Source organism: Cryobacterium shii (assembly GCF_004402595.1).
Taxonomy (GTDB): Bacteria; Actinomycetota; Actinomycetes; order Actinomycetales; family Microbacteriaceae; genus Cryobacterium; species Cryobacterium shii.
In genome coordinates this window covers 55,223-110,407 of the sequence record NZ_SOFY01000084.1, presented here as the reverse complement: position 1 = coordinate 110,407, position 55,185 = coordinate 55,223, and the positions used below count along the sequence as shown (strand labels likewise).

The following is a 55,185-nucleotide window of genomic DNA, read 5'->3' as shown; positions in this document are numbered from 1 at the left end:
GGGGTGAACAGGGTCACGCGCAGGGTCACGGAACCGTTGCCGACCGCGGCCGTCACGGGAATCGTGACGGTGCGGGCCGACTCGGCCTCGATCGTTGACTCGACGTCGTCTTCGACCAGGAGCCGGCCGTTGGAGGGGACGACCTGCACGCGCACGGTCACCGCCTGGTCGAGGGCGTTGTCCAGGGTGACCGGAATGTCCACCTTGCTGCCGACCACGTTGATCGGGCCCTTGGTGGAGACCGTGATCGAGCTGAGCAAATCGGAGGATGCCAGCAGGCTCGTGGTCGACGCGTCCAGCCAGCTGGCCCGGTGCGACGCCCACGACGTGGCGAGCAGGGCCATCAGGTCCAGGCGGTGGCCGCCCGTGACGGCCCCGGGGTCGGACAGGGCGGAGGAGAACGCGGTTACGTCGCTTTCTCGCTCCAGGAGCCGGCGGGCCAGGTTCACGCGGTCGTCGGGCTCGGCCTGGCTGTCGAAGGTAACGTCATCCGCGGCCGCCGCGCTGCGGGCGTCCTGCAGGGAGGCCGGCGAGTGCCAGAGGAGGACCGTCAGAGCGTCGAGGGTTTGGCTGAGCCGGGCGGAGGTGGGCGGCCAGCCCCGGCCGAACGTGGCCACGAGCGTGCGGGCCGTGCCGGGCTGTTCCGCCGAAACGACGGCGAGCTGCGAACTGACCTCGGCCATCGCGACGCTCCAGGCTTCGTCCGTGGTCGCCAGGGCGGCCCGCCGGAGCGAGTCGGAGACGGGACCGTCGGATACGAGCCCCACGCCCCGCCCGGCACCCAGTGCGACAACGCTGTTCGGGGTGAGGTCGGTGGCCTGATGGGAGACGTTGGAACCGGTCAGGATGGTCGTGGTGAGGCCGTTCGCGGTGAAGGTGCCCAGGTCGGCGTCCGCGACCACTCCCTCCGCCGGCCACGCTATGTCCGTAGCGGTATATTCCCACGCCAGCAATTCTTCCGTGGTCGGCGGCGTGCCGTCGGCCGGGGACGCCGGTGGCGTCTGTGCCGGTGCCGTGGCCGGTGCCTGATTCTGCGGCGTCTGGTCCGCCGGGGTCGTCTGGGCCGGCGTCGGCGGCTGGGTGAACAGGGTCGGGTCGATGGCCTGGTCGAAGGATGTCGGTGCCAGCAGGGTGTCGCCGCCCGCCTGGGCCTGCAGCGCAATGTCGGTATCCGCATAGCTCAACGGGAATATATCGTTTCTCGCCAGTGCCAGCCGGTTCAGCCACGCGGTTGCGCTGGGCGGCGCGGACGTGCCGAGGATGCGAATGGAGGCGATGATCATCGGGTCGATGGCGAGCGTGACCGGTCGGCCGATCACGCCGTCCAGCTGTCGGGTCAGTACGCCCGTCGGGCCGGTGAAGCTCTCCAGCGCCTTGGCGGTGATCAGGCCCGTCGACTGTTCCGGAACGGTGATCGGCATGACCACCGAAAGGTTGACCGGGGTGACCTCTTCATCGGAATACCAGACGAACGTGCCGCGGCCCTGCGCCCGCGTTGTTCCCTCCGTGGAGAGGGTGACGGCGATTCCGCGGGCACCCCACGCATTGCCAGTGGTGAGACCCACGGAGTCTGCGGGCACGGTCAGGGTCAGGACCTCGGTGCTGTCGGGCTGGATCGAGACCTTCATGGCCTCGCTCATCAGCAGGTCACCCGGCCTCGTCGATTTCTCGGGATGGAGCCACTTCTCCAGGGCGCCGCGGGTGATGAGGGCGCGTTCGGCCAGATAGACGTCGAGGGTGCCCGGAGCGATCGGATCGGCGGTCGGATTCGTGATCGTCACGGTCACGGCCAGGTCCTGGCCCATTTTCAGCGGTGCCAGCGTCGTCGGCGTCACGGAGATCGCCACCGAATCGGCCGAGGTGGCGGCCGGCGATGCAGGGGATCCGGCAGCGTGCGCTCCAGTCGTGAGGCCGGCCAGCACGGGAAAGGCGGGCAGGAGAGCGGCCGAAGCCACCGGGAGCACGCCGGCGAGCAGCCCGATCAGGACGACTCCGGCAGAGGCTCGCACTCGCCGCCGGAGGCCGCGGACGGCGTCGGGGTGAGCGGGCCGGCGCGCAGGAACTGAGTCGGCCACCATAAGGGGATTCTACGGCGTGCCAGGTGGGATAACACTGCGCGGGCACGTCCGGACCGCCGCCGGCAACTAACATGGGGGGCATGCAGAGCGTCGCGACAGCCCTCACGCGGCTGGGCGACCTGGCTGCCAGCCCCACCGTTTCCCGACTGGCGAACGCGTTTTCCGCGGCCGGCCATGAACTCTCCCTCGTCGGCGGCCCGGTGCGCGACGCGTTCCTCGACCGGCCGATCCACGACCTCGATTTCACGACGGATGCCACCCCGGACGAGATCCTCAAGGTGGTCAAGCCCATCTCCGACGCCCACTGGGACATCGGCCGCGCGTTCGGCACGATCGGCGCCCTGGTCGCCGGTGAGACCGTGGAGATCACCACCTACCGGGCCGACAGCTACGACGGCCAGACCCGCAAACCGGAGGTCGTCTTCGGCCTCAGCCTCGAGGACGACCTGCTGCGCCGCGACTTCACGGTCAACGCCCTCGCCCTCCGATTGCCGGAACTGGCCCTGGTCGACCCGGCGAACGGCATCGCTGATCTTCTGGCCGGAATTCTGCGCACCCCGATTTCGCCGGAGCGGTCCTTCGGCGACGATCCGCTGCGGATGATGCGGGCCGCCCGGTTCACCGCGCAGCTGGGATTCAGCCTCGACGCGGACACCAGGGTCGCGATGGAAGCGATGGCGGACCGCATCCTGAACATCTCGGCCGAGCGCGTGTGTGACGAGCTGTCGAAGCTGCTTAAGTCGGACAGCCCGCGGGTCGGAATCGAACTCCTGGTGGACACCGGCCTGTTCGGCCGGGTGCTGCCGGAGATTCCGGCACTGCGGCTCGAGATCGACGAGCACCATCACCACAAGGATGTCTACCAGCACACCCTCACCGTGCTGGACCAGGCCATCGGCTACGAGAAGTCCCGCGCCAGTTTCAACGGGCCGGACCTGATCGTGCGGCTCGCGGCGCTCATGCACGACACCGGCAAACCGGCCACGCGCAAGCTCGAGCCGGGCGGCGTGGTCAGTTTCTACCACCACGACCTGGTCGGGGCGAAGCTGGCGAAGAAGCGCCTGCGCGCCCTGCGGTTCGACAACGACACCATTTCGGCGGTGGCCCGCCTGATCGAACTCCACCTGCGATTCTTCGGCTACACCGAGGGCGCCTGGACCGATTCCGCCGTGCGCCGCTACGTGAGGGATGCCGGCGACCAGCTGGAACGACTGCACATCCTGACCCGGGCGGACGTGACCACCCGCAACCGTCGCAAGGCCGACCGGCTCGGCTTCGCTTACGACGACCTGGAACAGCGCATCAAGGAACTCGCCGAGCAGGAAGAGATGGCGGCCGTGCGCCCCGATCTCGACGGACAGCAGATCATGGCGATCCTCGGCGTTTCGCCGGGCCGTGAGGTGGGCGAGGCCTACCGCTTCCTGCTGGAGCAGCGGCTGGACGACGGACCCCTCGGCGAGGAAGAGGCCACCCGCCGCCTGACCGCCTGGTGGGCCGCTCGGGCCCGGTAGGCCTGGCCAGACTGGCCGGACTGGCCGGACTTGCCGGACTTGCCGGACTTGCCGGACTGGCCGGACTTGCCGGACTTGCCGGACTTGCCGGACTGGCCGGGCGCGACCGGCCTCGGGTCGACGCGGCCCGAGTCGACCCGGCTCCGCTCGCGTCGAGGTCGCCACTTCCGGTCGACGTCGGCAGGTGTGCCGGGCGAACCCGACCGCAACTGGCGAGCTCGGCGCATCCGTCTTCCCCTCCACAGGATGTGCCGACCTGGGTTCGTTCACCGTCCGCCGCATTGCCGGCCGGGCGCCGCGCGGCTCGGCCAGCATCGGGGGCGTGGATAATCGCGATTTTCCCTATCGAACTGACCTCCGGCGCACCAGCGACCAGGAGCTGATCGGTCACGACGGCCGAGCCCTGCGGCGGGGGGGTCACGGCGGGTGAGCAGGAGAGGCTCCTCCGGGGCATCTATGTGTCGTCTCCGGTGTGGGCCGCCGCGGACGACGACGCCCGGTATCTGCTTCGCATTCAGGCGGTCGTCCTGACACGCCGTTCCCGGCCGGTTCTCTCGCACCTGTCGGCCGCCCGGATCTGGGGCCTTCCCGTGCTGGGCCGGTGGCCCGCCGAGGTTCACCTGATGTGCGGCGGCGATGCTCATCGCCATGCGCGCAATGGTGTCGTCTGGCACTACGACCGCATCGACGATGACGAGGTCGTCGAGATCAACGGCTTCCTCGTGACGAGCCGATTACGCACGATGGTCGATCTTGCGCGAACCGAACGATTCGCAGCCGCCGTCGTCGCCCTGGACGCCGGCCTCCGGACGCCGTTCGTGCTGCCGAGTGGCTCTCGCGAGCAGGACATCACCCACGCTGAATTCCAGGAGGCGGTCACCCGGCTGGGTGCGGTGCGCGGCTGCCGCGGCGCACGCCTGGCTGCCGCGTTCGCGGACGGGCAATCCGGTTCCGCCGGAGAATCGGTGAGCCGCGCGAACATCTACCTGGCCGGGCTGCCCGCGCCGGAGCTGCAGGTGGCTTACCTTCGGCCGGCCGGAGGGGAAGACAAAGTGGATTTCAGGTGGCACGCCCGACACAATGTTCGCCGAGTGACTCTCCTGGGCGAGTTCGACGGGAAGGTCAAGTACACACGCGACCAGTACATGGCCGGCCGCACAATCCAAGAGGTCGTGTGGGACGAGAAGGTGCGAGAGGACCGCCTGCGCGCGCCGGCTGGAGGGCCGGATCGAGGAATGGTGCGCTGGCTGTGGGATGTCGCGGTGAGTCCTGTTCGGCTCCGCGCGGTTCTGATCGGTGCCGGGCTGAGGCCGGAACGATGAGCCGCCGCACCGAGTTCGGCACTTCCGGTCGAGTTCGACCGGCGCACGTGGCGACCTCGTCCGGAAACGTCGAACTCGGCGACTCTCCCGGAACGATGAGCGTCGGCGCGGAGGGCGCCGCGCCGGAGCGCTGGCGGATCGCCGCGGCATCCGGTAGTCTTGGCAGGTTGTCTACGCGCCGGATTCCCGGCCTCCGTTTTCGACACATGCACAACCCTCCTGTTGCAGAGATTCTGCAGCCGTTTAGTCCGAAGGAGGTGGGTTAGTCATGCATCAGTACGAGTTGATGGTTATCCTCGATCCCGAGATCGATGAGCGCACCGTAGCTCCCAGCCTTGACAAGTTCCTCAACGTTGTTCGCAACGATGGTGGAACCATTGACAAGGTTGACGTTTGGGGTCGCCGCCGTCTCGCCTACGAGATCAACAAGAAGTCAGAAGGCATCTACGCCGTCGTCGACTTCACCGCGAACGCTTCTGCCACGGCCGAGCTCGACCGCCAGCTGAAGCTGTCGGAAGCCGTCATGCGCACAAAGGTTCTTCGCGCAGAAGAAGGCATCGCCCAGGTTGCCGTCGCAAGCAAGCTTGCCGCCGAGAAGGCCGCCCGCAAGGCAGCCAACCCGAAGGTCATTGCTGCGAAGGCTGAAGCCGCCGCTGCCGCTCCGACCGCCAAGGTCGCCGCGTCCGCAAAGCCCGCCTCGGCGGTTGCTGCTGCAGCGGTCAAGGCTGCTCCGGCCAAGGTCGAAGCTCCGGTCGCCGACGCTCCTGCTGCGGCAGAGGCTGAGGCTCCCGTTGCTGCCGACAAGGCAAGCGACAAGTAGCCCATGGCCGGCGAGACCGTAATTACCGTGGTGGGCAACCTCACCAGCGATCCGGAACTGCGTTACACGCAGAACGGGCTGGCGGTTGCCAACTTCACCATCGCTTCCACTCCGCGCAATTTCGATCGCGCTACGAGTGAGTGGAAAGATGGCGAGTCGCTCTTCCTGCGCGCGAGCGTTTGGCGTGAATTCGCCGAGCACGTGGCTGGTTCGCTGACCAAGGGTACCCGTGTCATCGCTACCGGGCGTCTCAAGCAGCGTTCGTATGAGACGAAGGAAGGCGAGAAGCGAACGAGCATGGAGCTCGAGATCGATGAAATCGGTCCTTCGCTGAAATACGCCACCGCTCAGCTCACTCGAGCGCAGTCATCGTCCTCCCCCCGTGGCGGCGGCGCACCTGCCGTCTCCGGGAACGACGAGCCCTGGGCCGCCAGCGCCCCCGCCGCGAACACCGGCGGAGATGTCTGGAGCACCCCGGGCAACTTCAGCGACGAGACACCCTTCTAAGCCGAGCCTCCGGGCAGTCGGCTGAAAAACACTTCATAAGAAAGTAAGGAAATCATGGCTGGAAAGTCGAGCGGCGACCGCCGCAAGCCGCTCCGCGGAGCTAAGGGTGGCAAGAACGCCGCTCCCGCGAAGTCCATCCGGGTTGGTGTCATCGATTACAAGGATGTCCCCACCCTTCGCAAGTTCATCTCCGAGCGTGGAAAGATCCGCGCCCGTCGCATCACCGGTGTTTCCGTTCAGGAACAGCGCCTCATCGCCCGCGCCGTCAAGAACGCTCGCGAAATGGCGTTGCTCCCCTACGCCGGTTCAGGCAGGTAGGACCTCATGTCAAAAATCATTCTGACGCACGAGGTCTCCGGCCTCGGTGCACCCGGTGACATCGTCGAGGTCAAGAACGGGTACGCCCGCAACTACCTCTACCCCCAGGGCTTCGCTGTCTCCTGGACCCGCGGTGGCGAGAAGCAGATCGAACAGATCAAAGCTGCTCGCGTCGCCCGCGAGCACGCCACCCTCGAAGAGGCACAGGCACTCAAGGCTGCACTCGAGAACACCAAGGTCAAGCTGGTCGTCAAGGCCGGCGAAGGCGGACGCCTGTTCGGCTCCGTCAAGACCACGGATGTTGCCGAAGCAGTGGCGGCAGCCGGTCTCGGCGCCATCGACAAGCGCAAGATCGAGCTCAGCCCGATCAAGATGACCGGTGAGCACCAGGCAACGGTTCGTCTTCGCGACGAACTGAGCGCCACCATCACACTGCTGGTGGTAGCCGCCAAATAGCATCACCCTCGAGGTGTAGCGGCGGGCTCCGAATGGAGCTCCGCCGCTACACCTTTTTAAGCTGTCCCGCTCACCCTGTTCAGGGGTGATTTCAGATCTTGAAAATGAGCCTTTGTACACAGGTTTGCTCACAGCACATGAAGCTTCAACACATTGTTTAGATTAGTTTTCCCACAGAGCTGTGAATAGTATAAAAGCCTGATCAAAATGCATTTTTTACGGGAAAATCTTAAGTTTTCCACAGGACAGTGCACAGGTTGTGCACAAGACACGCGGCGTTTCGCCCAGATTCTCCACAGGGTTATCCACAGCCCGTTTTGGAGCGGCCGAACCGGGTACGTAGGGTGGGCAGGCGGCCACAATCGAGGTGTGCGAGGGGTGCCGGCAGTCGGTGTCAGTGGGCCCTGATAGACCAGCACCACGAGCAGAAGGAGGCACGAGTGTCGATCGCTCACCTGGGTCTGGCAGATAAGCGCGGGAGTGACCAGCGCGGCGGAATGGAAGCCCGGCACACCGAGCGCACGCTCCCCCACGACCTCCTCGCCGAGCAGAGCGCGCTCGGCGGCATGATGCTGAGCAAGGACGCCGTCGCCGACGTCGTCGAAACCGTCCGGGCCGCCGACTTCTACATCCCCAAGCACGAGATCATCTTCGACGCGATCCTCTCCCTCTACGCGCAGGGCGAGCCCACCGATGTCATCGCCGTCACCGACGAACTCACCAAACTGGGCGAGCTGTCCCGGGCCGGCGGCGCGGACTACCTGCACACGCTGACCAGCCTGGTTCCGACCGCGGCCAACGCCGGTTTCTACTCCTCGATCGTCGCCGAACGCGCCCTGCTGCGCCGCCTGGTCGAGGCCGGCACCCGCATCGCACAGATGGGCTATTCCGGCGAGGGCGAGGTGCTCGACCTGGTGAACAACGCCCAGGCCGAGATCTACTCCGTCACCGGAGGCACCGAGACCGAAGATTACGTGCCCCTCACCGACGCGGTCACGGCCGCGATCGAGGAGATCGAGGCCGCCAAGCTCAAAGACGGCCAGATGACCGGTGTGCCGACCGGCTTCGCCGACATGGACGAGCTCACCAACGGATTCCACCCCGGCCAGCTGATCATCGTCGCCGCGCGACCGGCGCTGGGTAAGTCCACGTTGGCCCTCGACTTCGCCCGGGCGGCTTCAATCAAGCACGACATGCCCAGCATCTTCTTCTCCCTCGAAATGGGACGCAGTGAGATCGCCATGCGCCTGCTCGCGGCCGAGGCATCCGTGCCCCTGCAGAGCATGCGCAAGGGTGCCGTCGACGCCCGCGACTGGACCACCATCGCCGCCACGCGCGGCCGCATCAACGACGCCCCGCTCTACATCGACGACAGCCCCAACATGACGCTGGTGGAGATCCGGGCCAAGTGCCGCCGGCTCAAGCAGCGGGTCGGCCTCAAGATGGTCATCATCGACTACCTGCAGCTGATGACGTCGGGCAAAAAGGTCGAGTCGCGCCAGCAGGAGGTCAGCGAGTTCTCCCGGGCGCTCAAGCTGATGGCCAAGGAACTCCAGGTTCCCGTCATCGCGCTTTCCCAGCTCAACCGTGGTCCCGAGCAGCGTGCCGACAAGATGCCGGCCATCTCCGACCTCCGCGAGTCGGGCTCCCTCGAACAGGACGCCGACATGGTCATCCTGCTGCACCGTGAGAGCGCGTACGAGAAAGACAACCCGCGCGCCGGCGAGGCCGACCTGATCGTGGCGAAGCACCGAAACGGCCCCACCCGCACGGTGACCGTCGCGTTCCACGGCCACTACTCCCGCTTCGCCGACATGGTTCCGGGCGCGTAGCAGGCCCATTCGGCCACGGGCCGGATCGATTCTGCCGCCGGTCATATTCTCCGGCCGGCAAGTGATCACCGCTACGCTACGAACGGAAGATGCAAGTGCCGCCCCAGTTCGGATCGATCCGTTCTCGCTCTCGCGTCCGCCGCTAAGGAGACATGCGCGTGAAGGTTGGCATCAGGCGAGAACGTCTGCAGGGTGAGCGCCGCGTCGCGGCCACCCCCGAGACGGTGACCCAGCTCACGGCCCTCGGACTCGAGGTTCTGGTCGAGTCCGGTGCGGGCTCCGAATCCGGGCATCCCGATGGCTCGTACACGGATGCCGGCGCCACCGTCGTTCCCGAACTGGGCCTCGGCGAGCTCGACGTGTTCTGCCACGTGCGCCCCCTCAGCCCCGACCTCGTCGGCGGCCTCCGTTCCGGCACGATCACGATCGGCCTGGCCTCCCCCGCCTCCGAGCTTCCCACCGTCGCCGCACTGGCCACCGCGGGCGTCACCTCGTTCGCCCTCGAGCTGGTGCCGCGCATCTCCCGCGCCCAGTCGATGGACGCCCTGACCTCCCAGGCCCTCGTCTCCGGCTACCGCGTGGTGCTCGAGGCGGCCATCCGCTTCCCCCGATTCTTCCCGCTCTACATGACCGCCGCCGGCACGATCCCGCCGGCGCGCGTGCTCGTGCTGGGCGCGGGCGTCGCCGGCCTGCAGGCCATCGCCACGGCCAAGCGCCTTGGCGCCCGGGTCTCCGCGTACGACGTGCGCCCGGCCTCGGCGGACGAGGTGACCTCGATGGGCGGAACCTTCATCACCCTCGACCTGGACGCCGTGGAAGGCACCGGCGGGTACGCCCGCGAACTCAGCGAGGATCGGTCGGTGCGACAGCGGGAACTGCTGGCGCCCCACGTGGCCGCCGCCGACGTGCTGATCACCACGGCCGCCATCCCGGGCCGCCCGGCCCCGCTGCTCGTGACGCAGGACATGGTCACGGCCATGCGGATGGGCTCGGTCGTGATCGACCTTGCCGCCGAGACCGGCGGCAACGTCGAGGGCGTCGTCGCGGGGCGGGACACCCAGGTGACCACCCGCACCGGGGACGGCACCGTCACCCTGGTCGGAATGAAGGACGCACCCTCGACGATGCCCGCCGACGCGTCCCGGCTCTTCGCCAAGAACGTGGCCAACCTGCTCGCCCTGATGACCGAAAGCGGCACGGTCTCCCCCGATTTCACGGACGAGGTCGTTGCCGGGGCCTGCCTGACGCACGGCGGCACGATCCGGCACGAGCCGACGGCCACGGCCCTGACAGGAGAACAACACTGATGGATCCGATCACTTTGCTGACAGTCGTCGTCTTGGCGGTCTTCGTCGGCTTCGAGGTCGTCTCGAAGGTGTCCAGCACCCTGCACACCCCCCTGATGAGTGGCGCCAACGCGATCCACGGCATCATCCTGATCGGCGCCATCACGGTCGCCGGCCAGACCCTCAACCTCTGGCTCCTGACGGTCGCTCTAATCGCCGTGGTTCTGGCCACCGCCAACCTGGTCGGCGGCTTCGTCGTCACCGACCGGATGCTCAAAATGTTCGCGCCGCGCAAACCGGCCGGCGCCGACACGAAGGATGCCACGAAATGAGCCTTCTCTCGCCGGAGTGGACCAGCATCCTCTACCTGATCGCCGCGGTCTGCTTCATCCTCGCCCTCAAGGGGCTCTCCTCGCCGAAGACCGCCCGCCGCGGCAACCTGATCGGTGCCGCCGGTGCGCTCCTCGCCGTGATCACCGTCTTCCTGTCGGCCCGGCTCGACAACATCCCGGCCATCCTGATCGCCATCGCGGTCGGCTCGGCGATCGCCGCCCCGATCTCTCGGCGCGTGGAGATGACGCAGATGCCCCAGCTGGTCGCCCTGTTTAACGGGGTCGGCGGCGGCGCCGCGGCGCTCGTCGCGGTGCTCGAACTCGGCAACAGCGAGGGCCCCTGGGTCAAGGTCGCCGTGGTGTTCACCATGCTCGTCGGCGCGGTCTCCTTCTCCGGCTCGGCCGTCACGGTCGGCAAACTGCAGGGCCTGATCAGCTCGCGGCCGCTCATCTTCCCCGGCCTCGCCGTCGTGATGGGTGCCATCGTTCTGGCGGCTCTCGTGGCCGGCGGCTTCGTCGTCGCGACGGGCGCGACCGGATGGGCCATCGCACTCCTTCTCCTGGGACTCCTGGTCGGCGCGCTCCTGGTGCTGCCGGTCGGCGGTGCGGACGTGCCGATCGTGATCTCCCTACTGAACGCCTTCACCGGGCTGGCAGTCGCGGCTTCCGGCATCGTGCTGGGCAACCTGCTGCTCGTCGTGGCCGGCACCCTCGTCGGCGCCAGCGGAACGATCCTGACCCGCGCCATGGCCTCCGCCATGGGCCGCGGCGTGAGCGGCATCCTGTTCGGTGCCTTCAAGGGCGGCTCGACCGCCGGATCGACCGCGCAGAGCGACCGGCCGGTGCGCAGCTCGAACCCCGAAGACGTCGCGGTGCTGCTCAACTACGCCCAGCGCGTGGTCATCGTGCCCGGCTACGGCCTGGCCGTCGCGCAGGGCCAGCACACCATCGCCGAGCTCGCCACCACCCTCGAGGCGCGCGGCGTCGAGGTGGTCTTCGCCATCCACCCGGTGGCCGGCCGGATGCCCGGGCACATGAACGTGCTGCTGGCCGAGGCGAACGTGCCCTACGAGTCGCTCAAGGAGATGGCCGAGGTCAACCCGGAGTTCAAGAACACGGATGTCGCCCTCGTCGTCGGCGCCAACGACGTGGTCAACCCCGCGGCGAAGACCTCGCCCGGCTCACCCATCTACGGCATGCCGATCCTGGATGTCGGCGAGGCCCGGCAGGTCGTGTTCCTCAAGCGGTCCATGCGCCCCGGCTTCGCGGGGATCGAGAACGAACTGCTGTTCGACCCGAAGACCACGCTGCTGTTCGGCGACGCGAAGGACTCCCTGACGAAGATGCTGAGCGCGGTCAACGCGCTCTGATCAAACGTGCTCGGGTCGGCGCTGTAGTGTTCAGACAGGAGCCGAACCCGAGCGGGTCCGCCGAGGGAGAGCCATGACGACCAGATGGGCGAGATTCGTCCGTGGCTGGCTCACGGCATCCGTCGCCGTTCTCGTCGCCGCCCTGTCCCACGTCGCGGCGGGCGGGAACGCGCCCGGCCTGCTCAGTGCCGCCCTCGCCCTCGCCTTCGCCGGCATGGCGTCGGTGTTCCTGGCCGGCAAGAGCCTGTCCCTGCTGCGCCTCACACTGTCCGTCGGCGTCAGCCAGCTGCTGCTGCACGTGCTGTTCGGACTCGGCGGCACCTCCGGCATGACCATGACGAGCTCCCACCACCACGGCGCCGTGACCGTGGCCGCCGACGCCGCGGCCCGGCCTCTGATGGCCGCCGAGGGCATCCTGCCCGACAGCGCCTGGATGTGGGTGGGGCACGGCCTGGCCGCCCTCGTCACGATCGTGGCGCTCTACCGCGGCGAGAAGACCTTCTGGGCGCTCCTCGCCGAAGCCACGAACCACCTGACCCGGGTCCTGATCCGGACCCTCGCGCCGGTCGCGATCCAGACGGATGCCGCGACCGTGCGACCCGGCTTCGGCGGAGTCTTCGTGCCGGCCGACCTCGGCGTGCTGCTCGGGAGCGTGCTGCGGCGCGGCCCGCCGGCCCGCGCCCTGAATCCCTGACCCGCCGCTCGGCCTGACTCGAACGACCCCGTTCGCGACCCGGTGTGGTCCCGGCGTTCACGCGCGCCTTCACGCACCCACCTCGACGACCGGAGTAATTCGATGACGCACGCCCCCCGACGACGCCCGGCAACGGCGGTATTTCTCACCCTGATCGTGATCGCCCTCTCCGTTTTCAGCCCGGCGGCGCCGGCGGCGACCGCTCACGACCAGGTCCAGTCGACCGTCCCGGCCGACGGGGAACGCCTCGACGTCGCGCCATCGACGGTCACCATCCGCTTCACCGACGAGATCCTCGAGATCGGTGCGATCGTGCTGGTCGTCGACAGCGAGGACCGCAACTGGGCCGAGGGCGAGATGCGCCTCGACGGGCCGGAGGCCACGCAGGCACTCGCGGCGGGGATGAAGGACGGCGCCTACCAGGTGCGCTGGCGGGTCGTGTCGGCGGACGGGCATCCGGTGTCGGGGGCGTTCGCCTTCTCGATCGGAACGGCGGCGCCGTCCGAGCCGGGCGCGGGCGCGACCGCGGCCCCGAACCCGTCGACCGGCCCCGGCGCTGCGTCCGACGCCGACGCCGACCAGTCGGATGCTGCGGGCCTCCCGCTCATCGCGGTCGGACTCATCGGGGCCGGCGGCGGCCTCGCCGCCTTCGCCCTGTTCGCCGCCTGGCGCGCCAAACGCCGCAAAAACACCTGAAACACCTGAAACACCTGAAACACCTGCAACACATCACCCTTCCCATCGGCTTGTTTCCACACCAGGAGAACCACTCATGAAGATCACCTCCACCCCCACCCGTCTCGTCGTTGCCGCCGCCGCGTTGCTGCTCACCCTCTCGGGCTGCGCCGGCACGGCCGAGACGCCGGCGCCGGCAGCCGACACGACGCCGGAGGGAAGCTCCCTGACCATGACGGATGCCTGGGTCAAGGCCGCAGACAGCGGCATGTCCGGCGCCTTCGGGCTGCTCGAGAACTCCGGGGCGGAGGACGTCACCGTCACCTCCGCCGGGTCACCGGCGGCACCCATGCTCGAACTGCACGAGACCGTCGCCAACGACGCCGGCGACATGATCATGCAGAAGAAGGAGGACGGCTTCGTCATTCCCGCCGGCGGTTCGATCGAGCTCGCGCCCGGCGGCAACCACATCATGTTCATGGGGCTCGCCGCCCCCCTCGCGGCCGGCGACGACGTCACCGTCACGCTCAACCTGTCCGACGGCTCGAGCTTCGTCTTCACGGCCCCGGTCAAGGACTACACGGGCGCGAACGAGACCTATGAGGGTGGCAACGCCAAGTGAGTGACGGACGGCAGGAACAGCCCGACCCGGCGCGTCGGCGCCTGAGCCGGCGGCACCTCCTCCTGGGTGGTGCCGCCGCCGGCATCGGCGCGGCCGGTGCCGTCGCCCTCGACCTCGCCGTCAAGGCCGGCGCCGCCGCTCCGGCGCGCACGGCCGAGCCGATGGTCAGCGGGTCGGACACCGTGCCGTTCTTCGGCGCGCACCAGGCGGGCGTGGACACCGCCCCGCAGGCGCACGCCAGCTTCGTCGCCCTGGTCCTCCGAGACGGGGTCGATCGCGCGGGGCTGCGGCGGATGATGCGCATCCTCACCGACGATGCGGCCCGCCTGACCCAGGGGGACGCCGCCCTGGCCGACTCCGAACCCGAACTGGCCGTCGTTCCAGCCCGGCTCACGGTCACTTTCGGCTTCGGGGCCGCCTTGGTGGCCCGGGCCGCCGGGACCGCCCCCGGCTGGCTGAAACCACTGCCCGCGTTCACGGTCGACCGGCTCGAGCCGGCCTGGACCGGCGGCGACCTGCTGCTGCAGATCGCCGCCGACGATCCGATGACGATCGCCCACGCCACCCGGATGCTGCTCAAGGACGTGCGCTCCTTCGCGAGCGTGCACTGGGTGCAGCCGGGATTCCGCCGCTCAGCCGGCTCGGAGAAGCCCGGCACGACCATGCGCAATCTGTTCGGCCAGGTCGACGGCACGGCGAACCCCGTGGTCGGCACGGACGACTTCAGCGCCCTGGTCTGGGGCCCGGCCGACAACCCCGCCTGGCTCACGGGCGGCACCGGCTTCGTGCTGCGCCGGATCAGCATGGACCTCGACAAGTGGGACAAGCTCGACCGGTCCGGACGTGAGTCCGCGGTCGGGCGCACGCTCGCCACCGGAGCGCCGCTGACGGGAACCAGGGAGAAGGACGTGCCCGATTTCGCGGCGACCACCGCGCTCGGGTTCCCGGTGATCCCCGAATACTCCCACCTGCGTCGGGCCCGGTCGGAGGACAGGAGCCAGCGCATCCATCGCCGAGGGTACAACTACGACGACACCCCCACCGGAACCGCCGTCTCCAATTCCGGGCTCCTCTTCGTGTCCTTCCAGGCGGACGTTGACGCGCAATTCGTGCCGATCCAGCAGCGCTTGGACACCCTCGACCTGCTGAACCAGTGGATCACCCCGATCGGCTCGGCCGTGTTCGCCATTCCGCCCGGCTGCGCGGCCGACGGCTTCATCGGCGACACCCTGCTGTGAGTGCTCATCGGGCCCGGCCGGCGCCCCGGGCGGAGGGCGCCGGGCCCATCGGGGCACATCGGGCCGGCCGCGTAGACTAGGCCAGTCTTCAACCCGCAATGAAAGAGGTCGCCGCGTGGCCAACGCCCAGGCATCACACTCCGTCGGTACCCGCTACTGGAGCGTGCCGATCGTGCGCGCCGCACTCGCCTTCGTGCCGGCAGCCGCCATCACCTTCAACGCGAACCACTCGGCGCAGTTCGGCCTGGTCGTGTTCGGCGCCTTCGCGCTGGTCAGCGGCGTGGCCGTCGGCCTGCTGAGCCGCCGCACTCTCACGGATGCCCGCGAGCGATCGCTGTTCCTCCTGCAGGGCGTGGTGGGCATGGCGGCCGGCGCGCTCGCGCTGGCCTTCAACGCCGGCGGGCTCGGCTTCTTCCTCTACCTCGTCACGGTCTGGGCGGCGGTGACCGGTTTCCTCGAGCTGTACAGCGGCATCCGTGCCCGGCGGCGCGACCCAGGTGACCGCGACTGGCTCGTGGTCGGCGCGTTCACCGCCGTGCTCGCACTGGTCTTCCTGCTGCTCCCGCCCAACCCGGTCGTGTCGGTCGGTCTGCTCGGCGCGTACCTCGTGATGCTGGGCGTCTACCTCGTCATCGCGGGGCTCTCCCTCAAGTGGGCGTCCACGCCAGATCCCCGCACGCTCACGGCCTCACCCAACGATTCGGACACCCTGTGACCCAGAACACCCCGCGCAAGCCCGGCCGCTCCGCGCTGATGACGCCCAAGGAGACCTTCGGTTTCTCCGGCGTGATGGCCCTGTTCCTGGGGCTCGTGGTGCTGATGAGCACCCGCGACGTGCTGCTCGCGCTGTTCGGCACCGCCGTGACGTTCGTCGTCGTGCTCGGAGTGATCCTGGTGCTGATGCGCGCCATGAAACCGAACAGCGCCGAGCAGACCGACACCGACGGCGAGACCCACGGCTTTAACCTCAACCCCTGACCTGCGGCGCCGCGCGGGAGCTGCGCCGCTCCGCGGGTGGCACGCCACCCGCGGAGCGGCGACCCGCTACGGCAGGTAGTCGAGCAGTGGGTCCGCGAGGCCCACGTAGCCTGCGGGCGTGAGCTCGAGCAGGCGCGCCTTGGCGGCGTCGCCGATCTCCAGGGCGGTCACGAACGCGACCAGGTCGTCCCGGTTGATGCGCTTGCCGCGGGTGAGTTCCTTGAGCAGGGCGTACGGATCCTCGATCGACGAGCGGCCCGCCGACACCTCGGCCCGGATGACGGTCTGGATCGCCTCGCCGAGGATCTCCCAGTTCGCGTCGAGGTCCCGGGCCAGGGCGTCCCGGTCGATGTCGATCTCGCCCAGACCCCGCACGATGTTGTCGAGGGCGAGCAGAGAGTGCCCGAAACCGACGCCGATGTTGCGCTGCGTGGTCGAGTCGGTCAGGTCGCGCTGCAGGCGCGAGGTCACCAGCGTTGCCGCGAGCGAGTCGAGGATCGCGCTGGAGAGCTCGAGGTTCGCTTCGGCGTTCTCGAAGCGGATGGGGTTGATCTTGTGCGGCATGGTCGATGAGCCCGTGGCTCCGGCCTGCGGGATCTGACGGAAGTAGCCCAGGGAGATGTAGGTCCAGACATCCGTGGCCAGGTTGTGCAGCACCCGGTTGACGTGGGACATGCGCGAGTAGAGCTCGGCCTGCCAGTCGTGGGACTCGATCTGGGTGGTCAGCGGGTTCCAGGTCAGGCCGAGACCCTCGACGAACTCGCGAGAGACGGCCGGCCAGTCGACGGCGGGATCGGCCGCGACGTGGGCGGCGAAAGTGCCGGTGGCACCGCTGAACTTGCCCAGGTACTCGCTGTTCTCGACCTGCTTCGCCAGGCGCTCGAGACGGTAGACGAACACCGCCAGCTCCTTGCCGACCGTGGTGGGCGTGGCCGGCTGGCCGTGGGTGTGGGCGAGCATCGAGTCGGCCCGGTAGTCGAGGGCGCGCAGGCGCAGGGCCCCGATCACGGCGCGGAACTTGGGCAGCCAGACCTCACGCACGGCGTCACTCACGGTCAGTGCGTAGGAGAGGTTGTTGATGTCCTCGCTGGTGGCGGCGAAGTGGGTGAGCTCGCTGATGTGGTCGAGTCCGAGCGTGGTCAGGCGGCGACGCACGAGGTATTCGACGGCTTTCACATCGTGCCGGGTGGTGGCTTCCAGCGTGGCGAGTTCATCGATCTCGGCCTGGCCGAAGTCGGTGACCAGGGCGCGCAGGGACAACTTCTGCTCGGGCGTCAGCGGCACGGAACCGAACAGGCTGCGGTCGGTGAGCGTGATCAGCCACTCGACTTCGACCTGCACGCGAGCCCGGTTGAGGCCGGCCTCTGACAGGTACTCCCCCAGTTCGGTGACGGCGGCGCGGTAGCGGCCATCGAGTGGGCTGAGGACCTGGGGCGGTAACGGACTCATCGGACTCCCTGTCGGATTGCGGGTGCAAGTTGCGCGAAGAGCGCTTCATTTGCGCTCTCAATCATGCCAAGAACCGTGTCAAAAAATGCATCGTCGGAATAGTACGGGTCCGGCACGTCCCGCAGGCCGGCCTGGGCCGGGTCGAAACTGAGCAGCAGGCGCACCTTGCTGCGGTCCCGGTCGGTGGCGGCCCAGTTGCGGAGGATCCGTTCCTGCCCCCGGTCGAGCACCACGACCAGGTCGAGGTCGTCGAACCAGGCCGGGTCGAACTGGCGTGCCCGGTGATGGCTCCCGTCGTAGCCTCGCTTGGCCAGGGCGGTGATCGTGCGGATGTCCGCCTGCTCGCCCACGTGCCAGTCACCGGTGCCGGCGGAACTGGTGGTGATCAGCCGGCCCAGGCCGGAACGCGTGACCAGGTCACGCAGCATGACCTCGGCCATCGGCGAACGGCAGATGTTCCCGGTGCAGACGAAGACGATCCGGAACGGCGTCGATTCGTCCGGTGTGATCGACGCGAAAGCCATACCTCCATTGTGTTGCACCCGCCACCCCTCCACAGCCGTCCGCCGGTCGTACATTCCGTGAACTTGCGGGTGGACCCCGCCCGGCCACCGGGAGGTGGCACGCTCGCTGGCAGCATCGTCGCGACGGGGGTGCAGGGAGGAGGGCCGTGTTCGGTTCAGACGGCACGTTCATCAGCGACTCCGGCCTGCCGGCTCGCTTGGCCGAGCTCCGGGAACGACGGATGCTGCTCCGCGCCCTGCGGGACGACGTCGAGATCGCCGCCCGCTCCCTGGCGCCGACCGACCTGACCGGGTCCTGGCGGTCCGCGGCGCAGCGCGGCTACGCCGAGCGGCGCAGCGAACTCGCCGGGGAACTCCACCGGGCCGCCCGCCACCTGGAGGACGCCCTCGCCGCGGTGGCGGCGGAGATCGAGGAGGTCCAGGTCGTCCTGGCCGCGGCGTCGACCCGGACCCCGGGGGCTCCGTGACGGGGCTTCCGGCGACCCCGGCGACCCCGGCGGCGGACGAGGATCCCGCGGCCACCCTGATCGTGTCCGGCGGGGGCACCACCCTCGTGGCCACGGATGTGCTGCTGGCAGAGGCGTCGTGGCTGCGTGCGCTGCAGGCCGACGCCGAGGGGTGGCAGGCGCGGCTGGCGGGCATCCGTGCCCTGGACTCCGCGCCGGCGCCGTCCCCGGCCTGGACGGGCGGCGAAGCGGCCGGCTGCGTCTTCGGGGTCGGCCGGGCCATCGACCGGGTGGCGGAGCACAGCCGCCACCTCGCCGACTCGCTCATCGCCGCCGCGGAGGGGTACGGCGAGGCGGAACGGCGGAGCGAGCGCGTCGCCCGTGCGGGCGGCGTCTGGCTGGGATTCACGCTCGGCCGGCTGGCGCCGTTCCTGGCGCTGGCCGCCCTGCCGGCACTGACCAGCGGCGCTGCCGGATTCCTGCTCGGCAGCCTGCTCACCGGGGCGCGGCCCGGCGACGGCCCGGCGACGGCGGCTGGCTGGTTGCGGGCGAATCCGCGCGCGCTGACCGACCCCGTCGTGGTCGCGGCGGTGCGGGTGCTCGTGTCCTCGGTGGATGACGCGGCGGTCGGAGCCGCGGGTCTGCCCTATCCGGTCTCCGCCCTGCTCGGGGACGAGGGCCTCGGCCTGCTCGGTGTGGCCACGTCGGCGGCGGGGGTGCGGGCGCTGTCCCGCCCGCTCGGCCTGTTCCGGGAGACGCCGGTGTCGGTGGTGCCCGTGCCGGTGGTGCCCGTGCCGGTGGTGCCCCTGGGCGGGCCGGGAGTGGCCGGGCAGCGGCCCGCGACCCGGGCGACGCCTCCGCCCGCCGGGTTCGCCGACCTGGCCGACCGCATCCCGTCGGTGTCCGAGGACGGCTCCCAGGTGCGCATCGAGCGGTACGGCAGCGCCGAGAGCCCGTCCTGGGTGGTCTACATCGGCGGCACGGTGGAATGGAGCCCGGTCGCCGCGGAACAGCCCTGGGACCTCACCTCCGACCTCTCCGCCGTCGCCGACCAGGACTCCGGCTCCTACCGGGCGGTGGTGCAGGCCATGCGGGAGGCCGGGGTGCGGCCGGCGGACCCGGTGATTCCGGTGGGCCACTCGCAGGGCGGCCTCGTCGCCGCGCAGGTGGCGGCGTCCGGGGAGTTCAACACGGTCGCGGTCGCCACGTTCGGGGCGCCCGACGGCCAGATCACGCTGCCTCCCGGCGTGGACGCCGTGACGGTCGAACACTCCGACGATCTGATCCCGGCGCTGGGCGGCACGCCGGGTGCCGAGGATGATCGCCTGCTCGTGCGGCGAGAGGTGTTCGCGGGGCGGGAGGTGCCGCCGGATCAGCCGCTGCCGGCCCACGCCCTCACCGCCTATCGGGCCACCGGGCGGCTGATGGACGAGTCCCCGGAGCCGCGCCTGCAGGAGTTTCGGGCAACCATGGCGACCGTGGTCGGCGCGGAACCGGGACAGGCCTCCCGGTGGCGGGGCATCCGGGTGGCCGGTGAGTGACCAATGGGCGACTCGCCGGCGCCCATACGGTCTTACCGGCTGGGTCTGGCGGGCCGGAACACCAGGTTCAGCAGCCAGCTGATGATGCCCAGTACCAGGGCGCCGAGCACGCCCCACCAGAAGTCCTCGATCACGAGGCCGAAACCGATCACGTCCGTGAACCAGGCGACCAGCATCAGCAGGAGGCCGTTCACGATCAGCGAGATCAGGCCCAGGGTGAGGACGTAGAGCGGGAAGGCGATGATGCGCACGAACGTGCCGACGACGCCGTTGACGAAACCGAACAGGAGCGCGATCAGCAGGTAGCTCATGACCACGGAGAAGGTGTCGTTCGCATAGGGCTGCAGGGAAACGCCGGCGACGAGCACCGTGGTGAGCCACAGGGCGACGGCATTGAGGGTCAGCTTGAGCAGGAATCGGGCCATGCCTCCATGATGGCACCGCGCCCGGCGATGCGCAGGGCCGGCCACCGGGCCGAACGTCGCCAGCATTATGCGGCCACGCGAATATGCTCCGGCGTAGAATCGCCGAGTGAGCCCTTCAGACCAGCCCTCGGTCCGCCTGCGCCCCGAGATTGTCGCACTGCCGGCCTATCGGCAGGGACAAGCCGCCGCCACCACCGCGTTCAAACTCTCGAGCAACGAGAACCCCTTCGACCCGCTGCCCGGCGTCATCGCCGCGGTCAACTCCGAAACGGCGTACAACCGCTACCCGGATGCCTCCGCCCTGGCCCTGCGGGAACGCCTGGCCGCCCGCTTCGATCGCAGCGTCGACGAGGTGCATGTCGGGGCGGGATCGGTGGCCCTGCTGGCCCAGCTCATCCTCGCCGCCGCGGGTCCGGGCGACGAGGTGCTCTACTCCTGGCGGTCGTTCGAGGCCTACCCGAGCCTGGTCACCGTCGCCGGGGCCACGAGCATCCGGGTGCCGAACCGGGACGACCACGGTCACGATCTGCCCGAGATGGCCACCCGCATCACCGAGCGCACCCGCGTGGTCATCGTCTGCAGCCCGAACAACCCGACCGGCACCATCGTCACCGCCGACGAGTTCGAGGCCTTCATGGCGGTCGTCCCGAGGGATCTGCTCGTCATTCTGGACGAGGCATATATCGAGTTCGTCACCGATCCGGAGGCGGTCAACGGCGTGCCGCTCCTGAAGCGGTTCCCGAACCTGGTCGTGCTGCGCACCTTCTCCAAGGCCTACGGCCTGGCCGGCCTCCGCGTCGGCTACGCCCTCGGTCCCGTCGCCGTTCTGGACGGCGCCCGTGCCACCGCGATCCCGCTGTCGGTGACCGGTGTGGCCGGGGCCGCGGCGATCGCGTCACTTGACGCCACCGACCAGCTGCTGCGGCGGGTGCGCACCCTGACCGAACGCCGCGACGCGGCCTGGCGCGCGCTGACCGAACAGGGCTGGAACATCCCCGCACCGCAGGGCAACTTCATCTGGCTGCCCACCGGTGAGGAAACCACCGACATCGCCGACGTGCTTTCGGCGGTCGGCCTGATCGTGCGCCCCTTCCCGGAGGGCATCCGGATCTCGATCGGCGAGGAAGAATCTGTGGAAAAGCTCCTGGCTATCTGCTCAGACATTGTCGACGATCTACCAACGGGACACTCGGCCCGGCGGCTAGGTTAGTACGATGCCAGCGACTGAAGACGCCTCGCCCATGGTGCGACTCCTCTCCCCCGAGGGCGTCTTCGCGCCGAGCGAATCCGCCGCCGAATTCCTGCCCTACCTGGACCGGCTGACCGAGGCCGACTACCGGCGTTTCTACCGGGACATGGTGGTCGTCCGCCGATTCGACACCGAGGCCGCCAACCTGCAGCGCCAGGGCCAGCTGGCCCTCTGGGTGCCCAGCCACGGCCAGGAGGCCGCCCAGGTCGGTTCCGCCCATGCGACCAGGCCGCAGGACCACGTCTTCCCCTCCTACCGGGAGCACGTCGTCGGCATGATCCGAGGACTCGACCTGGTCGACATCCTGCGGATGCTGCGCGGCGTCACGCTCGGCGGCTGGACCCCCGAAGAACACGGTAACTTCCACCTGTACACCCTGGTGCTCGCCTCCCAGACCCTCCACGCCACGGGCTACGCGATGGGCATGCAGCTCGACGGCGCCACCGCGACCGGCAACCCCGAGACCGACCAGGCCGTCATCGTGTACTACGGCGACGGGGCGTCGTCGCAGGGCGACGCCAACGAGGCGCTCGTCTTCGCGGCGAGCTACCAGACCCCGCAGGTGTTCTTCCTGCAGAACAACCACTGGGCCATCTCGGTGCCGGTCACCCGCCAGTCGCGCACCCCCCTCTACCTGCGCGCCGGCGGGTTCGGCATGCCAGGCACCCAGATCGACGGCAATGACGTGCTCGCCAGCTACGCCGTGACCGCCAAGCACCTCGACGACGCGCGCGCCGGCAAGGGTCCGGCCCTGATCGAGGCACTCACCTACCGCGTCGGCGCCCACACCACGGCGGACGACCCCACGAAATACCGCGACCCGGAGGAGCTCGCCTACTGGGTGGCCCGGGACCCGATCGTGCGGTTCCGCAGCTACCTGCGGGGCCTCGGCGTCGAACAGGAGTTCCTCGACGCCGTCGACGAGGAGGCGGAAGACCACGCCGCGGATGTGCGCCGCCGGGCCCTGGACATCCGCTCACCCGAGACGAACGTCATCTTCGACAACGTCTACGCCGAACCTCACCCCCTGATCGACGAGGAGAAGGCCTGGCTCGCCCGGTACGAAGCATCCTTCGAAGGAGGCGCCGCGTGAGCGACACGATCGAAATGAGCCCGGCCGGCACCCCGGCCGGCACCCCGGCGAGCACCCCGACCGTGGCCAACCTGCCGATGACCAAGGCGCTGAACGCCGGCCTCCGCCAGGCCATGCGGGACAACCCCAAGGTCCTGATGATGGGCGAGGACATCGGCCCGCTCGGCGGGGTCTTCCGCGTCACCGAGGGCCTTTTCGCCGAATTCGGCGACAAGCGCGTGCTCGACACCCCGCTGGCCGAGTCCGGCATCATCGGCACGGCGATCGGGCTGGCTCTGCGCGGCTACCGCCCCGTCTGCGAGATCCAGTTCGACGGATTCGTGTTCCCCGGCTTCGACCAGATCACCAGCCAGCTCTCGCGCATGCGCAACCGGCATGAGGGTGAAGTGATCATGCCCGTCGTGATCCGCATCCCCTACGGCGGCCACATCGGCTCGATCGAGCACCACCAGGAGAGCCCGGAGGCCTACTTCGCGCACACGCCGGGACTGCGCGTGGTGAGCCCGTCGAACCCCCACGACGCGTACTGGATGATGCAGGAAGCCATCCGGAGCGACGACCCGGTCATCTTCTTCGAGCCCAAGAGCCGCTACTGGCCCAAGGGCGAAGTCAATCTGGCCGAGAGCGGCACGCCGCTGCACGCCAGCCGCGTGGTGCGGAGCGGTACGGATGCCACTGTCGTCGGCCACGGCGCCATGGTGAGCGTGCTGCTGCAGGCCGCCGACCTCGCCGCGGAGGAGGGCACCAGCATCGAGGTCATCGACCTGCGGTCGATCTCGCCGATCGACTACGGCCCGATCCTCACCTCGGTCGAGAAGACCGGGCACCTGGTCGTCGCGCAGGAGGCCCACGGCTTCGTCAGTGTCGGCTCGGAGATCGCCGCCACCGTGATGGAGAAGGCGTTCTACCTGCTCGAAGCCCCCGTGTTGCGGGTCTCCGGGTTCGACACCCCGTTCCCGCCGGCCGCCGTGGAGACGCACTTCCTGCCCAGCCCGGACCGCGTGCTCGAAGCCGTCGACCGCGCCCTCGCCTACTGAGACCACCCGAGATGACCACGCAGTCCCCCCGGCAGTCACCTTTCCGGTCCAGAGTGACCGTTCCGCGGGGCACTCTGGACCGGAACGGCCACTCTCGCCTCACCAATCGCAAGGAGCTCGCTTCATGAGCGTGTCGAAATTCACCCTGCCCGATGTCGGCGAGGGTCTCACCGAGGCCGAAATCGTCGAGTGGAAGGTGGCGCCCGGCGACACCGTCGCGATCAACCAGGTGCTGGTCGAGATCGAGACCGCCAAATCGCTGGTCGAACTCCCGTCGCCCTATGTCGGCGTGGTCGGCGAGATCCTGGTGCAGCCCGGAACGACCGTCGACGTCGGAACCGTGATCATCACCATCGTCTCCGACGCCGGCACCGATGCCGAGGTGTCCGCTCCCCCGACGGGGGCGAATGAGAACGAGCTGGCCGGCGCGGCAGCGGATGCCGGTTCCACGATCTCCGACGAACCGGCCGAGAAGGCCGGCCCCGTGCTCGTCGGCCGCGGTGCCACCGCGACCATGCCCACCCGGCGGAAGCGCCACGGCAGCACCCCGGTCGCCCACGAATCGATCGCGCCGCCGCCCGTCATCGCCCCGCGCGCCGCGGCGGCGCCCCTTCCCCGGCTCCCGCGTGCGGCATCCGCCGGACCGGTCATCGCCAAACCGCCGATCCGCAAGCTCGCCAAGGATCTCGGAGTCGACCTGTCCCTGGTCGAGGCGACCGGCCCGGTCGGCGACGTGACCCGGGAGGACGTGCTGCGCGCCGCCACCCAGGCCAGCGTCTTCCGCAACATCCAGACGCCGGAGTGGCCGAGCGACCGCGAGGAGCGCATCGCCGTCAAGGGCGTGCGCAAGGCCATCGCCCAGGCCATGGTCTCCAGCGCGTTCACCGCACCGCACGTGAGCCTCTTCGTCGATGTCGACGCCACCCGCACCATGGAATTCGTCAAGCGGCTCAAGGCATCCACCGACTTCGCCGGCGTGCGGGTCTCCCCGCTGCTGATCATGGCCAAGGCCATGATCTGGGCGGTGCGGCGCAACCCCACGGTCAACTCGATCTTCACCGACGAGGAAATCGTGATCAAGCACTACGTCAACCTCGGCATCGCGGCGGCGACCCCGCGGGGCCTGATCGTGCCCAATGTCAAGGAGGCCCAGGACATGAGCCTGCTGGAACTCGCGGGCGCGCTCGAACGACTCACCCTCACCGCGCGCGACGGCAAGACCACCCCCGCCGACATGTCGGGCGGCACGATCACGATCACCAACATCGGCGTGTTCGGGATGGACACGGGCACCCCCATCCTCAACTCCGGCGAGGCCGGCATCGTCGCCCTCGGCACGATCAAGCAGAAGCCGTGGGTGGTGGACGGCGAGGTGCGCGCCCGCTTCGTGACCACGATCGGCGCGAGTTTCGACCACCGGGTCGTCGACGGGGATGTCGCGAGCCGGTTCCTGGCGGATGTCGCCAGCATCATCGAGGAGCCCGCGCTGCTCCTCGAATAGCCGGTTGAATATTTGGGAAGCCTTGCCTCACCAGTTCTTTTGCTCGCCGGTGAGGTAAGGCTTTCCACGCTGGCGGGGGATGCCGGCTTGTGTTCTGATATTCGTTATGACCTCACTCACGTCCGCTGGAATCGCTTCCCTCAGTCCCTCGGTTGCTGTTGCCGCCGCCGAACCGAAGCGCACCGAGAGCCATGCCGGCCGGCTCAACTGGCTGCGTGCCGGGGTGCTCGGCGCCAACGACGGCATCGTCTCCGTTGCGGCCCTCGTCGTCGGTGTGGCCGGGGCGACCGGCTCCACCGCCGCCATCGCGGCGGCAGGCACCGCCGGCCTCGTCGGTGGGGCCATCTCCATGGCCCTCGGCGAATACGTCTCGGTCAGCAGTCAGAGTGACAGCCAGCGCACCCTGATCGAGCGCGAGAAGCGCGAGCTCAGTATCGACCCCGAAGGCGAACTGCAGGAACTCGCGGAACTCTACGAAAAGCAGGGACTCGCCCCCGCCACGGCCCGGCAGGTCGCCGTGGAATTCACGGCGATCGATCCCGTGCGTGCCCACCTGCTCGCCGAGCACAACATCGCCGAGGACGACGTCGTCAGCGCCTGGCACGCCGCCTGGGTCTCGGCCGCGGCCTTCACCCTCGGCGCGTTGCTTCCGTTCCTGGCAATCCTGCTCCTGCCCGAGAGCGTGCGCATTCCGATCACCTTCGGTGCCGTGCTCATCGCCCTCGCGGCGCTCGGCATGACCGGCGCCCACCTCGGCGGCAGCCCGAAGCTCCGCGCGACCATCCGGGTCGTGCTCGGCGGGGCCGCGGCTCTGGTCGTCACCTTCCTGATCGGTTCCCTGCTCGGCACGTCGGGCATCGTCTAAACCGGCCCCGCCCCGTCCTGACCCCCGAAAAGGTCCCGGGTCACCTCTCGCGCGGCGCGCACCTAATGGTTTTGACAATCATTATCAATAGGCCTAGCCTTGAACCGTGATCAAGAAGCGATTCGTCCTCCCTGTGCTTGCGGCCGCGACCGCTCTGCTCCTGGCCGGCTGCGCTCCGACCGGGGGAGTTGATTCCGGCGCTGCCGACGACCTCCAGGTGGTCGCGACGACCACGCAGGTGGCCGATTTCACTCGCAATGTCGTCGGCGACACCGTCGGCGTCTCGGTCACCCAGCTCATCCTGCCCAACCAGAGCGCGCACAGCTTCGACCCTTCGGTGGCTGACCTGACCGCCCTCGGAGCAGCCGATGTTCTCGTGATCAACGGCGTCGGACTCGAGGAGTGGCTCTCCGACGCGATCAGCGCCAGCGGATTCGACGGCGTGACCATCACCGCAGCGACGGGAGTCGAGGTCCTCGGCGGCACCGAGAAATCCGGCAACCCGCACATCTGGACCGACGTGTCCAACGCGGAGACCATGGTGCAGACCATCGCCGACGGCCTCGGTGCCGCGAGTGTCGACCAGGCCGCGGACTTCGCTGCGAATGCGGCAGCCTACCGGGGCCGACTGGCCGAACTCGACACCTGGATCCGCACCAATATCGACGCCGTTCCCGCGGCGGAGCGCCTGCTCGTGAGCAACCACGACGCGTTCACCTACTTCACCGAGGCCTACGGCATCACGTTCGTCGGTTCCATCATCCCGAGCTTCGACGACAATGCCGAGCCCAGCGCCGCTGCGATCGACAAGCTCGTCGCCGACATCAGGGCCACGGGGGTGAAAGCCGTCTTCTCCGAGGCGTCGATCAGCCCGAAGGCCGCCGACACCATCGCCACAGAGGCGGGCGTCGCCGTGTACTCGGGGGAGGAGGCGCTGTTTAGCGACTCGCTCGGCGCAAAGGGCAGCGACGGCGCCACGTACATCGACTCCCAGGTGCACAACGTCACCCTGATCCTGGAGTCCTGGGGGGCCACGCCCACCGCGGTTCCCGCAGACCTGCGATAGTTGATCTGTGAACGAGAACCCTTCTCAAGTGCGGGCCGGCGCCCCCCTGGCCCTCAGAGTGGTGGGGGCCGCCTTCTCGTACGGCCACCTGCCGGCACTCGAGGGCATCACCTTCGACCTGCGGGCGGGCGAGGCCGTTGCCCTGATCGGGCCGAACGGCTCAGGCAAGTCCACGTTGCTCAAGGGCATCCTCGGCCTGGTGCAGCGGGTGAGCGGCACCGTGGAGGTGCTCGGCGAACCGACGGCCCCGGTCGGCTCGATCGGCTACGTGCCCCAGGCCGGCGACCTCGATCCCCAGTTCCCGGTGACCCTGGAGCAGGTGGTCCTGATGGGGCGCTACCGCACCCTGGGCTGGCTGCGCCTGCCCGGCAAGCGTGACCGCGAGGCCGTTGCCCGGGCCCTGGACGCCGTCGGGCTCACCCAGCGCGCGAAGACCCGGTTCGGCGAGCTGTCCGGCGGCCAGCAGCAGCGCGGCCTGCTCGCGCGGGCCGTGGCGTCCGGCCCGCGGCTGCTGCTGCTCGACGAGCCGTTCAACGGCCTCGACCAGCAGAACCGGGACGCCCTCGTCGGCACCGTGAAACGGCTGAAGGAGGAGGGGGTGGCCGTGCTCGTCTCCACCCATGACCTGCAGCTTGCCCGCGAAGTCTGTGAAGAGGTCCTGCTGCTCAACGGCACGCAGGTGGCGTTCGGCCCCCGCGAGTCGGTGCTGAGCCTGGAGAACGTGCAGCGCACCTTCCACGAGGTCGGCGTGGAGCTCGACGAGCACACCGTCGTCCTGCCGGACCACTCGGGACACTGACGTGGAGCTCCTGAACCCGCTCGTCGACGCGTTCGCCCTGCCGTTCATGACGCGGGCGCTCGTGGTGCTGGGCGCGCTCAGCCTCGTGGCCGGCGTGGTCGGTGTGCTCGTCAACCTGCGGGGACTCGAATTCATCAGCGACGGGCTGACGCACGCCGTCTTCCCCGGCATCGCCATCGGATTCGTCTGGGGCGGGCGTGACGGACTGTTCGCCGGAGCAATGGTCGCCGCGCTCTTCGCCGCGGTCGTGCTCACCCTGATCGTGCGCCGGTCGGTGAGTTCGGATGCCGCGATCGCCATCGTCTTCACCGCGATGTTCAGCGTCGGCGTGATCCTGGTCTCGCGCGAGACGAACTACGTCGGGCAGCTGGAACAGCTCCTGTTCGGCCGACTGCTCACGGTCAGCCCGATCGAGGTCATCCAGACGGTCGTCATCTGCGGCATCGCCCTGCTCCTGGTCGCCTTCACATTGAAGGAAGAGGTGTTCCGGGCATTCGACCGGGTCGGCTTCGCCGCCTACGGGTACCGACCGCTGGCGCTCGACCTCGTGCTCAACGTGGCCATCGCGTTCGTCGTGGTCGCGGCCTCCAGCGCCGTCGGCAACCTGCTCGTGCTGGCCGTGCTGATCGTTCCGGGCGCCGTAGCGCGGCTGGTCACGGCGCGGCTGTGGCTCCTGTTCCCGATCGCGGCCGGGTTCGCGGCCCTGGGCTCCTGGCTGGGCCTGGCCCTCGGCTTCCAGGCCTCCGTGCAGTCCGGGATCGACCTGCCCAGCGGGGCGACCGTCGTGCTGGTGCTCGTCGCCGGCTACGCCATCGTGCTGCTGCTGCGCCTGGCCGTCGACGGGCTGCGGCGGCCCAGGGTCGCCCGCTGATGGGCTACTTCGAGAAGGCCCTCCTGGCGGCGGCCGGGATCGGCGCCCTTTCCGGCCTGGTCGGCGCGCTCGTCGTGCTCCGCCGGCGGACGTTCTTCGCGCAGGCCCTCACCCACGCGACCTTCCCCGGCGCGGTCGCCGCCACGATCCTCGGCATCAGCATCCCGCTCGGCGCCGCGCTGGCGAGCATCCTGATCGTGGGAATCATGACCCTGATCGGGCGGGTGAAGCGTCAGGGCAGCCAGGTGGCCTCCGGCATCCTGCTCACCGCCGGCTTCGCGCTCGGCGTGCTCCTGCAGGCGCTCAACCCGTCGCTGCCGGTGCAGGTGGACTCCTATCTCGTGGGGTCCATCCTGACCGTCACCACCGGCGACCTGATCCTGGCCTTTTCGGTGCTGGTCGCGGCCGTGGCGGTGATGCTCTTCCTGGGCAAGGAAATCCTGTTCTCCACGTTCGACTCGAACGGATTCCGCGCGGCCGGCTACCGGGAATGGCCGATCGAGCTGCTCACCCTGGCCCTCATCACGGCAACCGTGGTCACGGCGATGCCGGCCGTCGGCGCGATCCTCGCGATCGCTCTGATCGCGGCACCCGCCGCCGCCGCCCGGCTGGTCGTGCGCACCACCACCCAGATCCTGGTCGTCGCACCGGTGCTGGGTGCGGTGGCCGGGCTCGTCGGTGTGCTCCTGTCCCGGGCGATCGACGTCGCCGCCGGACCCGCGATCGCCCTCACCGCGGCGGCGTTCTTCGTGCTCGCCCTGGGCGGTCGCCGGCTCGTCCGGGCCCCGTTACGGTTGAGACTATGAAGCGGAACACCTGGCAGCGGGAGGCCGTGCGCACGGCGCTGGGCGCGGCCGAGGGATTCGTCAGCGCACAGGGGCTCCACTCCAACCTGCACGCGACCGGGTCACCGATCGGTCTGGCCACGGTGTACCGGGCGCTCGCCGACCTGGCCCTCGAGGGTGAAGCCGATTCCCTGCAGTCGCCCGAGGGCGAGGGCCTGTACCGCGCCTGCAGCACGACCGACCACCATCACCACCTGATCTGCCGCAATTGCGGCCTCACGGTCGAGATCGAAGCGGATGCCGTCGAGACCTGGGCGAAGAACGTCGCCGCCGAGAACGGGTTCACCCAGGCCGCCCACGTGGTCGACGTCTTCGGCCTCTGCGCCGCCTGCACCGCCGCCGCCCCCGCCGTCTCACCTCCCGCCGCACCCCCCGCCCCAGTCCTCGAGTAGCGAACGAATTCGACGGAGATTCTGCTCCCACAACCCTGTTTTCCCGGCTTCAGCGCCAAAAATGGCAGAATCTCCGTCGAATTGGTTGAGTTTGCGCCGGGGGAGAGCAGCGCGTAGTGTTGGACGCTGCTGCGCATATCTGTGCGTGCACTGCTGGTTCGCCTCGCTTCCGCCTTCGCGGGAATGTCGTCGTGCCAGCCGACAAGAGATCTTGGGAAGGGCATTCGCCCTTCGGTATTGGAGGAGAACCATGGCAGCTACTTGCCAGGTGACCGGAGCCGTTCCTGGCTTCGGACACAACATTTCACACTCGCACCGACGCACCAAGCGTCGTTTCGACCCGAACGTTCAGACCAAGAAGTACTACGTACCGTCGCTTCGCCGTAACGTCACGCTGACCCTGTCCGTCAAGGGCATCAAGGTCATCGACGCTCGTGGCATCGAGTCGGTCGTCAAGGACCTTCTCGCCCGTGGGGAGAAAATCTAATGGCCAAGCAGCATGACGTCCGCCCGATCATCAAGCTCCGTTCGACGGCTGGAACCGGTTACACGTACGTGACCAAGAAGAACCGTCGCAACGACCCCGACCGTCTCGTGCTCAAGAAGTACGACCCCGTAGTGCGCAAGCACGTTGACTTCCGTGAGGAGCGCTAAAAATGGCGAAGAAGAGCATGATTGCCAAGAACAACCAGCGCAAGGTTATCGTCGAGCGCTACGCAGCGAAGCGCCTTGAGCTCAAGAAGGCCCTCGTTGACCCGGCCGGCACCGACGAGTCGCGTGAAGCAGCTCGCCTCGGCCTGCAGAAGCTTCCCCGCAACGCGTCGCCGGTTCGCCTGCGCAACCGCGACGCGGTTGACGGCCGTCCCCGTGGACACCTCAGCAAGTTCGGTATCTCGCGCGTTCGTTTCCGCGACATGGCTCACCGCGGCGAACTGCCCGGCATCACCAAGTCCAGTTGGTAGAGCGCGCGTGACCGCCTAGTCGGTCATTCGGAACCTCCGGTTCCGGAAAAAAGAGAAGATTTCGACTTCGGTCGGCGTCTTCTCTTTTTTTGTCTCATTTTTCGCGTAGAGCGGAAATGGGGCCGTTCCGGAGGGGCAAACCGCCTCGAAACGCCGTAAATCCGCGGAATTCCGGGGAACTCTGCTAGATTCAACCCGGTCCAACCGGCCAACGGAGGCGCTTTTCGAAGCGTCGCCCGACATACGTGAATACCTGTTTTTACAGACAAAGGTCCGAGGAGGACACTCAATGGCTGACAAGTCGCTGAACAAGACCGAGCTCGTTGCCAAGGTTGCCGCAGACTCTGGCCAGAGCCAGGCTGCAGTCGACGGCGTTCTGAACGCTTTCTTTGCAACTCTCGCTGACACCGTCGCGAACGACGGCAAGGTCACCATCCCAGGCTGGCTCGGAGTCGAGCGCACCGCAACCGCAGCGCGCACCGGCCGCAACCCGCAGACCGGCGAAGAGATCGCCATCGCCGCCGGCCACCGCGTCAAGCTGACCGCCGGCAGCAAGCTCAAGGCTGCCGCCAAGTAGGTTTCGCCCCAAGAGGGCAGGGCGTCGACTTCGGTCGACGCCCTGTTTGCTTTTAACGGCCCCCTGTCATGATGGGGGGGGCGACGACCGCGGGGGAGTCACGGCGCGGCCCACGAGGTTAGGCTTAGTCGGTGCCTCGTCTCGTACGTATTTCCGGTCCGGCAGTACTCCTGCTGGTCGCCATGCTTGCGACGCTCGTGGCCCTGGCCTACGGCGGCGGCTCGGCCGCCCAACTGCTGGCCGATCCCGGGCCGGTCGTGCGCTGGGGCCTTCCCCTGGCCAAACTGCTGGTGAACGTCTCCGCGGCGGGAACCATCGGTGCCCTCGTGCTCACCGTCTTCGCGCTGAGCCCGCGTGAGCCCGAGTACAACACGGCGATCGACTTCGCCTCCGGCTCCGCAGCGGTCTTCACCGTTGCATCCGCCCTGACCGGCTTCTTCACCTTCCTGCAGGTGACGACCATCCCGCTCAGCTTCGACGACCGGTTCAGCGCGACCGCCGGACAATTCTTCAGCGACATCGAAATCGGCCAGGCGTGGCTGGGCACCACCCTGATCGCGGCCGCCGTCACCGTGCTCTGCTTCGCGGTGCGCTCCCAGACCGGGCTCGTCTTCGTCACGGTCCTCGCGGTGGGCGCTCTCGTGCCGATGGCGCTGCAGGGGCACGCGGCCGGCGCCGAGGGACACAATATCGCCATCACGGCGCTGGGGCTGCACCTCGTCTTCGCCGCGATCTGGTTGGGCGGCCTGCTCACCATCATCGTGCTCCGCAAGCAGCTGGCCGGCGGCCGCATCGATGTGGTCATCGACCGGTACTCCACGCTCGCCCTGGTCAGCTTCATCGTGGTCGCGGCCTCGGGCTACGTCGGCGCGGAACTGCGGCTGGGCACCTGGGAACGCTTGTTCACGCCGTACGGCATCCTGGTGCTGGTCAAGGTCTTCGCCCTCACCGCGCTGGGCGTCTTCGGCGCCGTGCAGCGCCGAACCCTGATCCGACGGATGCAACGCTCCGAGCAGGCCGGGAGGCCGCACGCCGGTCGCTGGTTCTGGTGGCTCGTCGTGGCCGAGCTCGGGTTCATGGGGTTGGCCTCCGGCGTGGCGGCCGCTCTCGCGAAGACGGCGACCCCGGTGGCGCAGGTCACGGCGACCCAGGTGCCCACGTCGACGCCCGCCCAAATCCTAACCGGCGAGCTCCTGCCGCCCGAACTCACCTTCGGTCGCTACTTCACCGAGTGGAGCTTCGACCTGGCCTGGGTGCTGTTCTGCGCCTTCGGGATCTTCTTCTACGTCGCCGGGGTGGCCCGCCTGCGCCGCCGCGGTGACCAGTGGCCGGTGTTCCGCACAGTGCTGTGGGTGACCGGCATGCTCGTCCTCTTCTACATCACCAACGGCGGGGCGAACCTCTACGCGCAGTACCTGTTCTCCTCGCACATGCTTATGCACATGGCCCTGACCATGCTGGTGCCGGTGTTCCTGGTGCCGGGGGCGCCGGTGACGCTCGCCGCCCGCGCGATCCGCAAGCGGCAGGACGGCAGCCGCGGTCCGCGCGAGTGGATCCTTCTCGCCGTGCACTCACGGTACGCGGGCATCCTGGCCAATCCGCTGGTCGCCGCTGCCCTCTTCGCCGGGTCGCTGTGGGTCTTCTACTACTCGTCGCTGTTCAGCTGGGCGACCACCGATCACATCGGCCACGAGTGGATGGTGGTGCACTTCCTGATCACCGGCTACCTGTTCGTTCAGTCACTGATCGGCATCGACCCGGTGCCCTACCGCCTGCCCTACGCCGGCCGCCTGCTCCTGCTACTGGGAACCATGGCGTTCCACGCCTTCTTCGGGGTGACGATGATGACCGGAACCGGGCTGCTCCTGGCGGACTGGTACGGCGCGATGGGGCGTGACTGGGGCCTCAGCGGCATCGCGGACCAGCAGATGGGCGGTGGGATCGCCTGGAGCGTCGGCGAGATCCCGACCATCGCCCTGGCCATCGCGGTGGCTATCCAGTGGAGCCACAGTGACGAGAAGGAGACCCGTCGCAAGGACCGCAACGCCGACCGCACCCACGACGCCGAGCTCACTCAATACAACGCGCAGCTGGCCCGGCTCGCCGCCCGCGACCGCGACCGCGCGGAGTAGCGGCAGGGCGCGACCGACGTCAGTGCAGCTGGAGCGCGAGCGAGCCGTCCGGGTTGACCGTCACGCTGATCGCGACCGACAGGGGCACATCCTCGTCGCGGGTCTCGACCTCGCCGTCGAACAGGGACTGCACCTCGACCACGATGTGAGCCTGGCCCGGGGTTTCGGGCATCTCGAAGGTGGAGTCGCCGCCCGTCAGGGTGACCTGCGGGTACTCGGCGATCGACCAGAGCGGCGGTTCGGTGACCCGGTCGTTGATTTCGATGCCGAAGGGGCACCCCGACGGCTGCAACACCTGCTGGGTGGTGCAGGCGTTCAGGAAGCTGTCCAGCTCGTCCTGCACCTGGGTCACGAACTGTTCGTTGGGCTGGGCGTCGATGGTGACGTCCGTGGTGCCGGATGCGGTCACGGTCACGGTCTGCGGCGGCGACGAAAGCAGGGCGGACGTGTGGCCCATCGTGTAGCGCGCCGGCGCGAAGGCGAGGTAGGCGGCCTGATTGGAGAATGCGGCGGGGGCGCCCTTCGCGGCGTGGGCGCGCGCGTCGAGGGTGAGCTGGTCGATGGAGAACGTCGCCTCGTGCAGCACGGTCACCTGCAGCACGGCCAGGGGGCTGGTCTCGAACCGCCAGCTGTCGAAGACGCCGAAGAACGTGCCCGTGTGCGCCACCTGGAACGTCATCTGCGCGGGTTCGCCGTCGAGGCGGAAGCCGTAGACGACCGTGTGCCGGTCCTGCGCGGTCTCGCTGTCCCCGGTGAGACGGATGTCGGTGAGCTCGCCCAGCACGGAGGGCCGCAGCAGCGTCCGGGGGAGGTCCTGCGGCAGATCCGCCGCCTCGAGCTGGTCGTCGGTGGGCGTGACCCCGGGCAGCATCAGCGCGCTCGAGACATCCTGCCGCGCGAGCGCATCGAGGTACTGCCGCACGAATCCGCTCGCGCTGTACAAGTCCCGGTTGAGCGAACCGATCGTGGCGACCAGGGCCGCGCCGAGCAGGGCGGACACGAGGACCACGGCCACGACGGCGCGCCGCTGGTTTCGCCGGCGCCTGCCGTCCCGGTTGCTCACTCCCTCATCCTACGGCGCGCATCTTCTCCACCGACCCGCCCGCCCGGCCGCCTCCCACAGCCGGGCCGGATACAGTGGGATGTCCCGTCCGAACCCATCGAAAGTGCCCACCGTGTCCGAGATTCCGTCTGAGATTCCGCTGTCGCGCGAGCAGGCCGAAGTGTTCCAGGCCATCGAGGGCACCCGCCAGAACGTGTTCGTGACCGGCCGCGCCGGCACCGGCAAATCGACGCTGCTGAACCACCTGTCCTGGCACACGAGCAAGCAGATCGTGATCGCGGCGCCCACCGGGGTGGCGGCGCTGAACGTCGGCGGCCAGACCATCCACTCCCTGTTCCGGCTGCCGATCGGCGTGATCGCCGACAACGCGATCGACCAGTCCGACCAGGTGCGCAAACTGCTCAACACGATCGACACCGTGGTCATCGACGAGGTGTCCATGGTCAACGCCGACCTGATGGACGCGATCGACCGCAGCCTCCGCCAGGCCCGGCAGCGCCCGAACGACACCTTCGGCGGGGCGCAGATCGTGCTGTTCGGCGACCCGTACCAGCTGGCCCCGGTGCCGGGTGACTCCGACGAACGCGCCTACTTCGCCGACAACTATCGGTCGATGTGGTTTTTCGACGCGAAGGTGTGGCAGGCCGCCGACCTGCGCATCTTCGAGCTCACCGAGGTGCACCGCCAGCGGGACGCCGACTTCAAGCACATGCTCAACGCGGTCCGCCACGGGCAGGTGACGGCCGAGATCGGCGGCGCGCTCAACGCCGCCGGGGCGCGCACTCCGCCCAGCGAGGGCGTGATCACCCTGGCCACCCGCAACGACGCGGTGAACCGCATCAACGCCTCCGCCCTCAAACGACTGTCGGGCAGGGCGCGCACCGCCAAGGCGGACGTCACCGGCGACTTCGGCGGCCGCACGTTCCCGGCCGATGAGGTGCTCGAGCTGAAGGTGGGCGCGCAGGTCATGTTCCTGCGCAACGACTCCCAGCAGGACGGCGGTCCGCGCTGGGTGAACGGCAGCATCGGCACCGTCACCCGGGTCGAATCGACGGTCTACGTCGATATCGACGGCGAGACGCACGAGGTCGAACCGGCGGTGTGGGAGAAGTTCAAGTACACCTACAACCCGACCACCAAGAAGCTGCGCAAGGATGTCGTGGCCGAGTTCACGCAGTTTCCGTTGCGGCTGGCCTGGGCGGTCACCATTCACAAGTCGCAGGGCGCCACCTATGAGCGAGCGGTTGTGGATCTCGGGGCGAGGGTGTTCAGCCCCGGTCAGACCTACGTGGCCCTCAGCCGGTTGACCAGCCTGGACGGCCTCTACCTCACCCGTCCCCTGCGCCCGAACGACATGATCGTGGACGAGAATGTGCGGCGGTTCATGCGCGGCCCGCGCCCGGCCGCGCCGAACCCGCCCGCACCAGGCCTCGCCTTGCCGGGCACCGCGGAGTAGCACCCGCTTCGATCAGCTGCGGCTTCGATCAGCAGCGGCCATCAGTGATGGGAATGCGGTGATTCCGGCAGCACGGGGTGGGCCGTTTCGCTGTGGGAACCGTGCGGCACCGCGTGCGCGCCCGCATCCGTTGCCGCCAAGGCCGGCGTGGTCAGACCGGAGACCAGAAGACCTCCGAGCGCCAGCGCCGCCAGGAAGCGCCGGCCCTGAGGTGTGCCCGTTGCCGCGGACTCCGACGCCGCCCGCCGCCGGGCGACGGCGAGGGAGAGGGCCACGAACACGCTGAACAGGGTGGCGACGGCCATCGGGAAGACCGGCAGGCCCGCCGCATCGGCGGGCAGGCCGAAGCCGCTGCGCAGGGTCGCCGTGGCTCCCCAGACGAATACCGGGATCAGCGCCCCGACAACGGCCAGGTCGGCCACGAGGACGCGCCCCCGCACGAGGGTCGCCACACCCCAGCCGATCTCCGCGGCGCCGACCCCGGCGAAGAGGATCGCGAGCGGCAGGGGAGCGCCCGCGCCCACGGCCAGGTGAATGGTGCCCGCCCCCAGGGCGGCGAAGGCGGTCCAGAGGAGGCTGATCGGAGTCATGGGAGTCCTGTCCGTGGGTGCGTCGGTGGGCGTGGGCGTGGCGCGGCTGCCGGTTACGCGGTGACCGTGCGGGCAGCGGTCTTGTCCGCGGCGAGCCCGGCGCCGAGCAGCACGATGGCGCTGGCCAGATGCAGGAAGTGGTCGGCGGTGTTCAGGGCGAGGATGTTCAGCGCGGTGCTCGCGATGAAGAACCCGACGATTCCCAGCAGCAGGTACACGGCGCCGACCGTGGTGTTGACGGCCTTGGCCGCGGAGACGGTGGACACGCCGGCGATCAGCAGGGCGGCGCCGATCAGGAGGTGGGCGGTGTTGTGCAGGGGGTTGACCGCGAAAATGCCGAGCAGCAGCCCGCCCTGGGTGGCGAAGAAGCTGACGCCGCCGGTGACGGCGAAGCCGAGCAGTCCGACCAGCAGGTAGACGGCGCCGAAGACGGTGGCGATGAGTCGGTTGGGTGATGTGCGCATGAGAATGACCTCCGGTAGTTGTCACGGTCCCGCCGTGCTTGGTAACTGTTCGGAATCATCGGGGATTCGGTTTGGCCGGTGCGGTGATTGCCCGGTGCGGTGACTGCACAAACACAGAACGGGCGCACCCTCCGCGGAGGGTGCGCCCGTTCTGTGTTTTAAAGCTGGGGATCAGGCCCGGCGACGACGGCCGGCCAGTGCACCGTAGACCAGCAGCACGATGATTGAGCCGGCGATGGCGAGGAGCCAGGTCTGGATCGAGAAGAAGCCGGCCAGGTCGACCCCGAAGATTGCCGAGCCGAGGAAACCGCCCAGGAAGGCGCCGACCACGCCGAGGATCAACGTGATGATCCAGCCCCCGCCCTGGTTGCCCGGGAGGATCGCCTTGGCGATTGCGCCGGCAATGAGGCCGAGAATGAGGAATCCGATGAAGCTCATGTGTCTTGTCCTTTTCTATTCTGTGGAATCGTGATTGGCGCTGCGGGTGTCGTCCGCGCTGCTAGCGTCAGCATTGCTGTCGTCATCATTGCTGTCGTCAGCATTGCTGTCGTCAGCGTCGCTGTCGTCGCTGCTGTCGTCCGCGGCGAGGTGCACGTCTTTGACGGTCACATCGACCGGGCCGACCTGCATCCCGACGATCGTCTCGATCGCGGTGGCGACGGCGGCGCGAACATCGTCCGCGACCTTCCGCAGTTCGTGCGGGTACTCGACGACGATGGAGATCGTCGCCGATACCCGACCGTCGGCGACGTCGACGCTCACCCCGGGGGAGAGGTCCGCGCCGCTGAAGGCTTCGCGGATCGCCCCGAGGGCGCGCGCGGCGCTACCGCCGAGCGCGTGCACACCGGGCACCTGATTTGCCGCGATGCCGACCACCTTGGCGACGACGCCGTCAGTGATGACGGTTTCGCCTGGCCCGGTGACCGGGTTCTGTGCGGATGCGCTGGTGTCAACGATGGTGGAGCTCCGATCTGGGAAGGTGATACCGGTTCACGCGAACGCCAACCGGGCAGTGCACTGATAGGACGTGCCGCGAGCGACTTTCGTCACGCGGATGCGAATAAAAGTTTTAGGGCGGGGCGGAACGGGCATCGGTGCATCAGGCCACGGCCGCCAGAACGGCGGTCATCGTGTGGCTCTGGCCGGGTTCGAGCCGAACCAGATCCCCGCGGATGTTCGCGGTCTCCACACAGACCATCCCGGTCCACTCCTCGTCGCCGAAGTCGGACATCGACCGGGCCTTGGCAGCCCAGGGGTTCCACACGACGGTGCTGTGCGACTCGCGCTTCTCGATGGTGACGGAGTGGCCCGCCGGGTCGATCACCGTGGCGGCGGCGTCAGTGCCGAGGTAGATCCGGTCCGTTTCCGCCTCGAACCGTACGGGCTCGCTTGCCCCTGGGACCTCGGTGAGACCCGCCAGCTGATCGAGGAAGGGAGCGCCCTCGAGACCGGCCACGCGCACATCGCGCACATCATCGACCCGCAGGTAGGTGTGCAGCGCCTCTTCGAAGGTCACGGCCTCCGGTTCCAGGTTGGTGATCCGCAGGGCGAGGGCCAGGCGGGTGCCGACGGTGACCGTGTAGAGCGCCTCGAACCGGTGCGGCCAGGCGGAAGCGCGGGTGGCCGGGGTATCGCCCAGTCGGAAGGTCAGCACCACGTCGTCGCCGGCTTCCTGCGCGTCGACGAATTCCCATTCCGTCAGCCGGGCGAACCCGTGCGCGGCGGCGGACGGAGCCCCCGCCTTCGCCCCGAACCAGGGGAAGCAGATCGGAACCCCGCCGCGGATGGCCGCGTCCGGCAGGAACCGGCTGGTCGCGCTCAGCCACAGAACGGGCCGCCCGCCGGCCGGAGTCCACGCGGTGACCTGGGCCCCGTGCAGGTAGATCTCGGCCGAACCCTGGCGGCCGGCCACGCGCACAACCGGCAGGCCGCCCGAACCGAGGCCGACCTCAACGGATGCCGGCAGGGACGCGGGAACAGGAGGTGCGAAGGGCATAGTGACAGTTTCGCAGCTTCCCGCGCTCGGGCCAGTCGGCGCGCAAGCCGGGCGTGGTCCCCGCTGGCGTCGGGGAGTAGCGTGGGGGTGTGCAGAAGAAGAAGAAGAAGAAGGTGCGGCATTGGCGTGACCTGAGCCCGCGGCAACGGGTCGGGGCGATTGTGGGCGCATCCGTGCAGTTCGCCCTCGCGGCCGCAGCGTGGCGCGACCTCGCCGCCCGGCCGGCGGCGCTTGTGAACGGGCCGAAGGTGGTCTGGGCCCTCGTCATCGGGGTGAACTTCATCGGCCCCCTCGCGTATTTCGCCGGGGGCCGCCGCACTCGGGGCCGGCTGGGCTAGTAGTCCCGCAGGTACTGCTCCAGGCAGGGCACCTTGAGGAGGGCGAGGGCGCGCTTCTCGATCTGCCGCACCCGTTCCCGGGTGACGCCCTGCACGACCGCGATCTGGTCGAGCGTCTGCGGTGCGCCGCCGGTCAGCCCGAATCGGGCGGTCAGGATCGACCGTTCGCGCGGGGGCAGTGCGTTCAGGTAGAAGCCGATGTCGGTGGCCCGCATGGTCAGCACGGCGTGCTCCTCCGGCTGGGGCAGGTCATCGTCGATGATCAGTTCGGAGATGTCGCCGAGGCCGTCGCCGACGGGGGCCTGCAGCGACATCGGCTCGTTGTCGTACCGGAGCAGCCTCATCACGTCGACCACCTGGATCTGCGAGGCGTCGGACAACTCCTGCATGGTGGGTTCGCGGTCGAGGGTGCTGGTGAGGTCTCGGCGGATGCGCTTGATCTTGTTGAGCTTCTCCGCGGTGTGCACGGGGATGCGGATCATGCGGGATTTGTCGGCCATGCCGCGGTGGATGGCCTGGCGGATCCACCAGGTGGCGTAGGTGGAGAACTTGAAGCCGGTCATGAAGTCGTATTTCTCGACGGCGCGGACGAGGCCGATGTTGCCGTCCTGCACGAGGTCCATGATCGGCATGCCGCGTCCGGAGTAGTGCTTGGCGATGCTGACCACCAGGCGAAGGTTGGCCTCGATGAAGCGGTTCTTCGCACGGTGGCCGTCGTGGGCGAGCCACGCGAGTTCACGCAGGAGTGAGGGTTCCAGCGCGCCCGGCTCGGCTCGCTCGGTGCGTTCCTCGGCGAACAGGCCGACTTCGATCCGCCGGGCGAGGTCGACCTCGTCCTCGGCGGTGAGGAGCGCCACGGCGCCGATCTTCCTCAGGTAATCACCGAACGCATCCGTGGCGGCACGGTTGTAAGTGGCGATGGATGGCTGGCGTGCGGTGATCGTCATGAGTCTCCTCCAGTTCGGGCTGGAACATCAGTACACAGCCCACGCCTCATCCCGTCGAGGGACTTGACGCGGACCTCGAGAAACCGAATAATGCTCGGAAACGGCATTCGGCTTGTCCGGCTCAGCCGTGGGCCTGGACATAGCCGACCAGGCCTTTCACGGTCGCGACCCGGGGGTAGTCCCGCGCGGGGGTATCGACGCCGGTCGCCTGCGCGATGGTCTCGATCAGCCGCAGGAAATCGAGGGAGTCGAGTTCGAGATCCTGCCTCAGCCGAGCATTTTCATCCAGATCGTCCGTGTCGACATCCGGCGCGACCTGGCCGATGGCGGCGTAGACGGCCGCGCGAGCATCCTGTTCGTTCATAGCTCCTCCGGTGCCTGCAGCAATTCTTCGACCTGGGCCAGGAATCGGCTTCCGCGCAACCCGTCGCTGACCCGGTGGTCGGCGGACAGGGTGGCCGTGACCGCGGGCCTCACGCCGAGCAATCCGTTGTGCGCCCACGGCTGTTCGACCACCCGGCCGAGGCCCACCAGGGCGACCTGCGGCGGGTAGATGACCCCGAACACGCTTTCGACGCCGAGGTCGCCGAGATTAGTGACCGTGATGGTCGGATCTGCCATCTCGGCACGCGCCAGGCGCCCGGCACGGGCGCGGCCGACGAGGTCCCGCAGCTGGGCCATCAGAACGTCGAGGGAGAGCGTGTCGGCGTCATGGATCGCGGGGGCGACCAGGCCGCCCTGGCGCAGGGACACGGCCACGCCCAGGTGAACGGCGGCGCTCGGCCTGAAGGCGCCGTCGGTGTAGAAGCCGTTCACTTCGGGCACGGCGCGGGCGGCCAGCGCGCAGGCCTTCAGGAGCAGCGCGGCGGGGACCAGGCGTTCCGCGACGGGCCGACCCGCGTTGACCTGTTCCATCCACGCGAGCGCGGCCCGCAGGTCCAGGGTGGTGCTCAGGTAGTAGTGCGGGATGGACTTCTTCGAGCGGGCCATCAGTGCGCCGACGGCGCGGCGCAGGCCGGCCGCCCGCTCCGCGGCGACCGCCGGCGTCATCACCCGCGGGGACGGGGCGCGCGGGGCCGCGGGTGCCCGCGACGACCCCCTCATCGAAGGACTCCACGTCGATGTCCGCCTTCTCCGTGTCCACGACGGCGACCATGTCTCCGCGGTGCACGTAGTCGCCGGGCTTGACCAGCCACTCGACCACCTTGCCGTGATCCATGTCCGCGCCGAGGGCGGGCATCAGGAAGTCACCCATGGGTGCCCACCGCCTCCCGGGCCGCGGCGACGACGCGGTCGACGGAGGGGAGTGCGGCCAGTTCCAGGTGCTTGGCGTAGGGCAGCGGCACTATCCACGCTGCAGACCCGGCCGACCGGCGCATCCAGGTCGAAGAAGGCCGACTCGGTGATGCGCGCGCTCACCTCGGCGGAGATGCTGCCGCTGCGCCATCCCTCGTCCACGATGACGGCGCGGTGCGTGCGCGCGACGGTGGCGAGAATCGCGGCGTCGTCGAGGGGGCGCAGGGTGCGCAGATCGAAAACCTCGGCGTCGATGCCCTCCTGCGCCAGCGGCTCGGCGGCGTCGAGCGTGATCTGCAGGGTGCCGCCATAGGTGATGAGGGACACGTCCCGGCCGGATCGGCGCACGGCGGCGGTGTCGATGTCGACCGCGCCGGCGTCGTCGGCGATCTCCCCGGCCACGTTGTAGAGCGAGCCGTGCTCGAAGATCAGCACCGGGTCGGGATCCTGCAGCGCGGTCCACAGCATCCCGCGGGCGTCTTCCAGGGTCGACGGGGTGAGGATGCGCAGCCCCGGGATGTGGGCGTACCAGCCCTCGAGGCTGTGCGAGTGCTGCGCGGCCAGCTGGCGCCCGGCGCCGGGCGTCATGCGAATCACCAGCGGAACGCTGAACTGCCCGCCCGACATGTGCCGGAGGGTTGCCGCGTTGTTCATGATCTGGTCCAGCGCCAGGAGGCTGAAGTTGACGGTCATGATCTCGACGATGGGACGCATCCCGCCGAGCGCGGCGCCGATCCCGGCCCCGACGAAACCCGACTCCGAGAGCGGGGTGTCACGGATGCGTTCCGGGCCGAATTCCTCCAGCAGCCCGAGGCTCACCGCGAAGCAGCCGCCGTACCGCCCAACGTCCTCGCCCATCAGGAAGACCCGGTCATCGCGCGTCATCGCCTCACGGATCGCGGCGCGCATCGCCTCGCGGTAGGTCGTCTTCATGTCGGCATCCCCGTCACTTCGGGCCTCGCTCGGTGTAGAGGAACCGGGTGAGGTCCTCAACCGGCTCGGGTGTGCCGGCCTTCGCGAACTCGACGGCGGCCTGCACCTCCGAGTCGACCTCCCCCTGCACCGCCGCCCACGTCTTCGCCGGGAGCTCGCCGGCCGCCTCCAGCGCCGCGCGCAGCAGGTCGATGGGGTCGCGCTCCAACCAGGTGGCCACCTCGGCCTTCTCCCGGTAGCGCTCGGGGTCATACATCGAGTGCGCCCGGAACCGGTAGGTGCTCAGCTCCAGGAAGTGCGGGCCGCCGCCGGCTCTGACCATGTGCACCGCCCGCCGGGCCGTCTCCTCGACGGCGAGCACGTCCATCCCATCCACGGGCCAGGCGGGAACCTCGTAGGCGGCCGCCTTCAACGCGATATCCGTCTGGGATTCCGAGCGCCCGAGGGCCGTGCCCATGGCGTACAGATTGTTCTCGCAGCGAAACAGCACCGGCAATTGCCACAGCGCGGCCAGGTTGATGCTCTCGTGGAATTCCCCTTCCGCGACCGCGCCCTCCCCGAAGAAACAGACGGTGACGCGGTCGCGACCCGCCATCTTGTCGGCGAGGGCCAGGCCCACCGCCAGGGGCAGGCCGCCCGCCACGATGGCGTTGCCGCCGTAGAAGCGGGTGGCCGCGTCGAAGAGGTGCATCGACCCACCCCGGCCGCGGCAGCATCCTTGTTCGTAGCCGTACATCTCCGCGAGGATTGCTCCCGCCAACACTCCGCGCAGCAGGGCGTGGCCGTGCTCCCGATAGATGGCCAGTACCGCATCCTCCGGTTCGAGTGCCGCCATCACCCCGGCCGCGACCGCCTCCTCGCCGATGTACACGTGCATGAATCCGCGGATTTTGGCCGCGCTGTACAGCTCGACGCATTTCTCCTCGAACCGCCTCGCCCGCAGCATCTGCAGCAGCAGGTGGCGGGCCCGCTCCGGGTCGGCCGTGACCCGTCTCGCGGTGAACTCATCGATCATCGGGGTACCTCCACGGTCGACGTGTCCCCTTCCGGCAGGCCGAGCTCCCTGGCCTTCAGCAGGCGGCGCAGGATCTTGCCGCTGCGGGTCTTCGGCAGCGTCGTCGTGAACTCGACTTCCCGCGGTGCCACGGCCGGGCCGAGGCGTTTTCGCGCGAAACCGATGATGTCCAGGCGCAGTGCCTCGGCGGGCTCCCAGCCCGGGTGCAGTTCGACGAACGCCTTGACCACCTCGCCGGCGACGGGGTCCGGGATTCCGATCACGGCCGCCTCGGCCACCGCGGCGTGCTCCATCAGTGAGCTCTCTACCTCGAAGGGGCCGATCAGGTGGCCGGAGGACTTGATCACGTCGTCCCCGCGACCGACGAACCAGCAGTAGGTCCGCGTCCCTCCGGACCAGGTCGCCGGTGAGGTACCAGCTGCCCACGAAGCACCGGCGGTAGCGCTCCTCCTCGTTGAGGTACCCGCGGAACATCGAGGGCCAGCCGGGGCGCAGGGCCAGCTCTCCCACGGCATCCGGTTCGGTCACCAGCACGGGTTCGGCGCCCCGCATGACGGGTGTGCCCTGCTCGTCGCGCTGAACCAGGGCGGCCTCGACGCCGGGCAGGGGGCGGCCCATCGAGCCCGGGCGGATCTTCGGTGGCGACGTAGTTCGAGATCATGATTCCGCTGGTCTCGGTCTGCCACCAGTTGTCGTGCACCGGCAGGCCGAACGCCTCCTGACCCCACACGACGACCTCGGGGTTGAGGGGCTCGCCCACGCTCGCCACGAATCGCAGTGCGGACAGGTCGTGGGCGGTGGCCCGCTCCGTGCCGGCCTTCATCAGCATCCGCAGAGCCGTCGGCGCCGTGTACCAGACGCTGACCCGCTGATCGGCGAGGATGCGGTACCACCGGTCCGCTTCCATCTCCTCCTCGTCGACGATGCTGGTCACGCCGTGCACGAGCGGGGCGATCACCCCGTAGGAGGTGCCCGTGACCCAGCCGGGGTCCGCGGTGCACCAATAGATGTCGTCGGGATGCAGGTCGAGGGCGAAGCGGCCGGTGGCGAAGTGGGCGGTCACGGCGTCGTGAACGTGGATCGCGCCCTTGGGAGTGCCCGTGGTGCCGCTCGTGAAGTGCAGCAGGGCCATGTCCTCGGGGTGCGTTTCGGCGATCTCCCCGTAGGGCGGCGCCTCGCGCATCAGCGCCGCCAGGTCCAGCGTGCCCGGTTCCGGTTCATCCGCGGCGTCGACCAGGAGAACGTGCTGCAGCTGCGGCAGCCGGTCCCGGATCGGCGCCACCTTCTTGCGGTACAGCGCCCGCGTTGTGATCAGTGCCCTGCCTCCGCCCAGTTCCAGTCGCTGGCGCACGGGCTCGGCGCCGAACGCCGAGAACAGCGGGCAGAAGACGGCGGCGTGCCGGAGCGTGCCCAGCACTGCGACGTACAGTTCCGGGATGCGACCGGTGAGGGAGAAGACGCGGTCACCGCGCTCGATCCCGAGGCCCCGCAGCACGCCGGCGAAGCGGCTGGTCTGCTCGAGGAGCTCGGCGTAGGTGAGGGAGTGGCTCGTGCCGTCGGCCCGGATGAAGCGCAAGGCCTCCCGGTGCGCGCGGGGGCCCGCGGCATGCCGGTGACGGCTTCGTAGGCGATATTGAGGCCCTGGCCGCCCGGCAGCCCCGACAGGCCGCGGCGGGCCTCGTCCCAGGTGAATGTGGCGCGGGTCTTCTCGTAGTCGAGGAGGTTCGGGGCCACACGGAGGCTGGGGACGTCCTTTCGGATCGTGGGCCAGTGTGTCGACGACTCGGTTCCGGCTGTCATGAGCCCATGAAACCCCCGCCGGGGCGCGGCGGCTAGGAGCGTGTGCCAGTAACGCCTATTCGAAGTTGATTCGACAAGATCCGGGCCGATTTGGCCGCAGCGGGCTCCACGATTGCCTTCCGCCGCGCATAGGCCGCGCGGCCCTTCTTCGTCTTCAGCTTCCGCGCCATGCGTTCGCGCAACGTCGCGTCAGCGGGGATCCGGCCCCGAGGAACATCTGGAACACGTTCCCCGTGCTTCACCCGGCCGGTCGCGATGAAGAACTCAGTCCGCCCGTCGCTCGCGGCTTCCACGGTCTTGGCGTAGTCCAAGTTTGCTGCTGAACAATACCCGGCATCCACCAGCACTTCGGCGGGGAGAGTACCCATCGTGGCGTGGAGTTTCTCGATCATCGGCACGACCTGTTCAACGTCCACGGCAATATTCGTCAGCGTCGTCGCGACGATCACTTGATGGTCCGCATCAACGATGGCCTGCGCGTTGTAGGTGTAGTGGAAGGACCCATCGGCGGTCTTCATGATCCGAGCGTCCGGGTCGGTGAAGTTGCGCTGAGCCTTCGGAGCGACCACCGCGTTCTTTGCCGCGTCATCACCCTTCTTCGAGACCACGTCGTCATCATCGCCCTTGTCCCGGGCCTTCTTCTCCGCGTCTTTTCGAGCCCGCGCGGCCGCGTCTGCCTCCAACGCGGCGCGCGCCTCAGCCAGTTTCACCAGGCGTGACTCCCGCCGCGCGAGCTCCGGCGGCAACTCATCGCCGCGTTTGTCTTTCCCGAAACGGGCATCCTCAGCGTCATCAATCGCGTCGGCGTCAGCCAGCAGGGCGGAGACCTCGTCGGCGAGGACCTTCTGTTTCTCCGTCAGGCGGGCGTAACTCATGGCCTTGCGCCGGGACGCGTTCGCGCGCACTTTGGTGCCGTCCAACGCGACCTGCCCTAATGACACCATTCCGGCGGCGCGGCAGAGCTCCAACGCCTGCAAGAACACGTTCCCCAAGCTGGAAAGGTGCCGTTTGCGGAACCGGGCGATGGAGCGAAAATCCGGCGCCTGCTGCGCGGCCAGCCAACGGAACGCGACCACATCCACGCAGACACGTTCCAACTCCCGTGACGACCGAACACCCACGCAATACCCGTAAAGCAGGACACGGACCATCAGCCGAGGGTCGTAAGGCGGCTGGCCCTTCGTCTTCGCGTAGGACGCGTAGAACTTCTTCAGATCCAGCTGGGTTTCGACGATGTCCGCGATGAAACGGGAGAGGTGATTCTGCGGCAGCCACTCATCCAACGACGGCGGTACCAACATCACCGCCGCCGGCTCGAACGCCCGGAATCGCTTGTTCACGCCCGCGCCAGCTTCGACCCCGTCATCCACGACCAAGTCAACGTGCTCAAGTTCCCCCAGACCCCACGGCCAAGGACGGGAAATCCGGCGGCGTTTTAAACTTTGCCGTTACTGACCCACGCCCCTAGACGCGATTCAAGCAAGTCTCGTCTCACGGGCACCCGCAACAGGTTTTTAAGCGCCATTGCCTCGAGACTTCAGAACTGCGGCGAATCGGCGCCGAATCTGCGTCCGTATCCGTCCCATTATCGGTTCTCGCCGAGGACTTGGGCCTGTTCACGGTACTGCTCGGCCGTCAGTTCACCCTTGGCGTATCGCTCATCGAGAATCTGACGAGCCCGGCTCCGACGAGGGTCCGGTCCAGTTGCACCCGGGTCGCCGCCTCGATTGCCGCCTCGGCTGAACACTCGCACGGCAACCACGATCAGCAACACGATTCCGATCACCAGGAGCAGCCCAAACAGCCACGACCAGCCCATATTCCCGCCGTATCCCCACATCATGGCCCACTCCTCTTTTCTTGCAGGTGTGTTACGCCTGTCACGCGTGATGATACCTCGAGAGGTATCAAATACCCTGAGACCAGTTGGAGTTGGGATCCGATGGTGACCGGCGTTGACGCCGTCGTGGGCACGATACCGATCAACGCGTTCAACCCGCCCACTCCGGAGTAGCTGTAGCCGGAGCCGGAGCCCTCGACCCGGAACTGGCCGGGAGTATCATCCGAAAAGAAGAGCAATATACCCAACGGGGTATTTCCAAAATAGCGTGGAAGCAGGGCGACGGGCACACCGGGCCATCGCGCAGCGAATGTTGAAGGAGTCACAGGATGATGTGGGGAAACGGGTTCAACATGCAGGGCTGGGGCGGAATATTGGGACTGTCGGTGGCCGCTGGAGTTGTGCTTCTCGTGATCTGGGCCGTACGGTCCTTCGGCAGTAGATCACGCCGGGACGCCTCGGCTGAAGACGCGGGGATCTTGCCTGCTCGGCCTGCGAAGAGCGTTGCCCGACAGGCCCTCGATGAGCGCTACGCCAATGGCGAGGTGCCCACCGAGCAATATCAGGAACGGTTGAGCGTGCTCGGTGAGAGCAAGCCGTGAAGCCCCTTTCCAGGCGAAACGTGCTCGTGCTGGGCGGCTTGGGCGTTGCAGGGACCGTTGTCGGCGGGACTGGCTTACTCTGGGATTGGAATTCCGGGTCGAGTCCCGTCGCAGGGCCGAAGTTTGTGGAACCGCAACTGCTCCGAAGCGCCAACGGTCGATTGCAGGTGCAACTCGAAGCGGCTGAGGGCCAGGTGCGGATCGCCGGCAGGCAGGCGAGGGCGCTTTCCTACAACGGTGGTCTTCCCGGGCCGACCCTGTTCCTCCGCCCGGGTGATCGGCTGAGCCTGAGCCTTCGAAATGGCTTGAGCGTTGCCACCAATTTGCATGTTCATGGCCTGCATGTCTCCCCGGAGGGTAATAGCGACAATGTTTTCGTTGCTGTTGAGGCGGGCACTGGTTTCGAGTACGAGTACCTGCTGCCGGAGAATCACCCGCCGGGCGTTTTCTGGTATCACCCCCATCACCACGGGATGGTAGCTGACCAGGTCTTTGGCGGCCTGTACGGGGCGATCGTCGTCGAGGACCCTAACCCCATCCCGGTCAGCCGGGAACGAATCCTGGTCATCTCAGACGTCAGCCTTGACGGGTCAGGGAGGGTTCAGACGGTTTCCCCGATGGATCGAATGGCTGGCAGGGAAGGCAACTTGGTCCTGGTCAACGGTCAGCTCACCCCGCGCCTGAATGTCCGACCGTTGGAACGCGAACGGTGGAGAATCATCAACGCCTGCGTTTCCCGATACCTTCGGCTGCGTTTGGACGGACAACACCTGCAACTGCTCGGGATGGACTCCGGGCGCTTCGCGAGTCCGCAGGATGTTGAGGAGATCGTCCTCACGCCAGGCAATCGGGCCGATCTCCTTGTTACTACAACGGCCGGGGCATCGATTCTGCGTACGCTTCCCGTGGACAGGGGCGCCGCTTCGGGCATGATGGGCGGCACCCAGGTCGCGTCCTCGGGCGCGGACCTGCTCACCCTGAACGTCACCGGAGCGCAAGCTGCCGCCCCTGCCCCAGTGCCCGAGCAGACCGCGCCCCGCGATCTTCGAACCGCCACGGTCACAGCGAGACGAGAACTGACCCTTGCCATGGGAATGGGTGGTGGAGGCATGGGCTCGGGCATGATGAGCTTCACAATCAACGGAAACCCCTTTGATCCATCGAGGGTAGATGTGAAGGTGCGGGGCGGTTCCGTCGAGGAATGGACGCTCACCAACACCAGTCCGATGGATCATCCGTTCCACCTGCACGTCTGGCCGATGCAGCTCATCGAACAAGCAGGCCGCCCCGTGAAAGGTGTCATCTGGCAGGACGTAGTCAACGTGCCCGCGAACGGTAGCGCCAGAGTGCGCATCTCCTTTGACGATTTCGCCGGTACCACGGTGTACCACTGCCACATCCTCGACCACGAAGACCAAGGAATGATGGGCATCATCGAAGCGACCTAAACCCGTCGCGAACACACTGTTTTATAGCGCAATCAAAGAAACAATCATTGGAGAACCCCATGAGTTACGCACATACCGTCACAGTCGCCCTGCCTTACGAAGAAGCGGTGCAGCGAACTCGAGAATTGCTGACCGAACAGGGCTTCGGCGTCCTCTCGGAAATCAATGTCCGATCCACGTTCGAAGCCAAATTGGGGGTCGAAAGCGCTCAGACTCTCGGCGACTACGTCATTCTCGGCGTCTGCAATCCGGTGCTGGCTCAACGCGCCCTCACCGCTGAACCGGACATGGGCTTACTGCTGCCCTGTAATGTTGTCGTTCGGCGTGGCCCAGATGCCACGGTGACCGTGGTCCAGGCAATCGACCCGCAGACCATGGTGCAGCTCAGCGATTCCTCGGCGATTCAAGAGGTTGCCACCGATGCCGATACTCGCCTTCGCTCAGCCCTGAAAACCCTCCAGGCCGAAGCGCGGAGCTAGAGTCTGGCTCGGCCGGTCCAGCGACGCAGATCGGCTAGACGCATGGTTCGACCAGCAGGTCGCCGACAGCGGGTGAGCCACTGCCCAGGATTGTCCGCCTGGAACTCGAATGTCACTGATTCCTTTGGACAGACGATGACTGTGTCGTCTTCTTGCACCGGTCCCGGCGAGCTGGAACGTGTGCCCGTGTGGATGCATGGGTGCCACATTTTGGTTTCATAGACGACCTTAACTTGGACGCGCTCGTTGACTGCGATGTCGAAGGAACCCGCGAGCGGGTTCTTCATGTCAAAGCGTCGCGGGCGCCCATTGGTCGCGTCCAATTAGTTCTCTTCCGCGAGCGTTGAACCACTCCGCATTGCGCGCAATGGCACGTTGGGGACAGTGCAGCTTGGGAGAAGACTTTTTTCAAGGAGCGTGGGCGTCACCCTTGCGAACCAGGTGGTGCTGTTTTCGGTTGCAGCTCGGCCGGCGCGTTTCATCAAACCTTCACACTCCCAGGGGCCGAAGCTTCATGCGCGGTCTGCATGCTGGTGTGTAGACACCAACTAGGTGGCTAAACGCGAAAGGGGCTGGGAAAGATGAAGTTCAATCGGAAGAGCATGACCTTGGGGCTGGCGGGACTCGGACTTGCAGGAGCGCTTGTATCTGGCGGCGTTGTCGCCGCGCAGGCGGCTACCGGCTCAGGGCCGACTCCACAGCCTGTATCGACGTCCTCGTCACCCGTTGGCCACCACACGTTCGGCCATATGGCCGGGATGGCTTCCGGCCAGAATTCGCCCATGACCGCCGTCGCGAGTTACCTCGGCCTGAGCCAGACCGAGCTGCAGGACCAGATGCAGTCGGGCAAGTCCCTCGCGGACGCCGCCCAGGCTCAGGGCAAATCAGTATCTGGGCTTGAAGACGCCATGGTCGCGGCGTTCAAGACTAATCTCGACGCCGCCAACACGCTGACACCTGATCAGAGGGCGGCCGCCGTTGCAGAGATGAAGAGCCGCATCGACACGATGGTGAACACGGCCCACAGCCCGGGCGAGGGAATGGGCGCGGCATTTGGTGCAGGTATGGGTATGCACACGGGCACGGGCACGGGCACGGGCACGGGCACGGGCACGCGTACGGGCTCAGGAATGGAAACGACCAGACGTTAGACGTTGGAGGAGTACATCATGCGAAAGAAAACTTTAATTGCAACGGCGATCACCGGCGGCCTCCTGGCAGCGGTTGGTCTGACCGGGCTGTCGGTGGGAGCAGTCAGTGCGCTCAACGGTGGGCAAGCCGCCTCCTGGCTCGGCTCTGGATCTTCATGCCCGGCCCCGCGGCCGTCTGGCACCGTCGTGAACGTGGCCCTGTCGAATATGGGAGGCGCCAGGATGGGCAACGGCAACGGCATGATGTCCGGTGGTGGCAATGGGTGGATGCCCGGTGGAGCGATGCGCCTGAGCCTTGATCATGCGAACATCAGTCACGGGACTGTGTCTTTTCTGGCCACGAATGATGGCAGCATCAGCCACGAGCTGGTCGTTCTGCCCCTGCCTGATTCTCAGGCCGTCGGCACCCGACCCCTGTCTGGTAACGGCAATGTAGACGAGGCCGGTAGTCTCGGCGAGGCGTCCTCGACCTGCGGTTCTGGCGCCGGCGAGGGAATCGCTCCCGGGGCCTCCAGCTGGGCCACGTTGAAGCTGGCGCCGGGACTATACGAAGTCGTCTGCAACCTCCCCGGACACTATTCGGCCGGAATGTACAGCGAGCTGACGGTCTCCTAAATAAGAGGCCCGGGATCCGGGCGATCACAATCAACAACAACGCGAAAAACGAAGGAGCACAAAGAAAATGATGTGGGGAAACGGATACAACATGGCGTGGGGGTGGCCAGTCGGGCTCCTCATGATGGTCGCGATCGTCTTGCTGATCGTCTTGGCCGTGCGAACTTTTGCGGGCGGTACCGATCGCGCAGGTCGACGCGGAAACACTTCGGTCGTCTCAGGGAAAAGCGAGCGGAGTCCAGCGCGTCAAATCCTTGATGATCGCTTCGCGAAGGGCGAATTGGACGCCACGGAATACCGGGAACGGTTGAAAGTAATCGACGAAAAGGCCCGATAAAAGTTCTCTCTCAACGAGTTCCTTGAGCTCGGGTCCGCCTCGGCGGCTAGGCGGTCCCTAAGCCGCCGGGCCTTCGCCCAGTCGTTGCGACCATAATCAGGGTGAGGGGTGAACCATGCAGAAGGTCCTGGTCGTTGACGATGAGCCGCAAATCCGGACGGTCCTACGCGGCTATCTGGAGGCGGAGGGTTACGACGTGGCAGAGGCCGCGGACGGCGATGAGGCGCTAACGGCCCTCCTTGACGACCCTCCGGCCCTGGTACTCCTGGACGTCATGCTTCCGGGCATGGACGGGCTCGAGGTCCTCCGCCAGCTGCGCAGCTTCAGCGACGCGTACGTCATCCTGGTCACGGCCAGGGCCGAGGAGGTCGACAAGCTTGTCGGACTCGGTGTGGGGGCGGATGACTATGTGACCAAGCCGTTCAGCCCGCGTGAAGTCACAGCCCGGGTGAAGGCCATGCTGCGCCGAGACAGGCGGCGCGACCGGACCGACGCAGATGCCCCTCTCCGCTTCGACGGGTTGTCCGTCAACCCCGATCACCGCGAGGTCGAGGTGAATGGGGCTTCCATCGCGCTGTCCAGCCTGGAATTCGACCTCCTCGCGGCACTTGCCGCCGAGCCCGGGCGAGTGTTCTCCCGAGCGCAACTGCTCGAGAAAGTCTGGGGCTATGACTTCTACGGTGACGAACGCGTCGTCGATGTCCATATCCGCAGTGTGCGCGCCCGACTCGGCGACGACGCCGGCGATCCGCACCTGATCGCCACCGTTCGGGGTGTGGGCTACAAATTCGTGGGCCGGCCCCTATGAAGATGCGACTGTCCTGGCGGTTGTTCATCTCCTACGCCGCGGTTGCCGTGGTCGGCGGTGTAGTCGCCTACCTGACGATCTCGTTGCTCGCCCCGCGCCTGTTCGAAGACCGGCTGGGGATGGCGATGAACAGTGAGGGCAACGGGATGTCCATGGGGACCATGGATGCGACGAGCGTGCGGTCAGCATTCGTCTCCGCGCTCACGACCTCGCTCCTCGTCGGGGTGCTGGCCAGTGTCGCCGCCGCCGGTTTCGTGGCCGCGGCCGTCACCGGGCGACTGCTGCGCCCCCTCAACGCGGTGCGGGCCGCCACGAAAATGATCGCCGCCGGAAAATACGGAGGCAGAGTCCCCGTCCCGTCCGAGCCGGAACTAGCTGCCCTAGCCACCGACGTCAACACCCTCGCCGAGGCCCTGGCCGACACGGAGTCCCGGCGCACCCGGCTGCTGGGAGAGGTCGCGCATGAGATGCGCACCCCGCTGACCGTCCTGGACGGCTATGTGGAGGGGTTGATCGATGGCGTGTTCAGCGCGAGCCCCGACACCTTCGCCTCCCTCAGCGAGGAACTGCGCCGGCTGCACCGCCTCTCCGACGACCTCTCCAGCCTGTCGCGCGCCCAGGAGCAGCGCCTTGACCTGCATCCGACCAATGAGGACCTGGCCGACCTCGCTCACCGCGCCGCTGCGCGCCTCCTGCCTCAATTTGACGATTCGGACATCACGCTGAACGTCGACGCCGACACCGCCCTGCCCGTCCAGGTCGACCCCGACCGGATCACCCAGGTTCTGACCAACCTGCTCGGCAACGCCCTGCACGCAACTCCCGCCGGCGGGGCCGTCACGATCACCGCACGCGCCGTCGGCAGCCGGGGTGAAGTCAGTGTCACCGACACCGGTGTGGGCCTGGCCCCAGACGATACGGAGCGTGTGTTCGAGCGGTTCTACCGTGTGCCTGGCCAGGGCCGCCGATCAGCAGGATCGGGAATTGGACTCACGATCGCTCGAGAAATCGCCCGCGGGCACGGCGGGGACATCACAGCCGCGTCTGCCGGACGAGGGCAGGGTGCCACGTTCGTGGTTACTGTTCCCCTGCGTGCCACCGACCAGTCAGGCTGAAACTGAAGCGTCGACACCGCGTCCGCCTTCGATTGCGGGGGCCGTTGCGCTCTCAGGCTGTCCGGGGAGTCGAAGTCGCTTGAGGAACAGTGCGTTGACTGCGACGATGACGCTGGAGCCGGACATAGAGATGGCGGCGATTTCGGGACTGAGCCGGATGCCGAACGTCGTGAAGAAAACGCCGGCAGCGATGGGGAGCGCGATCGCGTTGTAGCCGACCGCCCAGCCGAGGTTCTGCCGCATCTTGCGTACGGTGGCTTTGCCGATGCGCAGGGCGATGGGGACGTCGAGGGGGTCGGACCGCATCAGGACCACGTCCGCCGTATCGATGGCGACATCCGTTCCCGCCCCGATGGCGATGCCCAGGTCCGCCTGGGCCAAGGCCGGAGCGTCGTTGACGCCGTCGCCGACCATCGCAACTCGCTTGCCGGAGGCCTGCAGCTCTTTGATTTTCGCGGCTTTGTCTTCCGGGAGCACCTCGGCGATCACAACATCGATGTGGAGCAAGGATGCGATTCGCTGCGCGGTCGCCTCATTGTCGCCTGTGAGCATGACGACCTCAATGTTCGCGTCGTGCAGAGCGACGACGGCGGCTTCCGCGGTTTCCCGGACGGCGTCAGCCAGGGCGATGACCCCAACGGTCTTTCCGTCAACGGCGACGAGGACCGCCGTCCGTCCGGTCGCGGCCAGCGTCTGACGCTGCGTGGACACCGGATCGATATCGATGCCCTGAGCAACCATGAGTTTGCGGTTGCCGACAAACACCTGGCGCCGTGTGACCGTGGCGCCGGCACCATGTCCCGGCACGTTGCGGAACGCCGATGCTTCCAGCGCTGTCGCGCCGCGCGCAACGGCGTAACGGACGACGGCTGCGGCGAGTGGATGCTCGGACTCCCGTTCCACGGCAGCGACAAGGGCCAGCAACTCTTTCTCATCCATCCCAACAGCTATGAAGTCCGTCACTTCGGGTTCGCCCTTGGTCAGTGTCCCCGTCTTGTCCAGGACGACTGTGTCGATGCGAGCCGAGGTCTCCAACGCGGTCGCGGTCTTGAAGAGGACTCCGCGTTTGGCGCCCAGGC

The 55,185-nt window shown here is 67.9% G+C and carries 61 protein-coding genes and 4 pseudogenes (2 of these 65 only partly in view); 43 read left to right on the top strand and 22 right to left on the bottom strand.

Annotation, left to right across the window (positions count from 1 at the left end; all coding sequences use genetic code 11):
- On the bottom strand, nt 1-2,078 hold the 5' portion of the coding sequence (locus E3O49_RS16635) for a DUF6049 family protein (RefSeq protein WP_160141134.1). Its footprint begins 229 nt before the window's first position; only the first 2,078 of its 2,307 coding nucleotides appear in the window; the start codon lies at nt 2,076-2,078; its stop codon lies beyond the left edge, outside the window.
- 80 nt (nt 2,079-2,158) lie between these two features.
- On the opposite strand from E3O49_RS16635, the gene E3O49_RS15790 reads away from it, so the two are divergent.
- The 16 genes and pseudogenes from E3O49_RS15790 to E3O49_RS15715 all read left to right on the top strand — a co-directional run bounded on the left by E3O49_RS15790 (nt 2,159) and on the right by E3O49_RS15715 (nt 16,039).
- A complete protein-coding gene (locus tag E3O49_RS15790; protein WP_134451876.1) occupies nt 2,159-3,589 on the top strand; it encodes a CCA tRNA nucleotidyltransferase in 1,431 nt (476 codons plus the stop codon).
- Between the two features lie 458 nt (nt 3,590-4,047).
- The gene (locus tag E3O49_RS15785; protein ID WP_134451875.1) at nt 4,048-4,911 is read left to right on the top strand and encodes a hypothetical protein; all 864 of its coding nucleotides are present in this window, start codon (nt 4,048-4,050) and stop codon (nt 4,909-4,911) included.
- A 268-nt stretch (nt 4,912-5,179) separates the two neighbouring features.
- A pseudogene (rpsF, locus tag E3O49_RS18940) lies at nt 5,180-5,548 on the top strand (30S ribosomal protein S6); the annotation flags it as partial.
- A gap of 186 nt (nt 5,549-5,734) precedes the next feature.
- A complete protein-coding gene (locus E3O49_RS15775) occupies nt 5,735-6,238 on the top strand; it encodes a single-stranded DNA-binding protein (protein WP_134365351.1) in 504 nt (167 codons plus the stop codon).
- A gap of 54 nt (nt 6,239-6,292) precedes the next feature.
- Nucleotides 6,293-6,556, top strand: coding sequence for a 30S ribosomal protein S18 (gene rpsR / locus E3O49_RS15770; RefSeq protein ID WP_035835236.1), 264 nt, complete (start codon nt 6,293-6,295; stop codon nt 6,554-6,556).
- Nucleotides 6,557-6,562: 6 nt separating this feature from the next.
- A complete protein-coding gene (rplI, locus tag E3O49_RS15765; protein ID WP_134365350.1) occupies nt 6,563-7,012 on the top strand; it encodes a 50S ribosomal protein L9 in 450 nt (149 codons plus the stop codon).
- Between the two features lie 440 nt (nt 7,013-7,452).
- Nucleotides 7,453-8,844, top strand: coding sequence for a replicative DNA helicase (gene dnaB, locus E3O49_RS15760; protein WP_134365349.1), 1,392 nt, complete (start codon nt 7,453-7,455; stop codon nt 8,842-8,844).
- A 158-nt stretch (nt 8,845-9,002) separates the two neighbouring features.
- Nucleotides 9,003-10,151, top strand: coding sequence for a Re/Si-specific NAD(P)(+) transhydrogenase subunit alpha (locus E3O49_RS15755; RefSeq protein WP_134451882.1), 1,149 nt, complete (start codon nt 9,003-9,005; stop codon nt 10,149-10,151).
- A complete protein-coding gene (locus E3O49_RS15750) occupies nt 10,151-10,462 on the top strand; it encodes an NAD(P) transhydrogenase subunit alpha part 2 (protein ID WP_134365348.1) in 312 nt (103 codons plus the stop codon). The genes E3O49_RS15755 and E3O49_RS15750 overlap by 1 nt, the downstream gene beginning before the upstream one ends.
- On the top strand, nt 10,459-11,832 hold the full coding sequence (locus tag E3O49_RS15745) for an NAD(P)(+) transhydrogenase (Re/Si-specific) subunit beta (RefSeq protein ID WP_134365347.1): 1,374 nt from the start codon (nt 10,459-10,461) through the stop codon (nt 11,830-11,832). The genes E3O49_RS15750 and E3O49_RS15745 overlap by 4 nt, the downstream gene beginning before the upstream one ends.
- A 73-nt stretch (nt 11,833-11,905) precedes the next feature.
- Nucleotides 11,906-12,526, top strand: a complete 621-nt coding sequence (locus tag E3O49_RS15740) for a hypothetical protein (protein WP_134365346.1) — start codon at nt 11,906-11,908, stop codon at nt 12,524-12,526.
- A gap of 102 nt (nt 12,527-12,628) precedes the next feature.
- Nucleotides 12,629-13,222, top strand: coding sequence for a copper resistance CopC family protein (locus E3O49_RS15735; protein WP_134365345.1), 594 nt, complete (start codon nt 12,629-12,631; stop codon nt 13,220-13,222).
- Nucleotides 13,223-13,298: 76 nt separating this feature from the next.
- Nucleotides 13,299-13,823: a copper chaperone PCu(A)C gene (locus E3O49_RS15730; RefSeq protein ID WP_134365344.1), complete on the top strand. Its 525-nt coding sequence runs from the start codon at nt 13,299-13,301 to the stop codon at nt 13,821-13,823.
- Entirely contained in the window at nt 13,820-15,061 is a 1,242-nt protein-coding gene (locus E3O49_RS15725) for a Dyp-type peroxidase (protein ID WP_134365343.1), read from the top strand. The genes E3O49_RS15730 and E3O49_RS15725 overlap by 4 nt, the downstream gene beginning before the upstream one ends.
- A 115-nt stretch (nt 15,062-15,176) precedes the next feature.
- Nucleotides 15,177-15,776: a DUF308 domain-containing protein gene (locus tag E3O49_RS15720; protein WP_134365342.1), complete on the top strand. Its 600-nt coding sequence runs from the start codon at nt 15,177-15,179 to the stop codon at nt 15,774-15,776.
- On the top strand, nt 15,773-16,039 hold the full coding sequence (locus tag E3O49_RS15715; RefSeq protein WP_134365341.1) for a hypothetical protein: 267 nt from the start codon (nt 15,773-15,775) through the stop codon (nt 16,037-16,039). Before E3O49_RS15720 ends, E3O49_RS15715 begins: the two co-directional genes overlap by 4 nt.
- 66 nt (nt 16,040-16,105) lie before the next feature.
- Here E3O49_RS15715 and purB read toward each other — a convergent pair whose 3' ends face one another.
- Nucleotides 16,106-17,488 carry an adenylosuccinate lyase gene (gene purB, locus E3O49_RS15710; RefSeq protein WP_134451873.1) on the bottom strand — a complete coding sequence of 461 codons (1,383 nt, stop codon included), beginning with the start codon at nt 17,486-17,488 and terminating at the stop codon, nt 16,106-16,108.
- On the bottom strand, nt 17,485-18,012 hold the full coding sequence (locus E3O49_RS15705) for a low molecular weight protein-tyrosine-phosphatase (protein WP_134365339.1): 528 nt from the start codon (nt 18,010-18,012) through the stop codon (nt 17,485-17,487). Before E3O49_RS15705 ends, purB begins: the two co-directional genes overlap by 4 nt.
- Nucleotides 18,013-18,158: 146 nt before the next feature.
- Here E3O49_RS15705 and E3O49_RS15700 point away from each other — a divergent pair, with 146 nt between their 5' ends.
- Together E3O49_RS15700 and E3O49_RS15695 are read left to right on the top strand one after the other, a co-directional pair.
- Entirely contained in the window at nt 18,159-18,479 is a 321-nt protein-coding gene (locus E3O49_RS15700; protein ID WP_134365338.1) for a hypothetical protein, read from the top strand.
- Nucleotides 18,476-19,999 (top strand): hypothetical protein, encoded by a 1,524-nt coding sequence (locus tag E3O49_RS15695; RefSeq protein ID WP_134365337.1) that lies wholly within the window; start codon nt 18,476-18,478, stop codon nt 19,997-19,999. Before E3O49_RS15700 ends, E3O49_RS15695 begins: the two co-directional genes overlap by 4 nt.
- Before the next feature lie 32 nt (nt 20,000-20,031).
- Here the strand turns inward: E3O49_RS15695 and E3O49_RS15690 are convergent, their stop codons facing one another.
- On the bottom strand, nt 20,032-20,424 hold the full coding sequence (locus tag E3O49_RS15690) for a phage holin family protein (RefSeq protein WP_134365336.1): 393 nt from the start codon (nt 20,422-20,424) through the stop codon (nt 20,032-20,034).
- Nucleotides 20,425-20,530: 106 nt separating this feature from the next.
- Here E3O49_RS15690 and E3O49_RS15685 point away from each other — a divergent pair, with 106 nt between their 5' ends.
- The 15 genes from E3O49_RS15685 (at nt 20,531) to E3O49_RS15615 (ending at nt 33,813) form a co-directional block, all read left to right on the top strand.
- Entirely contained in the window at nt 20,531-21,634 is a 1,104-nt protein-coding gene (locus E3O49_RS15685) for a histidinol-phosphate transaminase (protein ID WP_134365335.1), read from the top strand.
- Between the two features lie 4 nt (nt 21,635-21,638).
- Entirely contained in the window at nt 21,639-22,766 is a 1,128-nt protein-coding gene (locus E3O49_RS15680) for a thiamine pyrophosphate-dependent dehydrogenase E1 component subunit alpha (protein WP_134403033.1), read from the top strand.
- A 14-nt stretch (nt 22,767-22,780) separates the two neighbouring features.
- Complete coding sequence (locus E3O49_RS15675; protein ID WP_134365378.1) at nt 22,781-23,803, top strand: alpha-ketoacid dehydrogenase subunit beta; 1,023 nt, start codon at nt 22,781-22,783, stop codon at nt 23,801-23,803.
- Between the two features lie 124 nt (nt 23,804-23,927).
- A complete protein-coding gene (locus tag E3O49_RS15670) occupies nt 23,928-25,304 on the top strand; it encodes a dihydrolipoamide acetyltransferase family protein (protein ID WP_134365333.1) in 1,377 nt (458 codons plus the stop codon).
- Between the two features lie 106 nt (nt 25,305-25,410).
- A complete protein-coding gene (locus E3O49_RS15665; protein WP_134365332.1) occupies nt 25,411-26,169 on the top strand; it encodes a VIT1/CCC1 transporter family protein in 759 nt (252 codons plus the stop codon).
- Nucleotides 26,170-26,275: 106 nt separating this feature from the next.
- Nucleotides 26,276-27,235, top strand: coding sequence for a metal ABC transporter substrate-binding protein (locus E3O49_RS15660; protein WP_198415947.1), 960 nt, complete (start codon nt 26,276-26,278; stop codon nt 27,233-27,235).
- Nucleotides 27,236-27,242: 7 nt separating this feature from the next.
- Nucleotides 27,243-28,034 carry a metal ABC transporter ATP-binding protein gene (locus E3O49_RS15655; protein ID WP_134365331.1) on the top strand — a complete coding sequence of 264 codons (792 nt, stop codon included), beginning with the start codon at nt 27,243-27,245 and terminating at the stop codon, nt 28,032-28,034.
- 1 nt (nt 28,035) lies between these two features.
- Nucleotides 28,036-28,905 (top strand): metal ABC transporter permease, encoded by an 870-nt coding sequence (locus E3O49_RS15650; protein ID WP_241976055.1) that lies wholly within the window; start codon nt 28,036-28,038, stop codon nt 28,903-28,905.
- Nucleotides 28,905-29,711, top strand: a complete 807-nt coding sequence (locus tag E3O49_RS15645) for a metal ABC transporter permease (protein ID WP_134365330.1) — start codon at nt 28,905-28,907, stop codon at nt 29,709-29,711. Before E3O49_RS15650 ends, E3O49_RS15645 begins: the two co-directional genes overlap by 1 nt.
- Nucleotides 29,708-30,142 (top strand): Fur family transcriptional regulator, encoded by a 435-nt coding sequence (locus E3O49_RS15640; protein WP_134365329.1) that lies wholly within the window; start codon nt 29,708-29,710, stop codon nt 30,140-30,142. Before E3O49_RS15645 ends, E3O49_RS15640 begins: the two co-directional genes overlap by 4 nt.
- Before the next feature lie 250 nt (nt 30,143-30,392).
- A complete protein-coding gene (gene rpmB / locus E3O49_RS15635; protein WP_104099753.1) occupies nt 30,393-30,629 on the top strand; it encodes a 50S ribosomal protein L28 in 237 nt (78 codons plus the stop codon).
- The gene (rpmG, locus tag E3O49_RS15630) at nt 30,629-30,796 is read left to right on the top strand and encodes a 50S ribosomal protein L33 (protein WP_104099752.1); all 168 of its coding nucleotides are present in this window, start codon (nt 30,629-30,631) and stop codon (nt 30,794-30,796) included. The genes rpmB and rpmG overlap by 1 nt, the downstream gene beginning before the upstream one ends.
- 2 nt (nt 30,797-30,798) lie before the next feature.
- Nucleotides 30,799-31,104 (top strand): 30S ribosomal protein S14, encoded by a 306-nt coding sequence (rpsN, locus tag E3O49_RS15625; protein ID WP_134364793.1) that lies wholly within the window; start codon nt 30,799-30,801, stop codon nt 31,102-31,104.
- Nucleotides 31,105-31,393: 289 nt separating this feature from the next.
- Entirely contained in the window at nt 31,394-31,681 is a 288-nt protein-coding gene (locus E3O49_RS15620) for an HU family DNA-binding protein (protein ID WP_066598601.1), read from the top strand.
- 182 nt (nt 31,682-31,863) lie between these two features.
- The gene (locus tag E3O49_RS15615; protein WP_160141135.1) at nt 31,864-33,813 is read left to right on the top strand and encodes a bifunctional copper resistance protein CopD/cytochrome c oxidase assembly protein; all 1,950 of its coding nucleotides are present in this window, start codon (nt 31,864-31,866) and stop codon (nt 33,811-33,813) included.
- A gap of 19 nt (nt 33,814-33,832) precedes the next feature.
- Here the strand turns inward: E3O49_RS15615 and E3O49_RS15610 are convergent, their stop codons facing one another.
- Nucleotides 33,833-34,876 (bottom strand): hypothetical protein, encoded by a 1,044-nt coding sequence (locus tag E3O49_RS15610; RefSeq protein WP_134403034.1) that lies wholly within the window; start codon nt 34,874-34,876, stop codon nt 33,833-33,835.
- A 79-nt stretch (nt 34,877-34,955) separates the two neighbouring features.
- On the opposite strand from E3O49_RS15610, the gene E3O49_RS15605 reads away from it, so the two are divergent.
- Complete coding sequence (locus E3O49_RS15605) at nt 34,956-36,332, top strand: ATP-dependent DNA helicase (protein WP_134365327.1); 1,377 nt, start codon at nt 34,956-34,958, stop codon at nt 36,330-36,332.
- Between the two features lie 41 nt (nt 36,333-36,373).
- Here the strand turns inward: E3O49_RS15605 and E3O49_RS15600 are convergent, their stop codons facing one another.
- The 5 genes from E3O49_RS15600 to E3O49_RS15580 form a co-directional block, all read right to left on the bottom strand.
- Nucleotides 36,374-36,922: a hypothetical protein gene (locus E3O49_RS15600; protein WP_134365326.1), complete on the bottom strand. Its 549-nt coding sequence runs from the start codon at nt 36,920-36,922 to the stop codon at nt 36,374-36,376.
- 53 nt (nt 36,923-36,975) lie between these two features.
- On the bottom strand, nt 36,976-37,386 hold the full coding sequence (locus tag E3O49_RS15595; protein ID WP_134365325.1) for a DUF4383 domain-containing protein: 411 nt from the start codon (nt 37,384-37,386) through the stop codon (nt 36,976-36,978).
- Between the two features lie 171 nt (nt 37,387-37,557).
- On the bottom strand, nt 37,558-37,824 hold the full coding sequence (locus E3O49_RS15590; protein WP_134365324.1) for a GlsB/YeaQ/YmgE family stress response membrane protein: 267 nt from the start codon (nt 37,822-37,824) through the stop codon (nt 37,558-37,560).
- Nucleotides 37,825-37,839: 15 nt separating this feature from the next.
- Complete coding sequence (locus E3O49_RS15585) at nt 37,840-38,286, bottom strand: Asp23/Gls24 family envelope stress response protein (RefSeq protein WP_255578699.1); 447 nt, start codon at nt 38,284-38,286, stop codon at nt 37,840-37,842.
- 199 nt (nt 38,287-38,485) lie between these two features.
- Nucleotides 38,486-39,382: a D-hexose-6-phosphate mutarotase gene (locus E3O49_RS15580; RefSeq protein ID WP_160141133.1), complete on the bottom strand. Its 897-nt coding sequence runs from the start codon at nt 39,380-39,382 to the stop codon at nt 38,486-38,488.
- Between the two features lie 89 nt (nt 39,383-39,471).
- Here E3O49_RS15580 and E3O49_RS15575 point away from each other — a divergent pair, with 89 nt between their 5' ends.
- Nucleotides 39,472-39,720 (top strand): hypothetical protein, encoded by a 249-nt coding sequence (locus E3O49_RS15575; RefSeq protein ID WP_160141132.1) that lies wholly within the window; start codon nt 39,472-39,474, stop codon nt 39,718-39,720.
- On the opposite strand, the gene E3O49_RS15565 is transcribed toward E3O49_RS15575, so the two are convergent.
- The 10 genes and pseudogenes from E3O49_RS15565 to E3O49_RS15530 all read right to left on the bottom strand — a co-directional run bounded on the left by E3O49_RS15565 (nt 39,717) and on the right by E3O49_RS15530 (nt 47,554).
- The gene (locus tag E3O49_RS15565; RefSeq protein WP_179954742.1) at nt 39,717-40,667 is read right to left on the bottom strand and encodes a sigma-70 family RNA polymerase sigma factor; all 951 of its coding nucleotides are present in this window, start codon (nt 40,665-40,667) and stop codon (nt 39,717-39,719) included. The genes E3O49_RS15575 and E3O49_RS15565 overlap by 4 nt on opposite strands.
- Before the next feature lie 121 nt (nt 40,668-40,788).
- On the bottom strand, nt 40,789-41,031 hold the full coding sequence (locus tag E3O49_RS15560; RefSeq protein ID WP_134365319.1) for an acyl carrier protein: 243 nt from the start codon (nt 41,029-41,031) through the stop codon (nt 40,789-40,791).
- A complete protein-coding gene (locus tag E3O49_RS15555; RefSeq protein ID WP_241978612.1) occupies nt 41,028-41,771 on the bottom strand; it encodes a 2-oxo acid dehydrogenase subunit E2 in 744 nt (247 codons plus the stop codon). The genes E3O49_RS15560 and E3O49_RS15555 overlap by 4 nt, the downstream gene beginning before the upstream one ends.
- A gap of 40 nt (nt 41,772-41,811) precedes the next feature.
- A pseudogene (locus E3O49_RS17255) lies at nt 41,812-41,886 on the bottom strand (hypothetical protein); the annotation flags it as partial.
- A gap of 28 nt (nt 41,887-41,914) precedes the next feature.
- Nucleotides 41,915-42,896: pseudogene (locus E3O49_RS15550) on the bottom strand (alpha-ketoacid dehydrogenase subunit beta).
- A 13-nt stretch (nt 42,897-42,909) separates the two neighbouring features.
- Nucleotides 42,910-43,911, bottom strand: a complete 1,002-nt coding sequence (pdhA, locus tag E3O49_RS15545; RefSeq protein ID WP_134365318.1) for a pyruvate dehydrogenase (acetyl-transferring) E1 component subunit alpha — start codon at nt 43,909-43,911, stop codon at nt 42,910-42,912.
- Nucleotides 43,908-44,258, bottom strand: coding sequence for an AMP-binding enzyme (locus E3O49_RS18935; protein WP_338145007.1), 351 nt, complete (start codon nt 44,256-44,258; stop codon nt 43,908-43,910). Before E3O49_RS18935 ends, pdhA begins: the two co-directional genes overlap by 4 nt.
- A complete protein-coding gene (locus E3O49_RS15540) occupies nt 44,255-45,487 on the bottom strand; it encodes an AMP-binding protein (protein ID WP_338145006.1) in 1,233 nt (410 codons plus the stop codon). The genes E3O49_RS18935 and E3O49_RS15540 overlap by 4 nt, the downstream gene beginning before the upstream one ends.
- A 307-nt stretch (nt 45,488-45,794) precedes the next feature.
- Nucleotides 45,795-47,051, bottom strand: a pseudogene (locus E3O49_RS15535) (IS1182 family transposase); the annotation flags it as partial.
- Between the two features lie 245 nt (nt 47,052-47,296).
- Nucleotides 47,297-47,554, bottom strand: coding sequence for an SHOCT domain-containing protein (locus E3O49_RS15530; RefSeq protein WP_134365879.1), 258 nt, complete (start codon nt 47,552-47,554; stop codon nt 47,297-47,299).
- A 326-nt stretch (nt 47,555-47,880) separates the two neighbouring features.
- Between E3O49_RS15530 and E3O49_RS15525 the strand changes: the two genes are divergently transcribed.
- From E3O49_RS15525 to E3O49_RS15515, 3 genes are read left to right on the top strand one after another with little or no spacing between them, the layout of a single operon-like run.
- On the top strand, nt 47,881-48,153 hold the full coding sequence (locus E3O49_RS15525; protein WP_134365880.1) for an SHOCT domain-containing protein: 273 nt from the start codon (nt 47,881-47,883) through the stop codon (nt 48,151-48,153).
- Nucleotides 48,150-49,601: a multicopper oxidase family protein gene (locus E3O49_RS15520; protein WP_134365881.1), complete on the top strand. Its 1,452-nt coding sequence runs from the start codon at nt 48,150-48,152 to the stop codon at nt 49,599-49,601. The genes E3O49_RS15525 and E3O49_RS15520 overlap by 4 nt, the downstream gene beginning before the upstream one ends.
- A gap of 59 nt (nt 49,602-49,660) precedes the next feature.
- Nucleotides 49,661-50,080: a DUF302 domain-containing protein gene (locus tag E3O49_RS15515; RefSeq protein WP_134365882.1), complete on the top strand. Its 420-nt coding sequence runs from the start codon at nt 49,661-49,663 to the stop codon at nt 50,078-50,080.
- On the opposite strand, the gene E3O49_RS19095 is transcribed toward E3O49_RS15515, so the two are convergent.
- The gene (locus E3O49_RS19095) at nt 50,077-50,289 is read right to left on the bottom strand and encodes a multicopper oxidase domain-containing protein (protein ID WP_420898209.1); all 213 of its coding nucleotides are present in this window, start codon (nt 50,287-50,289) and stop codon (nt 50,077-50,079) included. The two genes, E3O49_RS15515 and E3O49_RS19095, sit on opposite strands and share 4 nt — an antisense overlap.
- 573 nt (nt 50,290-50,862) lie before the next feature.
- Here E3O49_RS19095 and E3O49_RS15505 point away from each other — a divergent pair.
- From E3O49_RS15505 to E3O49_RS15485, 5 genes are all read left to right on the top strand, one after another.
- Nucleotides 50,863-51,231: a hypothetical protein gene (locus E3O49_RS15505; RefSeq protein WP_134451869.1), complete on the top strand. Its 369-nt coding sequence runs from the start codon at nt 50,863-50,865 to the stop codon at nt 51,229-51,231.
- Between the two features lie 18 nt (nt 51,232-51,249).
- Entirely contained in the window at nt 51,250-51,846 is a 597-nt protein-coding gene (locus E3O49_RS15500) for a sulfocyanin-like copper-binding protein (protein ID WP_134365885.1), read from the top strand.
- A gap of 67 nt (nt 51,847-51,913) precedes the next feature.
- Nucleotides 51,914-52,183, top strand: a complete 270-nt coding sequence (locus E3O49_RS15495) for an SHOCT domain-containing protein (RefSeq protein ID WP_166787131.1) — start codon at nt 51,914-51,916, stop codon at nt 52,181-52,183.
- Nucleotides 52,184-52,298: 115 nt separating this feature from the next.
- Nucleotides 52,299-52,991, top strand: a complete 693-nt coding sequence (locus E3O49_RS15490; protein WP_134365886.1) for a response regulator transcription factor — start codon at nt 52,299-52,301, stop codon at nt 52,989-52,991.
- Nucleotides 52,988-54,106 carry a sensor histidine kinase gene (locus E3O49_RS15485; protein WP_134365887.1) on the top strand — a complete coding sequence of 373 codons (1,119 nt, stop codon included), beginning with the start codon at nt 52,988-52,990 and terminating at the stop codon, nt 54,104-54,106. Before E3O49_RS15490 ends, E3O49_RS15485 begins: the two co-directional genes overlap by 4 nt.
- Here E3O49_RS15485 and E3O49_RS15480 read toward each other — a convergent pair.
- On the bottom strand, nt 54,098-55,185 hold the final stretch of the coding sequence (locus E3O49_RS15480; protein ID WP_241981041.1) for a heavy metal translocating P-type ATPase. 1,402 nt of this gene lie beyond the right edge of the window; only the last 1,088 of its 2,490 coding nucleotides appear in the window; its start codon lies beyond the right edge, outside the window; it ends in the stop codon at nt 54,098-54,100. The two genes, E3O49_RS15485 and E3O49_RS15480, sit on opposite strands and share 9 nt — an antisense overlap.

Coding starts and splice junctions, on each gene's coding strand:
- E3O49_RS15790 (WP_134451876.1), top strand. CDS start 2,159: ATGCAGAGCGTCGCGACAGCCCTCACGCGGCTGGGCGACCTGGCTGCC.
- rpmB (WP_104099753.1), top strand. CDS start 30,393: ATGGCAGCTACTTGCCAGGTGACCGGAGCCGTTCCTGGCTTCGGACAC.
- E3O49_RS15670 (WP_134365333.1), top strand. CDS start 23,928: ATGAGCGTGTCGAAATTCACCCTGCCCGATGTCGGCGAGGGTCTCACC.
- E3O49_RS15490 (WP_134365886.1), top strand. CDS start 52,299: ATGCAGAAGGTCCTGGTCGTTGACGATGAGCCGCAAATCCGGACGGTC.
- E3O49_RS15590 (WP_134365324.1), bottom strand. CDS start 37,824: ATGAGCTTCATCGGATTCCTCATTCTCGGCCTCATTGCCGGCGCAATC.
- E3O49_RS15565 (WP_179954742.1), bottom strand. CDS start 40,667: ATGACGATCACCGCACGCCAGCCATCCATCGCCACTTACAACCGTGCC.
- E3O49_RS15500 (WP_134365885.1), top strand. CDS start 51,250: ATGCGAAAGAAAACTTTAATTGCAACGGCGATCACCGGCGGCCTCCTG.
- rpsN (WP_134364793.1), top strand. CDS start 30,799: ATGGCGAAGAAGAGCATGATTGCCAAGAACAACCAGCGCAAGGTTATC.
- E3O49_RS15505 (WP_134451869.1), top strand. CDS start 50,863: ATGACCGCCGTCGCGAGTTACCTCGGCCTGAGCCAGACCGAGCTGCAG.
- E3O49_RS15740 (WP_134365346.1), top strand. CDS start 11,906: ATGACGACCAGATGGGCGAGATTCGTCCGTGGCTGGCTCACGGCATCC.
- E3O49_RS15640 (WP_134365329.1), top strand. CDS start 29,708: ATGAAGCGGAACACCTGGCAGCGGGAGGCCGTGCGCACGGCGCTGGGC.
- E3O49_RS15645 (WP_134365330.1), top strand. CDS start 28,905: ATGGGCTACTTCGAGAAGGCCCTCCTGGCGGCGGCCGGGATCGGCGCC.
- E3O49_RS15665 (WP_134365332.1), top strand. CDS start 25,411: ATGACCTCACTCACGTCCGCTGGAATCGCTTCCCTCAGTCCCTCGGTT.
- E3O49_RS15580 (WP_160141133.1), bottom strand. CDS start 39,382: ATGCCCTTCGCACCTCCTGTTCCCGCGTCCCTGCCGGCATCCGTTGAG.
- purB (WP_134451873.1), bottom strand. CDS start 17,488: ATGAGTCCGTTACCGCCCCAGGTCCTCAGCCCACTCGATGGCCGCTAC.
- E3O49_RS15750 (WP_134365348.1), top strand. CDS start 10,151: ATGGATCCGATCACTTTGCTGACAGTCGTCGTCTTGGCGGTCTTCGTC.
- E3O49_RS15485 (WP_134365887.1), top strand. CDS start 52,988: ATGAAGATGCGACTGTCCTGGCGGTTGTTCATCTCCTACGCCGCGGTT.
- E3O49_RS15705 (WP_134365339.1), bottom strand. CDS start 18,012: ATGGCTTTCGCGTCGATCACACCGGACGAATCGACGCCGTTCCGGATC.
- E3O49_RS15735 (WP_134365345.1), top strand. CDS start 12,629: ATGACGCACGCCCCCCGACGACGCCCGGCAACGGCGGTATTTCTCACC.
- E3O49_RS15690 (WP_134365336.1), bottom strand. CDS start 20,424: ATGGCCCGATTCCTGCTCAAGCTGACCCTCAATGCCGTCGCCCTGTGG.
- E3O49_RS15560 (WP_134365319.1), bottom strand. CDS start 41,031: ATGAACGAACAGGATGCTCGCGCGGCCGTCTACGCCGCCATCGGCCAG.
- E3O49_RS15775 (WP_134365351.1), top strand. CDS start 5,735: ATGGCCGGCGAGACCGTAATTACCGTGGTGGGCAACCTCACCAGCGAT.
- E3O49_RS15515 (WP_134365882.1), top strand. CDS start 49,661: ATGAGTTACGCACATACCGTCACAGTCGCCCTGCCTTACGAAGAAGCG.
- rpmG (WP_104099752.1), top strand. CDS start 30,629: ATGGCCAAGCAGCATGACGTCCGCCCGATCATCAAGCTCCGTTCGACG.
- E3O49_RS15745 (WP_134365347.1), top strand. CDS start 10,459: ATGAGCCTTCTCTCGCCGGAGTGGACCAGCATCCTCTACCTGATCGCC.
- E3O49_RS15620 (WP_066598601.1), top strand. CDS start 31,394: ATGGCTGACAAGTCGCTGAACAAGACCGAGCTCGTTGCCAAGGTTGCC.
- E3O49_RS15675 (WP_134365378.1), top strand. CDS start 22,781: ATGAGCCCGGCCGGCACCCCGGCCGGCACCCCGGCGAGCACCCCGACC.
- pdhA (WP_134365318.1), bottom strand. CDS start 43,911: ATGATCGATGAGTTCACCGCGAGACGGGTCACGGCCGACCCGGAGCGG.
- E3O49_RS15530 (WP_134365879.1), bottom strand. CDS start 47,554: ATGATGTGGGGATACGGCGGGAATATGGGCTGGTCGTGGCTGTTTGGG.
- E3O49_RS19095 (WP_420898209.1), bottom strand. CDS start 50,289: ATGTGGCACCCATGCATCCACACGGGCACACGTTCCAGCTCGCCGGGA.
- E3O49_RS15495 (WP_166787131.1), top strand. CDS start 51,914: ATGATGTGGGGAAACGGATACAACATGGCGTGGGGGTGGCCAGTCGGG.
- E3O49_RS15555 (WP_241978612.1), bottom strand. CDS start 41,771: ATGAGGGGGTCGTCGCGGGCACCCGCGGCCCCGCGCGCCCCGTCCCCG.
- rpsR (WP_035835236.1), top strand. CDS start 6,293: ATGGCTGGAAAGTCGAGCGGCGACCGCCGCAAGCCGCTCCGCGGAGCT.
- E3O49_RS15605 (WP_134365327.1), top strand. CDS start 34,956: ATGTCCCGTCCGAACCCATCGAAAGTGCCCACCGTGTCCGAGATTCCG.
- E3O49_RS15615 (WP_160141135.1), top strand. CDS start 31,864: ATGCTTGCGACGCTCGTGGCCCTGGCCTACGGCGGCGGCTCGGCCGCC.
- E3O49_RS15680 (WP_134403033.1), top strand. CDS start 21,639: ATGCCAGCGACTGAAGACGCCTCGCCCATGGTGCGACTCCTCTCCCCC.
- rplI (WP_134365350.1), top strand. CDS start 6,563: ATGTCAAAAATCATTCTGACGCACGAGGTCTCCGGCCTCGGTGCACCC.
- E3O49_RS15600 (WP_134365326.1), bottom strand. CDS start 36,922: ATGACTCCGATCAGCCTCCTCTGGACCGCCTTCGCCGCCCTGGGGGCG.
- E3O49_RS15525 (WP_134365880.1), top strand. CDS start 47,881: ATGATGTGGGGAAACGGGTTCAACATGCAGGGCTGGGGCGGAATATTG.
- E3O49_RS15730 (WP_134365344.1), top strand. CDS start 13,299: ATGAAGATCACCTCCACCCCCACCCGTCTCGTCGTTGCCGCCGCCGCG.
- E3O49_RS15595 (WP_134365325.1), bottom strand. CDS start 37,386: ATGCGCACATCACCCAACCGACTCATCGCCACCGTCTTCGGCGCCGTC.